54 protein-coding genes and 1 tRNA gene (2 of these 55 cut by a window edge) are annotated in these 56,363 nt (G+C 65.7%); 14 read left to right on the top strand and 41 right to left on the bottom strand.

The features are described 5' to 3' along the window. Positions 1-3,087: the final stretch of a Hint domain-containing protein gene (locus C7455_RS20485; protein ID WP_109668572.1), read on the top strand. Its footprint begins 3,747 nt before the window's first position; the window shows 3,087 of its 6,834 coding nt (coding positions 3,748-6,834); its start codon lies off the left edge, out of view; the stop codon is at positions 3,085-3,087. A gap of 42 nt (positions 3,088-3,129) precedes the next feature. On the opposite strand, the gene C7455_RS12190 is transcribed toward C7455_RS20485, so the two are convergent. The 12 genes from C7455_RS12190 to leuD form a co-directional block, all read right to left on the bottom strand. Beyond that, the gene (locus C7455_RS12190; protein WP_109668570.1) at positions 3,130-3,834 is read right to left on the bottom strand and encodes a ribonuclease activity regulator RraA; all 705 of its coding nucleotides are present in this window, start codon (positions 3,832-3,834) and stop codon (positions 3,130-3,132) included. Positions 3,835-4,023: 189 nt separating this feature from the next. Further along, the gene (locus C7455_RS12185; protein ID WP_109668568.1) at positions 4,024-6,624 is read right to left on the bottom strand and encodes an AAA family ATPase; all 2,601 of its coding nucleotides are present in this window, start codon (positions 6,622-6,624) and stop codon (positions 4,024-4,026) included. After that, positions 6,621-7,751: a metallophosphoesterase family protein gene (locus C7455_RS12180; RefSeq protein WP_109668566.1), complete on the bottom strand. Its 1,131-nt coding sequence runs from the start codon at positions 7,749-7,751 to the stop codon at positions 6,621-6,623. The genes C7455_RS12185 and C7455_RS12180 overlap by 4 nt, the downstream gene beginning before the upstream one ends. Positions 7,752-7,848: 97 nt before the next feature. Next, entirely contained in the window at positions 7,849-8,505 is a 657-nt protein-coding gene (locus C7455_RS12175) for a class II aldolase/adducin family protein (protein ID WP_109668564.1), read from the bottom strand. Then, complete coding sequence (mtnA, locus tag C7455_RS12170) at positions 8,502-9,605, bottom strand: S-methyl-5-thioribose-1-phosphate isomerase (protein WP_109668562.1); 1,104 nt, start codon at positions 9,603-9,605, stop codon at positions 8,502-8,504. The genes C7455_RS12175 and mtnA overlap by 4 nt, the downstream gene beginning before the upstream one ends. A gap of 158 nt (positions 9,606-9,763) precedes the next feature. Next, positions 9,764-9,840: transfer RNA gene (locus tag C7455_RS12165), tRNA-Pro, on the bottom strand. A gap of 59 nt (positions 9,841-9,899) precedes the next feature. Then, complete coding sequence (locus C7455_RS12160; protein WP_109668560.1) at positions 9,900-10,898, bottom strand: DMT family transporter; 999 nt, start codon at positions 10,896-10,898, stop codon at positions 9,900-9,902. Between the two features lie 74 nt (positions 10,899-10,972). Then, complete coding sequence (locus tag C7455_RS12155; protein ID WP_109668558.1) at positions 10,973-11,713, bottom strand: SDR family NAD(P)-dependent oxidoreductase; 741 nt, start codon at positions 11,711-11,713, stop codon at positions 10,973-10,975. A 2-nt stretch (positions 11,714-11,715) separates the two neighbouring features. Beyond that, positions 11,716-12,819 carry a 3-isopropylmalate dehydrogenase gene (gene leuB, locus C7455_RS12150; protein ID WP_109668556.1) on the bottom strand — a complete coding sequence of 368 codons (1,104 nt, stop codon included), beginning with the start codon at positions 12,817-12,819 and terminating at the stop codon, positions 11,716-11,718. A 72-nt stretch (positions 12,820-12,891) separates the two neighbouring features. Further along, complete coding sequence (locus tag C7455_RS12145; RefSeq protein WP_245904317.1) at positions 12,892-13,887, bottom strand: endonuclease/exonuclease/phosphatase family protein; 996 nt, start codon at positions 13,885-13,887, stop codon at positions 12,892-12,894. Positions 13,888-13,925: 38 nt separating this feature from the next. Then, entirely contained in the window at positions 13,926-14,945 is a 1,020-nt protein-coding gene (locus C7455_RS20480) for a hypothetical protein (protein ID WP_245904316.1), read from the bottom strand. A 34-nt stretch (positions 14,946-14,979) separates the two neighbouring features. Further along, entirely contained in the window at positions 14,980-15,585 is a 606-nt protein-coding gene (gene leuD, locus C7455_RS12135; protein WP_109668552.1) for a 3-isopropylmalate dehydratase small subunit, read from the bottom strand. A gap of 141 nt (positions 15,586-15,726) precedes the next feature. On the opposite strand from leuD, the gene C7455_RS12130 reads away from it, so the two are divergent. Further along, entirely contained in the window at positions 15,727-16,938 is a 1,212-nt protein-coding gene (locus C7455_RS12130) for an MFS transporter (RefSeq protein ID WP_109668550.1), read from the top strand. Between the two features lie 13 nt (positions 16,939-16,951). Here C7455_RS12130 and leuC read toward each other — a convergent pair whose 3' ends face one another. After that, a complete protein-coding gene (gene leuC, locus C7455_RS12125) occupies positions 16,952-18,355 on the bottom strand; it encodes a 3-isopropylmalate dehydratase large subunit (RefSeq protein ID WP_109668548.1) in 1,404 nt (467 codons plus the stop codon). Positions 18,356-18,643: 288 nt separating this feature from the next. Continuing rightward, the gene (locus tag C7455_RS12120; RefSeq protein WP_109668546.1) at positions 18,644-20,272 is read right to left on the bottom strand and encodes a thiamine pyrophosphate-dependent enzyme; all 1,629 of its coding nucleotides are present in this window, start codon (positions 20,270-20,272) and stop codon (positions 18,644-18,646) included. Positions 20,273-20,326: 54 nt separating this feature from the next. Between C7455_RS12120 and C7455_RS12115 the strand changes: the two genes are divergently transcribed. After that, positions 20,327-20,863, top strand: coding sequence for an NADPH-dependent FMN reductase (locus C7455_RS12115; protein WP_109668545.1), 537 nt, complete (start codon positions 20,327-20,329; stop codon positions 20,861-20,863). On the opposite strand, the gene C7455_RS12110 is transcribed toward C7455_RS12115, so the two are convergent. Beyond that, complete coding sequence (locus tag C7455_RS12110; RefSeq protein ID WP_109668543.1) at positions 20,860-21,894, bottom strand: NAD(P)/FAD-dependent oxidoreductase; 1,035 nt, start codon at positions 21,892-21,894, stop codon at positions 20,860-20,862. The genes C7455_RS12115 and C7455_RS12110 overlap by 4 nt on opposite strands. 93 nt (positions 21,895-21,987) lie before the next feature. On the opposite strand from C7455_RS12110, the gene mnmC2 reads away from it, so the two are divergent. Together mnmC2 and C7455_RS12100 are read left to right on the top strand one after the other, a co-directional pair. Continuing rightward, positions 21,988-22,668 (top strand): tRNA (5-methylaminomethyl-2-thiouridine)(34)-methyltransferase MnmC2, encoded by a 681-nt coding sequence (mnmC2, locus tag C7455_RS12105; RefSeq protein WP_109668541.1) that lies wholly within the window; start codon positions 21,988-21,990, stop codon positions 22,666-22,668. Further along, a complete protein-coding gene (locus tag C7455_RS12100) occupies positions 22,665-23,543 on the top strand; it encodes a DMT family transporter (protein ID WP_109668540.1) in 879 nt (292 codons plus the stop codon). The genes mnmC2 and C7455_RS12100 overlap by 4 nt, the downstream gene beginning before the upstream one ends. A gap of 54 nt (positions 23,544-23,597) precedes the next feature. Here C7455_RS12100 and ccoS read toward each other — a convergent pair whose 3' ends face one another. From ccoS to ccoN, 9 genes are all read right to left on the bottom strand, one after another. After that, a complete protein-coding gene (ccoS, locus tag C7455_RS12095; RefSeq protein WP_109668538.1) occupies positions 23,598-23,756 on the bottom strand; it encodes a cbb3-type cytochrome oxidase assembly protein CcoS in 159 nt (52 codons plus the stop codon). Between the two features lie 7 nt (positions 23,757-23,763). Next, on the bottom strand, positions 23,764-25,947 hold the full coding sequence (locus tag C7455_RS12090; protein ID WP_109668537.1) for a heavy metal translocating P-type ATPase: 2,184 nt from the start codon (positions 25,945-25,947) through the stop codon (positions 23,764-23,766). Between the two features lie 9 nt (positions 25,948-25,956). Continuing rightward, on the bottom strand, positions 25,957-26,442 hold the full coding sequence (locus C7455_RS12085) for a FixH family protein (protein WP_109668535.1): 486 nt from the start codon (positions 26,440-26,442) through the stop codon (positions 25,957-25,959). Beyond that, on the bottom strand, positions 26,439-27,860 hold the full coding sequence (gene ccoG, locus C7455_RS12080) for a cytochrome c oxidase accessory protein CcoG (RefSeq protein ID WP_109668534.1): 1,422 nt from the start codon (positions 27,858-27,860) through the stop codon (positions 26,439-26,441). The genes C7455_RS12085 and ccoG overlap by 4 nt, the downstream gene beginning before the upstream one ends. A 163-nt stretch (positions 27,861-28,023) precedes the next feature. Next, a complete protein-coding gene (locus C7455_RS12075; RefSeq protein ID WP_146199994.1) occupies positions 28,024-28,269 on the bottom strand; it encodes a hypothetical protein in 246 nt (81 codons plus the stop codon). A gap of 279 nt (positions 28,270-28,548) precedes the next feature. Further along, entirely contained in the window at positions 28,549-29,463 is a 915-nt protein-coding gene (ccoP, locus tag C7455_RS12070) for a cytochrome-c oxidase, cbb3-type subunit III (RefSeq protein WP_109668531.1), read from the bottom strand. Beyond that, positions 29,460-29,678, bottom strand: a complete 219-nt coding sequence (locus tag C7455_RS12065; protein ID WP_109668529.1) for a cbb3-type cytochrome c oxidase subunit 3 — start codon at positions 29,676-29,678, stop codon at positions 29,460-29,462. The genes ccoP and C7455_RS12065 overlap by 4 nt, the downstream gene beginning before the upstream one ends. A gap of 15 nt (positions 29,679-29,693) precedes the next feature. Beyond that, entirely contained in the window at positions 29,694-30,413 is a 720-nt protein-coding gene (gene ccoO / locus C7455_RS12060) for a cytochrome-c oxidase, cbb3-type subunit II (RefSeq protein ID WP_109668696.1), read from the bottom strand. A gap of 13 nt (positions 30,414-30,426) precedes the next feature. After that, complete coding sequence (ccoN, locus tag C7455_RS12055; protein ID WP_109668527.1) at positions 30,427-32,028, bottom strand: cytochrome-c oxidase, cbb3-type subunit I; 1,602 nt, start codon at positions 32,026-32,028, stop codon at positions 30,427-30,429. Between the two features lie 199 nt (positions 32,029-32,227). On the opposite strand from ccoN, the gene C7455_RS12050 reads away from it, so the two are divergent. Then, positions 32,228-33,067 (top strand): universal stress protein, encoded by an 840-nt coding sequence (locus tag C7455_RS12050; RefSeq protein WP_109668526.1) that lies wholly within the window; start codon positions 32,228-32,230, stop codon positions 33,065-33,067. A 59-nt stretch (positions 33,068-33,126) separates the two neighbouring features. Here the strand turns inward: C7455_RS12050 and fnrL are convergent, their stop codons facing one another. Then, positions 33,127-33,870, bottom strand: coding sequence for a transcriptional regulator FnrL (gene fnrL, locus C7455_RS12045; RefSeq protein ID WP_109668524.1), 744 nt, complete (start codon positions 33,868-33,870; stop codon positions 33,127-33,129). 87 nt (positions 33,871-33,957) lie between these two features. Between fnrL and hemN the strand changes: the two genes are divergently transcribed. After that, complete coding sequence (hemN, locus tag C7455_RS12040) at positions 33,958-35,313, top strand: oxygen-independent coproporphyrinogen III oxidase (RefSeq protein WP_109668523.1); 1,356 nt, start codon at positions 33,958-33,960, stop codon at positions 35,311-35,313. A gap of 18 nt (positions 35,314-35,331) precedes the next feature. Here the strand turns inward: hemN and C7455_RS12035 are convergent, their stop codons facing one another. The 5 genes from C7455_RS12035 to C7455_RS12015 all read right to left on the bottom strand — a co-directional run bounded on the left by C7455_RS12035 (position 35,332) and on the right by C7455_RS12015 (position 41,914). Further along, positions 35,332-36,912, bottom strand: a complete 1,581-nt coding sequence (locus tag C7455_RS12035) for an ABC transporter ATP-binding protein (protein ID WP_109668521.1) — start codon at positions 36,910-36,912, stop codon at positions 35,332-35,334. Continuing rightward, positions 36,909-38,129, bottom strand: coding sequence for an ABC transporter permease (locus C7455_RS12030; RefSeq protein ID WP_109668519.1), 1,221 nt, complete (start codon positions 38,127-38,129; stop codon positions 36,909-36,911). Before C7455_RS12030 ends, C7455_RS12035 begins: the two co-directional genes overlap by 4 nt. A 1-nt stretch (position 38,130) precedes the next feature. Next, the gene (locus C7455_RS12025; protein WP_109668517.1) at positions 38,131-39,285 is read right to left on the bottom strand and encodes a microcin C ABC transporter permease YejB; all 1,155 of its coding nucleotides are present in this window, start codon (positions 39,283-39,285) and stop codon (positions 38,131-38,133) included. Between the two features lie 6 nt (positions 39,286-39,291). After that, positions 39,292-41,148, bottom strand: a complete 1,857-nt coding sequence (locus C7455_RS12020; RefSeq protein ID WP_109668516.1) for an extracellular solute-binding protein — start codon at positions 41,146-41,148, stop codon at positions 39,292-39,294. A 250-nt stretch (positions 41,149-41,398) separates the two neighbouring features. Then, complete coding sequence (locus C7455_RS12015; RefSeq protein WP_109668694.1) at positions 41,399-41,914, bottom strand: c-type cytochrome; 516 nt, start codon at positions 41,912-41,914, stop codon at positions 41,399-41,401. A 106-nt stretch (positions 41,915-42,020) separates the two neighbouring features. On the opposite strand from C7455_RS12015, the gene C7455_RS12010 reads away from it, so the two are divergent. Further along, entirely contained in the window at positions 42,021-42,851 is an 831-nt protein-coding gene (locus tag C7455_RS12010; protein WP_109668514.1) for a prephenate dehydratase, read from the top strand. A gap of 102 nt (positions 42,852-42,953) precedes the next feature. Here C7455_RS12010 and C7455_RS12005 read toward each other — a convergent pair whose 3' ends face one another. The 5 genes from C7455_RS12005 to C7455_RS11985 form a co-directional block, all read right to left on the bottom strand. Continuing rightward, complete coding sequence (locus tag C7455_RS12005) at positions 42,954-43,442, bottom strand: hypothetical protein (protein WP_109668513.1); 489 nt, start codon at positions 43,440-43,442, stop codon at positions 42,954-42,956. 356 nt (positions 43,443-43,798) lie between these two features. Next, the gene (locus C7455_RS12000; protein ID WP_109668511.1) at positions 43,799-44,671 is read right to left on the bottom strand and encodes a LysR family transcriptional regulator; all 873 of its coding nucleotides are present in this window, start codon (positions 44,669-44,671) and stop codon (positions 43,799-43,801) included. Positions 44,672-44,710: 39 nt separating this feature from the next. Continuing rightward, the gene (locus C7455_RS11995; RefSeq protein WP_109668509.1) at positions 44,711-45,760 is read right to left on the bottom strand and encodes a sodium-dependent bicarbonate transport family permease; all 1,050 of its coding nucleotides are present in this window, start codon (positions 45,758-45,760) and stop codon (positions 44,711-44,713) included. A gap of 93 nt (positions 45,761-45,853) precedes the next feature. Further along, the gene (locus C7455_RS11990; RefSeq protein WP_109668508.1) at positions 45,854-46,183 is read right to left on the bottom strand and encodes an AzlD domain-containing protein; all 330 of its coding nucleotides are present in this window, start codon (positions 46,181-46,183) and stop codon (positions 45,854-45,856) included. Continuing rightward, positions 46,180-46,887, bottom strand: coding sequence for an AzlC family ABC transporter permease (locus C7455_RS11985; RefSeq protein WP_109668507.1), 708 nt, complete (start codon positions 46,885-46,887; stop codon positions 46,180-46,182). The genes C7455_RS11990 and C7455_RS11985 overlap by 4 nt, the downstream gene beginning before the upstream one ends. A 102-nt stretch (positions 46,888-46,989) precedes the next feature. Between C7455_RS11985 and mobA the strand changes: the two genes are divergently transcribed. Together mobA and C7455_RS11975 are read left to right on the top strand one after the other, a co-directional pair. Further along, positions 46,990-47,577 carry a molybdenum cofactor guanylyltransferase MobA gene (gene mobA, locus C7455_RS11980; protein ID WP_245904315.1) on the top strand — a complete coding sequence of 196 codons (588 nt, stop codon included), beginning with the start codon at positions 46,990-46,992 and terminating at the stop codon, positions 47,575-47,577. Next, a complete protein-coding gene (locus C7455_RS11975; protein WP_109668506.1) occupies positions 47,574-48,431 on the top strand; it encodes a molybdopterin guanine dinucleotide synthesis in 858 nt (285 codons plus the stop codon). Before mobA ends, C7455_RS11975 begins: the two co-directional genes overlap by 4 nt. 80 nt (positions 48,432-48,511) lie before the next feature. On the opposite strand, the gene C7455_RS11970 is transcribed toward C7455_RS11975, so the two are convergent. From C7455_RS11970 to argH, 4 genes are all read right to left on the bottom strand, one after another. Then, positions 48,512-49,522, bottom strand: coding sequence for a hypothetical protein (locus tag C7455_RS11970; protein ID WP_109668504.1), 1,011 nt, complete (start codon positions 49,520-49,522; stop codon positions 48,512-48,514). A gap of 34 nt (positions 49,523-49,556) precedes the next feature. Then, a complete protein-coding gene (greA, locus tag C7455_RS11965; RefSeq protein ID WP_109668503.1) occupies positions 49,557-50,024 on the bottom strand; it encodes a transcription elongation factor GreA in 468 nt (155 codons plus the stop codon). A gap of 93 nt (positions 50,025-50,117) precedes the next feature. Next, positions 50,118-50,267, bottom strand: coding sequence for an argininosuccinate lyase (locus tag C7455_RS11960; protein WP_245904314.1), 150 nt, complete (start codon positions 50,265-50,267; stop codon positions 50,118-50,120). Continuing rightward, positions 50,264-51,655: an argininosuccinate lyase gene (gene argH, locus C7455_RS11955; protein ID WP_109668501.1), complete on the bottom strand. Its 1,392-nt coding sequence runs from the start codon at positions 51,653-51,655 to the stop codon at positions 50,264-50,266. Before argH ends, C7455_RS11960 begins: the two co-directional genes overlap by 4 nt. A gap of 25 nt (positions 51,656-51,680) precedes the next feature. Between argH and C7455_RS11950 the strand changes: the two genes are divergently transcribed. Continuing rightward, positions 51,681-52,241 carry a TlpA family protein disulfide reductase gene (locus C7455_RS11950; protein WP_342767635.1) on the top strand — a complete coding sequence of 187 codons (561 nt, stop codon included), beginning with the start codon at positions 51,681-51,683 and terminating at the stop codon, positions 52,239-52,241. An 83-nt stretch (positions 52,242-52,324) separates the two neighbouring features. Here C7455_RS11950 and C7455_RS11945 read toward each other — a convergent pair whose 3' ends face one another. Continuing rightward, positions 52,325-52,891, bottom strand: a complete 567-nt coding sequence (locus tag C7455_RS11945) for a DNA-3-methyladenine glycosylase I (protein ID WP_109668497.1) — start codon at positions 52,889-52,891, stop codon at positions 52,325-52,327. 102 nt (positions 52,892-52,993) lie between these two features. Between C7455_RS11945 and C7455_RS11940 the strand changes: the two genes are divergently transcribed. The 3 genes from C7455_RS11940 (at position 52,994) to phbB (ending at position 56,011) form a co-directional block, all read left to right on the top strand. Further along, positions 52,994-53,827, top strand: a complete 834-nt coding sequence (locus C7455_RS11940) for an EAL domain-containing protein (protein ID WP_425450640.1) — start codon at positions 52,994-52,996, stop codon at positions 53,825-53,827. Positions 53,828-53,973: 146 nt separating this feature from the next. Then, entirely contained in the window at positions 53,974-55,149 is a 1,176-nt protein-coding gene (locus C7455_RS11935) for an acetyl-CoA C-acetyltransferase (protein WP_109668496.1), read from the top strand. Positions 55,150-55,288: 139 nt separating this feature from the next. Next, positions 55,289-56,011, top strand: coding sequence for an acetoacetyl-CoA reductase (gene phbB / locus C7455_RS11930; RefSeq protein WP_109668495.1), 723 nt, complete (start codon positions 55,289-55,291; stop codon positions 56,009-56,011). Positions 56,012-56,359: 348 nt separating this feature from the next. Here the strand turns inward: phbB and C7455_RS11925 are convergent, their stop codons facing one another. Then, a protein-coding gene (locus tag C7455_RS11925; RefSeq protein WP_109668493.1) for a YdcH family protein crosses the window boundary here: on the bottom strand, positions 56,360-56,363 show its end. 161 nt of this gene lie beyond the right edge of the window; the window shows 4 of its 165 coding nt (coding positions 162-165); its start codon lies beyond the right edge, outside the window; the stop codon is at positions 56,360-56,362.

Here is a 56,363-nt window from a genome sequence, read left to right as displayed (position 1 = left end):
GAGGTGGTCTTCACCGGCCCCGGCGCGGGCACCATCACCGACCGGGTGACCGGCGAGGTGATGAGTTTCGAGAACATCCAGCACCTGATCCTGACCGACAACGACGACATCGTCGATGCCACGCTGGACGACGGCAGCACCTATGTCGAGACGCGCGGCGGCGATGACAGCCTGACCGGCGCGGATGGCGGCGCGGTCTACGACGATTACGCCTTCGATCCCAATGGCGAGGGCAACGACACCTTTGCCGGTGGCGCGGGCAATGACACGCTGTGGATGGGCACCGCTGACGACCTTGCCACAGGCGGGGACGGCAACGACGAGATCTACGGTCAGGAAGGCAACGACACTCTTCAGGGCGAGGGCGGCAACGACACCGTCAACGGTGGCTTCGACAACGATTCCATCACGGGCGGCGACGGCAACGACCTGTTGTCGGGCGACGATCCGGCCAGTGGGGCGGCTGTCGCCGATGGCGCGACGGTTTTCGGCGGCACCACGCAAGACAGCTTCGTCTTCGACGGCGCGACGGGCACAAGCGCGACCATCATCCTCGACGATGGCGCGGGCACGGCCAATGATGGCGATGATGTCCGCGACGTTGTCTTCGTCACCGGCACGGGCGACGGCGCAAGCCTGCGGATCGAAGCCTTCGACTACGGCGTCGACTGGATCGCCACCGCAGAGGCATGGACTTCGTCCACCGTCACCGAGGTCGCGCCGGGCAACCATGTTATCACGCTGACCTATGCCAATGGCAACACGCAAAGCTTCGACATCTTCCACGACAACGGGTCGTCCTTCGACATCGCCGACGCATTCGCCGTCCATGCCGGCAACGACACGATCAACGGCGGCAACGGCAACGACACCATCTTCGGCGGCGCGGGCGACGACCTGATCGAAGGCGGCGCCGGGGATGACGTCATCTATGGCGAGGATGGCAACGACACCATCTTCGGCGGCGCCGGCAGCGACAGCGTTTCGGGCGGCGATGGGGACGATTTCATCAACACCCGCACCGACCCGGGCACCGGCCTGCCCGATGAAGGCTATGGCGCACCGGGCAACCCGCTCTACTATCCCGGCGACCCCGATGCGTTCAACGACCGCGATACGGTCGACGGCGGTGCTGGCAACGACACCATCCTGACCGGCGACGACAACGACCTGATCTTTGGCGGCGACGGCGATGACAGCATCGACGCGGGCTTTGACGATGACCTCGTGTACGGCGGCGCGGGCCACGACACGATCGAGGGGAACGAGGGCAACGATACCATCTATGGCGGCGACGGCGACGACCTGATCTACGGCGACGTCTCCCCCGACAACCCCGACTACCCGCTCTTTGCGCCCTATGACCTGCCCAATGACGGCACCGATCTTGCCCCCAACAACAACGGCGACAGCCTGTCGGGCGGCGCGGGCAACGACACGATCTTCGGACAGGACGACAACGACACGATTGATGGCGGCGACGGCAACGACAGCCTTGATGGCGGCAATGACGACGACCTGATCACCGGCGGCGCGGGCAACGACACGCTGCTGGGCGGCGCGGGCAACGACACGCTCGACGGGGGCGGCACGACAAGTGTCCCGACCGAGATCCGCTTCGACGATTTCGAGGGCACGATCGAAGGTTGGTTCGTCCCCTCCAACGGCGCACCGATCACCGGCGGTCAGATCTCGCCCGACGGCACCTATCTCGGGCAGTTCGGCCCCATGGGCGAGGAATGGGTCGCCACCAACGTCACCACCCCCGCCGATGCCGGGTCCGCGACGGTCAACTTCGACGTCCTGGCCACCGATCCGGGCGACATGATGGTCGGACCGCGGATTGTCACGGTCTATCTCGACGGTGTGGCCATCCTCAGCTTCGAGGTTCCCGCAGCGGCCGGCACCGTCATCGAGGGCACGTTCGGCGGCGGCAGCTTCACTGTCACCTCGCCCGGCCCGGGAACCGCCTTCTACTACGACCAATTGTTCGAAGTCAGCGTCACCGTCGACGACCCGGCGGATGTTTTCCGAATCGGGGTCGGGACGGACAACCTCAGCTTCGGTCTCGACAATTTCCAGGTCCTGACCATGCCCTTCGAGAATGACGTTCTCGATGGCGGCGCGGGCGACGATCTGATCACGGGCGGCGCGGGCGATGACCTGCTCACCGGCGGTGCGGGCAATGACACCTTCGTCTACAATGTCGGCGACGGGCTCGACACGATCACGGATTTCAACTTCGGCAATACCGGCACGCTCGATGACGGCGATCCCACCAACAACGACTTCATCGACCTGTCCGGCTTCTACGACAACATCGCCGAGTTGCAGGACGATTACGCCGACGACGGCATTCTCAACCAGTCCAACGTCGGCAATACCGTCTGGGGCCAGACCGTCGATTACAGCGACAACACCCAGTTCGCCCCGGGCGACGGGATCGTGTTCCTTGGTCAGACGCCCGATGGCAACAGCTTCACGCAGGAAAACACCGGCGTCATCTGTTTCACCCCCGGCACGTCGATCCTGACCGAAACCGGCCCGCGCCCGGTCGAAAGCCTGCGGGCTGGCGACAAGATCGTGACCCGCGACAACGGTGTGCAAGCCCTGCAATGGGTGGCGGCGCGGCGGATCGGCGCGGCCGATCTCATTGCGAACGACAGGCTGCGCCCCGTCTTGATCCGGCCCGACCTGGTCGGGGCCGATGCGCCCTTGCTGGTCTCGCCGCAACATGGCGTCTTGCTGCGTCCCGAGGGCGGCGAGGAAACGCTTGTGCGTGCCATCCATCTGGCCCGGCGCGCGGGTGGGTTGGCGCGCGTGGCCAACGGCTTGCGGCAGGTGACCTACATCCACCTGATGTTCGACACCCACCAGATCGTCTTTGCCAATGGCGCGCCGTCCGAAAGTTTCTACCCCGGCCCCATGGCGCTGGCCGCGCTGAGCGATCCGGCCCGTGCGGAACTGCGTCTGATCTTCCCGCAGCTGTTCACCGGCCCGACAGACCGAGCCTTTGGACCCCGCGTCCGCCACTTCGCCCGCGCCCGCGACCTGCCGCCGAGCCTGCGGGATCTGCGCGCCGCGTGACAAGCTCCCCCTGCGCCCGGACAGGGAGCAGGGGGCCGCCCCTTACTGCGCGGCTTTCCACGCCTGATAACGCGCCTTGGTCTCTTCGTTCATCGGGTAAAGCCCCGGCAGGGGCACGCCGCGATCGACCTCGGTCATGATCCAGCCCTCCATCCGTTCCTGCTCGGGGGCCTCGGCCACGACCTCGTCAAGGAAGGCCTGCGGGATCAAAACCGCGCCATCATCGTCGACCACGATCACGTCATCGGGAAACACCGCCACGCCGCCGCAGGCGATGGGCTCTTGCCAGCCGACAAAGGTCAGGCCGGCGACCGAGGGCGGCGCGGCCACGCCCCGGCACCAGATAGGCAGCCCGGTCGACAAGACGCCCGCCGCGTCGCGCACCACGCCATCGGTGATCAGCGCCGCGACCTTGCGGCTCACCATGCGGTTGCACAAGATATCGCCGAAGATGCCGGCATCCGTCACGCCCATGGCATCAGCCACCGCGATGCAGCCCTCGGGCATCGCCTCGATCGCGGCGCGGGTGGAAATCGGTGCGCCCCAGCTTGCGGGCGTCGCCAGATCCTCGCGCGCAGGAACAAACCGCAGCGTGAACGCACGGCCCACCAGCCGCGGCTGACCGGTGCGGATCGGGACCGACCCGCGCAACCAGACATTGCGCAACCCCTTCTTCAGCAAGATCGTGGTCAGTGTCGCGGTCGAAACGCCCTTGAGCGTATCGATGATTTTGGGGTCCAGTGTCATGTCGCCTCCTCTGCGGTGTCGTGCGCGCCCGAGAAACGGGGGCACCCCGCCGCCGGGCCTCGCGAATATCGCCTTCGACCGGGCGACATCGGAGCTCAAGCCCGCCGCGCCCTTAAAAGCGAGGCCATCCCTATGGGCTTGCCCTGTCAGGGGCAATGGCTGTTGCAACCGGGCGCCTGACCGATAGGCTCACCCCCCAGCCGCGATGGTCAGCACCGTGCCGCCCAGATCGCGAAACGCCCGCTGGCGGCAACTCAGCACGATGATCTGCAGATCGCCCGCCTGCCGGTGCAGCGCATCGAACATCCGCTCGATCCGGTCGTCATCGGTAAAGACCAGCGCGTCATCAAGGATCACCGGCGCATGACGCCCCCCCTTTGCCAGCAGCCGGGCAAAGGCCAGACGCACCAGAAAGGCGATCTGTTCTTGCGTGCCGCCCGACAAGATGTCGATGGCTTCCGCCGTGCCGTTGCGGATCAGCGACTGCGGCAAGAGCGTGTCATCGGCCCAGTCAAGCTCGGCCTCGGGCCAGAGCAAATGCAGCAGCGGGCGCAATTCCCCTGCGACCGGGGCAAAGTAGCGGTCGCGCGCCTCGGACCGTGCCGCCTCCAGCGCGGCTTGCAGGCGTTGCAGCACACGCACCTCGCGCGCGGTCCGGGCAAGGCGGGCCTGCGCGACCTCCAGCCGTTCCTCGGTTTCCCGTAACCGTTCCTCGACCGCCTCGCCGGAATTGCCGGCAATCCGTTCGGTGAGCGCCGCAATCGCGGGGCGCAGCGTGTCGATCTGCTTGCGCGCGGCCTCCTCGACCGAGGTTGCGCGCGCCAGAGTCGCCTCGGTGGCCGCGAGATCGGGGGCAGCGGCCCGCAGGTCGTGCAAGACAGCTTCGGCCTGCGTGCGGGCGGCCCCTGCGTGGTCAGCCCGCGCGGCAAGTTCCGCCTCGTCTTGCACCGCCAGCCGGTCCAGAGCGGCGCGCGCGGCCTGCAGCCGTTCCGTGGCCGCCTCCCGGCGGACGGCCGCTTCGGCCTGAGCGGTGCGGGCGGCATCGCGGCGCTCGCGCAAGACCTCACGCCGCGCGGACAAGTCCGCCGCCGTCGCGCGCGCGGATTGCCATGCCGCCTCGGCCTCCGGCAGCGCGGGCAGGTCCGCCGCCTCGCTCACCGCGTCCGGCAGGGCGGCAAGCTGGCGTTGCAGATCCTCGATCCCCTTGGGCGCAAGCGCTGCCAGTTCCGCCGCCACGGCGGTCAACCGGTCTGCCGCCTCCTTCCGCACCCGGTGCGCCTGCCCCGCCGCCTCCAGGGACGCCCGCCCCAGCGCGGCCAGCGCCTTGGCCAACGCGCCCTCAGCGCCTGCGACATCGGCCAGCCCCTCGGGGCCCGCGCCGGGATGCACCGTCAGATCGCCCAAACCCGCCAGCCGGATCACCGTCTCGACATGGATCGGCCAGACAGTGTCCGGCTCCAGCGGCTTATCTCCGATCATGGCCCCACCCACCTGCCCCGGCGCGTAGTGCATCGTCACGCGCGTGGCGGTGCTGTCACGCAACGCGCGCGCCGTGGTCAGGGTCGCCCCCAGACGGCGCAGCCGGTCCATCGCGGCGTCATCGGGCCCGACCGAGGCCGCGGCGGTTGCAGCCTCCACCGCCTGCCGCGCGACCACGGCCTTACGCACACGATCCTCCAGATCGGCCCGGCGGTCCTGCGCCGCCGTCGCAGCCGCGCGCCCCTGCACAAGGCGCAGCACATCCTCGGCACTTTGGCGCGCGCCTTCAGCCGTGTTATGCGCCACAACAGCCGTGGCCAGCGCGCTCTCGGCGGCGGCCAGCGTCGACATGGCCCCCTCCGCCTGCGCCGCAGCCTCGGCATCCCGGCGCAGCGCATCGACGTGATCCGCGACCGCCCGGCGCAAGGCCGACAGATCGTCGCACGCCCGCTCGGCGGCGGTCGTGGCCGCCTGCACCGCCGTCTGGGCCGCCGTCACCCGCGCCGCATGGGCCTCGGCCGCCACATGTACCTCGGTCGCGGCCGCAAGCCGAGCGGCACGTTCCGCGCGGGCCTCGGGCGCGTCGATCTCGGCCAGGTCGCGCCGCATCCGAGCCCGGTCGGCCAGCGCGGTCTGCAAGGTGGCGACGCGGGCGGCGAATCCATCCCGCTCTGCCGTCAGCGCCTCGACCTCCTGCACGGCCTCGGCCCATGGACCGCCTGCGCGCGGCCGCCCCGTACCGGTGGCATACAGGCCCAGGTCCTCGCGGCATCGTGCCAACGCCGCATCCATGCGCCGCCCACCCGTCATCGCCTCCACCTCGCCGGTGACCGAGGACAAAAGATCTCGCCGCGCCACAAGCGCCGCCTGCTGTTCGCGCGTGTTGCCCTCGTCCAGAGACGTCAGCCCCTGACGCACCCACAAGAGCCCCGAGGGCCCACCATCGCCCCCGCCCAAAAGACGCGCGATCCAAGCCTCGGCCTCGTCGGCCTGCGCCACCAACACGCCGCCGCGCGTCACCCGCGCCTCGGGCTTGGCGAACCAGCGCTTGGACAGTACGAACCTGCCCTCGGGCGTCTCGATCTCGACCGAGACCTCGGGCGCGCCACCGGCATGGGGGCGCAACTGCCCGATCTCCTTACCGCGCGAACCATAGGGCACGAAGAACAGCGCCCGCAGGGCATCAAAGACAGTGGATTTCCCGAATTCATTGGGCGCGCACAGCACGTTCACGCCATCGGCGATCCCGTCGATCCGCACCGGGTCGGTAAACCGGCGCACGTCCTTGAGCGTAACGGCGCGCAACTTCATCGCGGCGCCTCGGTTGCATAGACGTAAAGCCGGTTCAGCGCCGCCGCCGCGATATCACGATCGTCCTCTGACAAGGCGGCATCTCCCGCCGCATCCATCAATCGCGCGGCAGCCAGCCGCATCGCGCCCGCATGGTCGATGGCATCCAGATCCGTCACGTCATGCAAGGTGCCCAAGCCCTCGGTCACAAGATCCAGCAGCGCGAATTCCGGTGCCTGACGCACCGCCGCCGCGCGCAGGGCCGCATGACCGGCGAGCGTTGCCCAACCGCTGGCCCTGATCCGCAAAAGCGTGTCGCGCCGCCCGGTCGCGGGCAAAAGCGCCTCCAGCGCCGCAGCCGCATCCTCGCCCTCATGAAGCGGCAGGGCGACGTCGGACCACAAGAAATCGCCTGTCACGATCTCGGCCACCTCCGGCGCAGCGCCCGCCCCCGTCAGCGTCACCGCAAGACAGTGCCCCCGCACCCCATGCTTGAACCGGTCCTGTTCGGGCGTGCCGGAATACTGCGTGCGCGCCGACACCGCCAATCGCCCGTGCCAATCGCCCAGCGCCAGATAGTCCAGCCCCGCGCTACGATCCCGGTCGGGCGGGATCTGTTCGCCGCTTTCGGTGAAATCGACGACACCGCCATGCGCCAGCCCGATGCGCAGCGCCCCCTCGGGCGTTGCGATCCCCGGCAATCCTTCGGTCAGGTCGCGCCCGGTGGCCCGCACCGGCACCGGGCAGGGGAGCAGCATCACGCCGGGCGCAATCTCGACCGGGGACGTATCGCGCAGGGCATGGACATTGGCGGGACCATCCCGCGTGATCTCGTCCCAGACGGGTTCGGCATGGCGCAGGTTGTCGTGGTTGCCCGGCAAGAGCCACCACTCCACCCCCGCTGCCTCGCCCATCGCGATCAACGCCTGCCGCAACACCTGCGGCGAGGGCGTCGCGCTGTCGAAGGTGTCGCCCGCCAGCAGCACATGCCCCGCGCCCTGCGCCTGCGCGGCCCCCGCCAGCGCCCGGATCTTGGCAAAGCGCGCCTCCATCAACCGGCCGCGCAGGTTGCCGTCGGGCGGCTCGGCGATATTGGCGAAACGGCGGCCCAGATGCAGGTCGCTGGAATGAAGGAAGCGAAAGACCATGGCCGACCCTCGGGGCAAGATGCGGCCAAGGGGCCGGATGCGTCGCCGCCATCAGCCCATGCGACCGGGCGGCGCGTCAAGGGGCAAGGCACGACGGCTAGTCTGTCGCCTTCACCCCGTAGCTGGCAAAGCCCTTGGCGACCGTGGCGATCTCGGCCTCGCTCAGCACATGCCCGCCGCCGATCTGCAGCACATGCCAATACTGATGCGCCAGCGCCTCAAGCTCGAAGGCCAGCCATGTGGCCCGCGGCAGGTCGGGGCCAACGGTCAGCATCCCGTGGTTTGCCATCAGGCAGCCGTTCATCCCGCCCAAGGCTCTGAGGATGGCCGCCGACAGCTCTGGTGTGCCGTAGCAGGCGTAATCGCAGCACGGGATCTCCATCCCGCCGAAGGCCGCGATCATGTAATGGATCGCCGGGATCGGTTTGCGCGCGATGGCAAGGATCGTGGAAAACGCCGCATGGGTGTGCACGACCGCCCCGATATCGGGCCGCGCGCGCAGCAGGTCGCGGTGAAAGCGCCACTCGGACGACGGCGCGAGCGGCCCCGCCCATGCGCCGTCCGCATCCGCCAGCGGCATCGCGGCGATCATCCCCGGCGCAAGCTCCGCATAGGGCACGGCCGAGGGCGTGATGAGCATCACCTCCCCCACCCGGGCCGAGACATTGCCCGACGCGCCCCGGTTCAGGCCGCGCGCATCCAGCTCCCGGCAGCGGGCGACGATCTGCGCGCGCAGCTGCGCCTCAAGGCTCATTGCGCCGCAACCCCGGCGTGTTCCGGGAACATCGCGGCCAGCCCCTCGGCGCTGGCGGGCGCGATGCCGCGTTCGGTGATCAACCCCGTGACCAGCCGCGCGGGCGTCACGTCAAAGGCCGGGTTTGCCCCCGGCGTCGCATCCGGCGCGATCTGCACCTGCGTCACCCGGGCATCGGGGTCACGGCCCCAGACCTTGGTCACCTCATCGCCCGCCCGTTCCTCGATCGGGATCTCGGCCAACCCGTCATGCACCCGCCAGTCGATCGTGGGCGAGGGCAGCGCCACATAAAAGGGCACGCCGGTGTCATGGGCAGCCAACGCCTTGAGATAGGTGCCGATCTTGTTGCAGACATCGCCATTGGCGGTGGTCCGGTCGGTGCCCACGATGCACAGATCGACCTGTCCGCGCTGCATCAGATGGCCGCCCGCATTGTCCACGATCAGGTGATGGGGGATGCCGTGGCTTGCCATTTCCCAAGCCGTCAGATGCGCGCCTTGGTTGCGCGGCCGCGTCTCGTCCACCCAGACATGCACGTCGATGCCACGCGCCACCGCCTGATAGATCGGCGAGGTCGCGGTGCCCCAATCCACGGTCGCCAGCCACCCGGCATTGCAATGGGTCAAGATGTTGACCGGGCCGGATTTGCGGGCGGCAATCGCCGCGATCAGCGCAACCCCGTGCTCGCCGATCCGGCGGTTGATCTCGACATCCTCGTCGCAGATCGCAGCGGCGCGCGCATAAGCGGCCCCTGCCCGCTCACCGGGCGGCAGCGGCGCCAAAAGCCCCCGCATGTCATCAAGCGCCCAGCGCAGGTTGATCGCCGTGGGCCGCGTGGCATGCAGCACGGCATAGGCGCGGGCCAGCGCGGTATTGCTGGGGTCCTCAGCCATCTGCAAGGCCATGCCGTAAGCCGCCGTCGCCCCGATCAAAGGCGCGCCGCGCACCCACATGTCGCGGATCGCCGTGGCTGCCTGTTCCATCGTTGTCAGGTCCACGACCGGGAATTCATGGGGCAGGCGCGTCTGGTCGATGATGCGCACACTGTACCCGTCCGACCCGAGCCAGATGGAGCGGTAGGGAATGCCGTTGACCTTCATGCATGCGCCTCCGTCGCGATCCGTGGCACGGGTCCGGTCCCTGCCCGAACCCGGCTCAAACGCATCTTGCACGATGCCGCGCCGATGGTCGACAGGCTCAGGCGCCGTGCGCGCCCTTGCCGGGCGCGGCGACTGCAAGCACAGGATTTCGAGAAAACTGGTCGGAGTGAGAGGATTCGAACCTCCGACCCCCTGCTCCCGAAGCAGGTGCGCTACCAGGCTGCGCCACACTCCGACCGTGGGGGGCGGCATATCCAAGGGGCGGGGGCTTGGCAAGGGGGCTTGCGCGCGCGGTCAGTCATCCGCCCCATCAGGGACTTGCGAATGCTGCGGCCCGCGCAGCCCTTTGGGCAGCAGCGACGCCACCCGTGGCACCGAGGGCGCACCGACCCGCGACCGCGTGCGCAACACCGGCGTGGTGGTCGATGTTCCGCCCCGATCCTCGCGGAAGACGATATAGACGCCCGAGGCGACGATGACGCCGGTGCCGATCACGGTCGCCCATTCCAGCCCCTCGTCGAAAAAGATCAATCCATAGACCGTGGCCCACAGGATCTGCGAATACTGCATCGGTGCGACGGTCGCGGCGGGCGCCAACCGATAGGCAAAGATCAAAAGCGTCGTGGCGATCAGCGCGAAGGCCGCGATCACCGCCAGCGCCAGCATGTCCTGGCCCGGCATCGGTTGGTAGACAAAGGGCAGCGCCGCGCCCATCACCACCACATTGGCCATCATCGGATACAAGATCAGCACGACCGAGCGTTCCTGTTGCCCGATCTTGCGCATGATGACCGCCCCGAAAGCCCCGGTGACAGCCGCCACCAACGCCGCCAGATGGCCCCAAGTCAGGTCAGTCGCGCCCGGTTGCAGCACGATCAAAACACCGCAAAGGCCAACAAGAACCGCCCCGCCGCGCCGGATGCCGACCTTTTCCCCCAGCATCGGAATGGCCAGCAGCGTGATCAGCAGCGGCGCGGCAAACAAGATCGCATAGACCTGCGCCAGCGGCAGCACGCTGAACGCGTAAAAGGCAGTCGCCGCCGTGATCACCGTCGCCGCCGTGCGCAGCCCCGTCCACATTGGATAGACCGGCCGCAGGTTCGATTCCTTGGCGTCTCGCATCATCAACAGCGTGACCATCGGAAAGCCGAACAAGACGCTGAAGAACACGATCTGGAACGGCGAATAGCTGCCGCCCAGATACTTGATCAGGACGTCATGGGTGGCGAAAATCCCGAAGGCCGCCAGCGCCAGCGCCACGCCGCGCAGTTGGGTCGCGTTCTCGGAGGACATCGGGGCCTCTTTGATCCGGGGTCTGCCGTTAGCGATATCAGCCTGACCGCAGGGCGCAAGACCCGCGAGCTGCGTTATTGCCTGAGCGCGGGCAATCCGACACCCGTCGCCTCGAACCCGCCATCGACGGCCAGCACCTGCCCGGTGATATAGCTGGCGCGATCCGAACACAGGAACCCGATGGCCTCGGCAATCTCGCGCTCCGACCCGTAGCGGTTGAGCGGAATGGCGTCATGATAGGCGTCGATGATGTCTTGCGTATGGACAGCCATGGCCAGTTTCGTGCGCACCGGGCCCGGGCAGACGCAATTGGCGCGCACCCCGTATTCGCCCAGTTCCACCGCCTGTTGCCGGGTCAGCTGGATCACCGCCGCTTTGGACGTCCCATAGGCCACCCGCAGCGTCGAGGCGCGGAGGCCGGAGATCGAGGCGATGTTGACGATGGCCCCCTTGGCCGCGCGCAGCGCAGGGATCAGCGCCTGCGTCATCAGGAACACGCCATCAAGGTTGGTCTCCATCACGGTGCGCCAGCGATCGAACCCGGTCGCCTCGATCGGGCCGAAATCGGCGACGCCCGCGTTGTTGACCAACGCGTGCAGCCCACCCTCCAGCCCGGCCTCCGCCACGATCCGCGCGACGTCTTCAGGGATCGATACATCGGCGCAGATGGGTTGTGCCTTCACCGTGCTCGCCGCCTCGGCCAGCGCGGGCGCGTCGCGGTCGACCATGACCACGCGCCACCCCTCTTCGAGAAACAGACGCGTGGTGGCCAGACCGATGCCCCGCGCCGCCCCGGTGACGAGCGCCGTCTTCATGCTCAGACGCTGGCCGCCAACTTGGCGACGATGGCATCGCCCATGGCAGAGGTCGACACCGGTGTGCCGCCCTCAGGCCCCATCAGATCGGCGGTGCGCAGCCCGTCTGCCAGAACCGCGTTGACGGCAGTCTCCACCCGCTCGGCCTCGGCCCCCAGATCAAAGGAATAGCGCAGCGCCATGGCAAAGCTCAGGATGCAGGCGATCGGGTTGGCCAGCGACTTGCCCGCGATATCGGGGGCGGAGCCATGCACCGGCTCGTAAAGCGCCTTGGGCCGGCCATTGGCCATTGGCGCGCCAAGGCTGGCCGAGGGCAACATCCCCAGGCTGCCGGTCAGCATCGCCGCCAGATCGGACAACAGATCGCCGAACAGGTTGTCGGTCACGATCACGTCGAACTGCTTGGGCCAGCGCGTCAGCTGCATCGCGCCGGCATCCGCATACATGTGCGACAGCTCGACATCGGGGTATTCGGCGTCATGGATTTCCTGCACCACGTCGCGCCACAGCACGCCCGATTCCATCACATTGGCCTTTTCCATCGAACAGACCTTGTTGCCCCGCTTGCGCGCCAGCTCAAACGCCGAACGGGCCACGCGCGCAATCTCGGATTCGGTGTAGCGCTGGGTGTTGATGCCCACCCGCTCGTTGCCTTCCTTGATTATGCCGCGCGGCTCGCCGAAATAGACGCCCGAGGTCAGCTCGCGGATGATCATGATGTCCAGACCCGCGACCACGTCCTTTTTCAGCGACGAGAAATCGGCCAGCGCGTCGAAACACTGCGCCGGGCGCAGGTTGGCATAGAGGTCCATTTCCTTGCGCAGGCGCAACAGGCCCCGCTCGGGCTTCACGCTGAAATCGAGCACGTCATATTTCGGCCCGCCCACAGCGCCCAGAAGCACGGCGTCGACTTCTTGCGCGCGGGCCATCGTGGCGTCGGTCAGGGGGGTGCCATGCGCGTCATAGGCGCAGCCGCCCACCAGATCCTCGGAAACGTCAAAGGCAATGCCACGGGTCCCGAACCAGTCGATGACCTTGCGCACCTCGGCCATGACTTCGGGGCCGATCCCGTCGCCGGGAAGGATCAGGAGAGAACGGTTGGTCATGGCGCTTGGTCCCTTGGCTGGATTGGTCGCAACGGCCTAGCCAAGGCGCAGGGGGGCGTCAAGCAAGCCCGGTCAATCGCCCACCATCTCAAGATCGACCCACACAAGCCGATGGTCGGAGGCCAGCGCCGCGACCGAGGCTGCCACCGGCCCCTCCTCCCCCTCGGGCCACAAGACACCCGCACCCGTTACCGTCATCCCGGCGGCGGGCAAGATGTAATCCACCCGCAGGTCGCCGGGCTCCGGCTCCGGCCAGTCGGCGGTCTGCGTCCCGCCCCCGGGGCGCCGCGGCACCACGTCTTGCAGGCGCGGATGTTCCAGCAGCGCCAGCAGGCCCTCGGGCCGCCCCTCACCGCCCTCGGGATCGACATTGAAGGTGCCGATCACCGCGAAATGCTCTGCGGCAAAGGGCACCCCCTCGGGCGTCCAGCCCTCCAGATACAGCGCCCAGAACCGTAACTCATCGGCATTGCGCCAGCCGTTGCGATCCTCGGGCCCGTCGAAGACCGGCGTGCCCGCATGCAGCGCCAACAGGTGCAGCGGCCCGCCCGGCACCTCGACCGCCACATCCCACGCGGCGACCGTCGCCAGACGCAACACCGGCAGCGCCTCTGGGGGCAGGACCGCGGGCGCGGCGCTGTCGGGCAGGTCGACCCAAAGGAACCCCGAAAAATCGCGCACCGCCCCAAAGGGATGGCGCGACAGCAGCGCCATGCCACCCTGCCCGTTGAACCGCCCATAGCCCTGCGCGTCGCGCGCCCGCCAACTGCGCCCGTCGCCATCGATATCCACGCCCGTGGGCATGCCTGTGTTGGGCCTGAGCGCCAGACGGTGCGGATAATCGATGCCGGCTTGTGCCAGCGCGTCGGCCAGCGCCGTCAACGCCGCGCCGCCTGCGTCGAAATCCATGTCCTGCAGCACGACCACATCGGCAGCTGCCGCCGCGATCACGGCCACCGTCGCCGCCACCTGCGCATCCTCTCCGCGCAAGATGTCGCGCAGCAAAAGGCCGGGCCCCGCGCGCGACAACTGGGTGTGGAAGGTGGCGATCCTGAGGGTGTCGGCCAAAGCCGGAAGGGCAAACAGACCCAGTGCGGCGGCAAGGATCAGGCGCGCAGCGGCGTGTCGGCCACAACCGTGGCAACCAGCCGCGCGCGGCGTTCGCGGATCATGTCGGCGATCCTTGCCATGGCCAGACCGCGCATGAACATGCTGAGCGGCAGGAACATCCATAGCGCGATCCCCCAGACCATCGCCTGCGGCGATGTCAGAAGTTGCAGGTCAAAATGATCGGCGATCTTCAGGCCGACCACAGGAAGGATGAATGTGGTGGTAAGTCCTAAGATAATGTTAACCCGCGCATCCCGGATCAACCGGGTGACAACGTCCCCGCCCGTGGTCGGGTCGAAAGTCGGCAGGTTGACCCAGACATTGAACGGCTGCCCCCGGTTCGGCCAGTGCTGCAAGCGCAGCAGCAGCGCAAACACGACCAGCGCCGCCAGCGTGGTGAAAATCGCAAGCCCGGCCATCACCTTGACCTGCAAGGCAGAAACGGGCGGCGCATTGGCCGGCAAATGCGCCAGCACCACCGACATCGGGCTCCAGGGAAATTCCAGCGCATGCCCGATCAACAGACCAAGCGCGTTCAGAACAAGGATCAGACTGGTCGGCGCCCCACCGCCCGCCACAAGGCTGAGAACGACCAGAACGATCAGCAGGGACAGGATGCGCACGCGGTTGAACGGCGGCGCATCACGGAACTCGATCAGGGCCGGAAAAGCCGCGCCGTATTCGATCGCGGTGAAGGCGCCAAGCGCCAACGCGATCAGCGTCACCATCTGCGCGCTTTCCTCGGTGGTGCCGGGGATCAGCAACGACGGCGTCGCCACAACCACCACCACAAGGGTTGCCCGCAGCAAAGCACCAATGAGCTTTGACAGCACTGCCACTACCTCAATCCAGGCAGGGCTTTTCCCCGCCGTTATCGCCTCATCTGAAATAAACGCACGCGGACAAAGCATTCTTAGGGCGGGAAGGTGCCCAAAGCTGGATGAAGTCGCAATAATCTCGACGATCTTTTGACACATTTCCGCCCCATTGCTGGGGCGGGTGTCGCTCGATTGCATCACCGGCGGCGCAAAGGCCCCGCCAGAGATCCGCTCAGACCCAAGGCCGGCTCTGGGCTGCTTGCGCCTCGAACACCTCGATGGCCGCCGATTTCTCTAGCGTCAGGCCGATATCGTCCAGCCCGTTCATCAGGCAATGCTTGCGGAAGGCATCGACCTCGAAGGTTATCGTGCCGCCATCGGGGCCGGTGATGGTCTGGCTCTCCAGATCGACGGTAACCACCGCGTTGGCGCCGCGCTGCGCGTCATCCATCAGCTTGTCGACCTCTTCTTGCGGCAAGACGATGGGCAAGATGCCGTTCTTGAAGCAGTTGTTGTAGAAAATATCGGCGAAACTGGTCGAGATCACGCAGCGGATACCGAAATCCAGAAGCGCCCAGGGCGCATGCTCGCGGCTCGACCCGCAGCCGAAATTTTCCCCCGCGACGATGATCTGCGCATTGCGGTAGGCCGGCTTGTTCAGCACGAAATCGGGGATTTCCTGCCCCTCGGTGGTGTAGCGCATCTCGTCGAACAGGTTCTTGCCGAGGCCCGACCGCTGGATCGTCTTGAGGAATTGCTTGGGGATGATCATATCCGTGTCGATGTTGACCAGCGGCATGGGCGCGGCAACGCCGCTGAGCTTGGTGAATTTTTCCATCGGTCCTCTCCTCGATCGGGCAGATGACGCTTTAACCGCTCGGGCGGCGGGCGGCAAGATGGCGCCCGCCGCGCCCTCTCTGGCCATTCCCGCAAGGGCAGCCTATCACCGGAAAAACCGTGTCGCGGGAAGGCTTTTCCGATGTGGCGCTTCATCACCGAAAATCGCCGCTGGCTTGCCACCGGCCTGCTGCTCGCCTTCGGATCCTGCCTTGGCCAGACATGGTTCATCTCGCTCTTTGCGGGCGAGATCCGGGCCGAATACGGGCTCAGCGACGGACAATGGGGCCTGCTCTACACCGCAGCCACGCTGGCCTCGGCCGCGCTGCTGTTCGGCCGCGGGTCGCTCGCCGATACAATGCCGTTGTCGCGGCTGGCGCCGATGGTGGCCGTGCTCTTCGCAGGGGCTGCGGCGCTGATGGCGCTGGGCTGGGCGGTCTGGACACTGGGCATCGCGGTGTTCCTGCTTCGCTTCTGCGGACAAGGCATGTTCAGCCATATCCAGATGACCGCCATGGCGCGCTGGTTCGTGGCGACGCGGGGGCGCGCCATCGCCATCGCCAACCTTGGCTACACCGCCGGGCAGGTGCTGCTGCCCCTGCCCGCTGTGCTGTTGTTGGGCTGGATCGGCTGGCAGGCAAGCTGGGGGGTGGTGGCGGGCGTGATCCTCTTCATCATCCTGCCCTTGCTCTTGTGGCTGTTGGCGCAGGACCGCGCGCCCAAGGGAAGTCCGGGCGCGGCGGCAGGCGCTCCGGGCCTCGGCGGTCGGCACTGGCGCAGACCCGAGGCGATGCGCCACTGGCTGTTCTGGGCGTTGGTGCCGCTGATGCTGACGCCGGGCTATATCGGCACGGTAGTTTTCTTCCACCAGGTCCATATCTCCGAGATCAAGGGCTGGACACTGGCTGCCATGGCGCCGGCCTATGCGGCCTGGGCGCTGTCGGAGGTCGCGGCGAGTTTCGCGGCAGGCTGGCTTTGCGACAGGATCGGGCCCACGCGGCTCCTGCCCTTCGTCGTGGTGCCCTTGGCGCTGGGCATCTTCCTGATCGGCGTGGCCGAGACGCCGCTGGTCTGGATCGTGGCGATCGGGATGGTCGGGCTGACGCAAGACATGTCGAACACGGTCTGGGGCACGCTCTTGCCCGCGGTCTATGGCACGGATCACATCGGATCAGTGCGCGCGGTGGCAAGTGCGGTGATCGTCGTCTCGACCGCGCTGGGTCCCGGCGTCGCGGGGGTGATCATCGACGCCGGGGTCCCGGTGCCGGCACAGGCCGCCGTGATGGCGGCCTGGTGTGCCTTGCTGTCGCTGGCGATGGTGCCGGTGATGCGCGGGGTCCTGCGGGCGCAGTGACCCCGCGCGCCGCTCACATCATCTCGCGCACATCTGTCAGCCGGCCGGTGACGGCGGCGGCCGCCGCCATCGCGGGCGACATCAGATGCGTGCGCCCACCCCGGCCTTGGCGCCCCTCGAAATTGCGGTTCGAGGTGGCGGCGCAACGTTCGCCGGGCGCAAGCTGGTCGGGGTTCATCGCCAAGCACATGGAACAGCCCGCAAGCCGCCATTCGAACCCGGCTTCCTTGAAGATGTCGGCCAGCCCCTCCGCCTCGGCTTGCGCGCGCACAAGGCCCGAGCCCGGCACGACCATCGCGCGTTTCACCGCGATCTTCTTGCCCTTGAGGATGGCGGCGGCGGCGCGCAGATCCTCGATCCGGCCGTTGGTGCAGGACCCGATGAAGACGGTGTCGATCTCGACATCCTGCAGGCGCGTGCCGGGCTTGAGGCCCATGTAATCGAGCGAGCGTTTCGCCGCGTCAACCTTGCCGCCGGTGAATTCCTCGGGCGCAGGGACCACGGCGGTGATCGGCAACACGTCCTCGGGCGAGGTCCCCCATGTCACGACCGGCGCGATATCCTCGCCCCGGATCGTCACGACCTTGTCCCACTGCGCGTCATCGTCACTGTAAAGCGTCTTCCACCACGCCAGGGCGGCCTCCCACTGGGCGCCTTTCGGCGCGTGGGGGCGGCCCTTCACATATTCGTAGGTCTTTTCGTCCGGCGCGATCAGGCCCGCGCGCGCGCCGCCTTCGATCGCCATGTTGCAGACCGTCATCCGGCCTTCCATGGACAGGGCGCGGATCGCTTCGCCGCAATACTCGATGACATAGCCGGTGCCGCCTGCCGTGCCGGTGTGGCCGATGACCGACAGGGTGATATCCTTGGCCGTGACGCCGGGCAGCAGGTTCCCGGTGATCTCGACCTTCATGTTCTTGCCCTTGCGCTGGATCAGCGTCTGGGTTGCCAGCACATGTTCGACCTCCGACGTGCCGATTCCATGCGCCAGCGCGCCAAAAGCGCCGTGCGTCGCCGTGTGGCTGTCGCCGCAGACCACCGTCATGCCCGGCAGCGTCCAGCCCTGTTCGGGGCCGACGATATGCACGATGCCCTGCCGGATGTCGCTTACCGGGTAGTAATGGATACCGAATTCCTTGGCATTGGTGTCCAGCGCCGCGACCTGGATGCGGCTGTCCTCGGTCATGTTGGCCGGGTCTTCGCGGCCGGCCGTCGTGGGCACGTTATGGTCGGGCACGGCGATGGTCTTGTCGGGGGCATGGACCTTTCGGCCGGTCATGCGCAGCCCCTCGAAGGCCTGCGGGCTGGTCACTTCATGCACCAGATGGCGGTCGATGTAGAGCAGGCTCGTGCCATCCTCGGCCTCGTGCACGAGATGGGCATCCCAGATCTTGTCATAGAGCGTCTTGCCGGTCATCGGATTTCTGTCCTTGGTCGCGGGAATGTCAGGGGTGTTTGAAGAAACGGCGGATCATAGCCCGCCCAGCCGCGACCGGCGTGCGCCAAAAAATCGCCAGGGCAGGCGCGCGCGGTCGGATATGTCGAAAACTCCGGTCATGCGCCTTGATCTACTGGCGCGGGCGGATCGGTGCAAGGGCGTGATCTTTCGGCGCGCCTGCGGCGCATCGCTTGTTCCAGAGAGGGGGCTCTGCCCCCGCCGCGCCTTTGGCGCGCCTCCCCCGGGATATTTGGAAAACAGAGAAGATCAGGCCAGGAGGTTCCGGGTCGTACTCAGCATTGCCGGGTCGAGGCGCAACTCGATCAGATGCAACCCGCCCCGGTCGGCAACATCGAGCGCGGGGGCGAGATGGGCCATCTCGGTCACCAGATGGCCGGTGCCACCGTAAGACTGTGCAAGTCGGACATAATCGGGGTTGAACAGCTCCGTCCCCGAGACGCGGCCGGGGTAGTGGTTTTCCTGATGCATGCGGATCGTGCCGTAGCGGCCATTGTTGGCGATGATGACGATGATGTCGGCGCCGAACTGGCGGGCGGTCGAGAGTTCCTGCAGCGTCATCTGCAGGCAACCATCCCCCGCGAAACAGATCACCGGGCGGTCCGGGTGTTGGAGCTTGGCCGCGATGGCAGCGGGCAACCCGTAGCCCATGGAGCCCGAGGTGGGGGCGACTTGGGTCTTGTAGCCACGGTAGCGGGCGTAGCGGTGGACGAAGGCGGCGTAGTTGCCCGCGCCATTGGTATAAAGCGCGCGCCCGTCGTAGCGGTCTGAGATCAGACGCACGACCTGTTCCATCTTGACCGCGCCGGGGGTTTCTTGCGGCAGCTGCCAGGCCTCGTAGTCGGCGCGGGCCTGGCGTGTCCAGCCTGCGTCCTTGATCTTGCCATTGGCACCGCACAGCGCGGCCAGCACGGCAGGGGCGGGCGCAGCAAGGCTGGCGCTGGGCTGGTAGACGGTCCCGATCTCGTCGGGGTCGGGGTGAACGTGGAGGATCGTCTTGGCCGGGTTCGCCGGGTCCATCAGCGTATAGCCGTTCGTCGCCGTCTCCCCCATGCGCGCGCCCAGGATCAGCAGCGCGTCGGCGTCGCGCAGGCGCTGGCCGAGGCGCGGGTTCATTCCCACCCCCAGATCGCCGATGTAGTTGGGATGGCCGTTGTCGATGTAATCCTGCCGCCGGAACGTGACGGCGATGGGAAGACCGGTGGCCTCGGCCAACGCTTGCAGATCCAGTTGCGCCTGTTGGCTCCAGCCCGGTCCGCCCGCGACGATCATCGGGCGTTCATGGGCCAGCAGACGGTCGAGCAGGCTGCGCGCCGTGGCCGGGTCGACAGATTGCTGCGGGATCTGCGCGGGCCCCAGATCAGGCACATCGGCCTCGGCCGAGAGCACATCCTCGGGCAGCGCCAGCACAACCGGGCCAGGGCGGCCCGACTGCGCCACGTGAAAGGCGCGCGCGATGTATTCGGGCAGGCGCGCGGTGGTTTCCACCTCGGCCGCCCATTTGACGAGCGGGGAGAAAAAGCGGCGGTAATCCACCTCCTGAAAGGCCCCCCGGTCACGGTCGCGCAGCGCCACCTGGCCGACGAACACCACCATGGGCGTCTGGTCCTGCATCGCCACATGCAGGCCCGAGGCGGCATTGGTGGCCCCCGGCCCGCGCGTCACGAACAAGACGCCGGGCTTGCCGGTCAGCTTCGCCGTCGCCTCGGCCATCATCGCCGCCCCACCTTCCTGACGGCAGACGATGTTTTCGATGTCGTGGTCGTAAAGCCCGTCGAGCGCGGCCAGAAAGCTTTCCCCCGGCACCGAGAAGACGCGCCGCACCCCGTTGATCGCCAGCTGATCGGCGAGGATTTTTCCCCCGTGGCGCTTGGACATGTCGCTCTCCCGCTATAGGTCGCTCGGTCATGGTTTGATCGAAGGGAACAGGGAATGTCCAGCTTGAGACTGCTCGGGATCTGCGGATCTCTGCGCGCCGCGTCATGGAACCGCAAGCTGATGCTCGAGGCCGCACGCCTCTTTGATCCGGCGGAATTCGTCGAAGGCAACCTGCGCCTGCCGCTGTATGACGGCGATCTGGAGGCGCAGGGCATTCCGGCAGAGGTGCAGCTCTTGGCCGATCAGATCAAGGCAGCCGATGCCGTGGTGATCGCGGGACCCGAATACAACAAGGCGATGTCGGGCGTGCTGAAGAACGCGCTCGACTGGGTCAGCCGCGTGCCGGGGGGCGTCTGGCGCGACAAGCCGGTGGCGATCTTGTCGGCGGCGGCAGGGCGCGCGGGCGGTGAGCGGACGCAGATGACACTGCGCCATGCGATGATGGCTTTTCGCCCGCGCATCTTGCAGGGGCCCGAGGTATTCATCGCGGCCCCCGACCGCGAATTCGACGAACAGGGCCGTCTGGTGAACGAGATGCCGGTGAAGCTCTTGACGGAATTGATGGCGGAGTTGCGCAAGTCAGCCGTCTAAAGGCTGGCCTCGGGGCGGAACTCCCCGGGGATGGTGTCGCGCCCCTCAAGGATCAGGTCGGCCATCAGACGCGCCACCATGGGCGCCATGCCGAAACCGATCTTGAAGCCGCCATTGGCAATGAAGGCGCCGGGGCGCGCGGGATGCGCCCCGAGCATCGGCGCGCGGGATCGGGCGCGGGGGCGGATACCGGCCCATCGGTCGATGACAGGCGCATCGCGGAGCGCAGGACAGAGGCGGCGGGCGATGTCGATCAACGCATCAAGTTGCGCGTCGGTGCTGGCCGGATCGGTGTAGTCACGTTCCGATGTAGAACCGATGGCCACCGTGCCATCGGCATGGGGCACAATATGCAGCGCCTCGACGAAAAGCTGGGGGGCATCAGGTAGGTTGGCGTGGAACAGCGCGGCCTGTCCCTTGACGCCCGTCCCGACCGTCCGGCCCAACGCCTCCGAGACCTCGGACAGACCGGCGGCACCTGTTGCCCAGACTTCGATCATGGGCTTTGCCGTCGCCTCCACTCTGATCTGCCCACCCCGCGCCCCGATTGCAGCGGCCAGCGCGGCACAGGCCCGGCGCGGATGCAGCCGGGCGGTGAGAGTATCGCGGATCAGCCAGCCCGTGGGGCTGTCGAGCAAGCCAGGAAAATCCGCCGCCGCGACCACCTGCCAATCGTAACGGCCCTGCCACAGTGCGGCGGCGGTGACGGCGCGCGCGCGGGCCAGTTCCAGCGCGGCGTCATCGGCAACGGGTTGCAGACGCCCGGTGCGCCCATAGCCCGGATCGGTGCCTCCGACCTCTGCCACCTCGGCCCAGAAATTCGCCGCCAGATCGAGCGCGTCGAACTGCACCTGCTTCTTGGCATTCCAGTTTTCCGGCACATGCGGAGCCAGCGCGCCGACCAGACCGCCCGACGACCCGGCGCCGATCCCGAAGGGGTCCACCACCTCGACCAAGGCTCCGCGGCGGGCACATTCCCACGCGACCGAGAGGCCGAAAATCCCCGCCCCGAACACCCTGATCTCGGCCATTGCCATTCCCCCTGCCGTGCCGCAGTGTCCGCGCCGCACAGGCGCGCAGACCGTCGCGCCCGCGCCGAGCAGGATTTAGACGAGCCGCAGGGCATGGACCAGCCAAGACATGACATTGACTGGCGCGACATGGGCGCGGGGCTGCGCGTGCCCGTCTCGCGGCGCTTTGACGATCCGTTCTACTCGCTCGACAACGGGCTGGCCGAAACACGGCATGTGTTTTTGTCAGGCAACGACCTACCCGCGCGGTTCCGGCCCGGCTTTCACATCGCGGAACTTGGCTTCGGCACCGGGCTGAACCTTGTCGCGGCGGCGCTGGCCTGGGCGGCGGCGGGCACCCAAGGCCCGCTCACCTTCACCAGCTTCGAGGCTTTTCCCCTGTCGGGCCATGACGCGCGCGCGGCGCTGGCAGCCTTCCCCGAGGCGGCACCGCTGACCGACGCCATCGCGCGGGCGCTCGACAATGACGGGCGGATCGAGACGCCCACCTTGTCAGCCCGCATCGTGATGGGCGACGCGCGCCGGACCGTGCCCGCCTGGGACGGGATGGCGGACGCGTGGTTCCTTGACGGCTTCGCGCCCGCGCGCAACCCCGAGCTATGGGAACCGGCACTGCTTCAGGCGGTCGCCGCCCATACCGCGCCCGAGGGAACCTGCGCCACCTATTCGGCGGCGGGCCATGTGCGCGCGGCGCTGGCCGATGCGGGTTTTGCCGTCGCCCGTCTGCCGGGATACGGGCGCAAACGGCACATGACGATCGGGCGTATGGCGTGAGCGTTCAGAACACCAAGCTGGGCATCTGGCTGATGGTCGCCACGACCTTCGTCTTTGCCATGCAAGACGGGATCAGCCGCCATCTGGCGGGCGAATACAACGTGCTGATGGTGGTGATGATCCGCTACTGGTTCTTTGCCGCCTTCGTCATGGCCATCGCAGCACGCAAGACCGGCGGTCTGCGCGCCGCCGTCGCGACCAGCCAGCCGGGTGTGCAGATCTTTCGCGGCGTGCTTCTGGCGACCGAGATCTGCGTGATGGTGATGGCCTTCGTCCTTCTAGGGCTGGTCGAAAGCCATGCGGTCTTCACCTCCTACCCGCTGCTCATTGCCGCCCTCTCCGGCCCGATCCTGGGCGAAAAGGTCGGCTGGCGGCGCTGGACGGCCATTGCCGTGGGGTTTGTCGGCGTGCTGATCATCTTGCAACCGGGGTTCCGCGTCTTTCAGGTCGAGGCTTTGGTGCCCTTGGCCGCAGCCTTCATGTTCGCGCTCTACGGCCTGATGACGCGCTATGCCGCGCGCCGCGACAGCACGGCGACCAGCTTTTTCTACACCGGCACGGTGGGTTGCGTGGTGATGACGGCTGTAGGAATCTGGTTCTGGGAACCGATGACCGCACCCGACTGGGCATGGATGGCGCTGCTCTGCGTTACCGGCGCGCTGGGGCATTGGCTGCTGATCAAGGTCTATGACGTCGCCGAGGCGAGCGCGGTGCAGCCCTTCGCCTACCTGCAGCTGGTCTTTGCCGCGACCTTGGGCATCACGGTCTTCGGCGAACGGTTGGAATGGAACGTGGCCATCGGCGCCGCGCTGGTGGTGGCGGCAGGCATCTTCACGCTGCTGCGCACGCGGGCCAAGGAACAGGGCCGGGCCTGAGCGCTGTTCCGACTTGGGCCCCTCAGGACTTGGGCCCCTCAGGACTTGGGCCCCTCAGGACTTGGGCTTGTCGTCGTAATCGTCGCGCAAGATGCGGTGCGCGTCGCCATCGGGGTCTTCGAACTGGCCCTTGCGCAGCATCCACCAAAAGGCGACCAGCCCGACCGCGCCCAGAAACAGGCTGACGGGGATCAAAAGGCCAAGGATGTCCATCAGCGCCTCACTTCAGCCGAAGGGCGTTGAGGGACACCGTAATCGACGACAGCGACATCGCCAAGGCCGCGATCAGGGGCGAACACAGGCCCGCGACGGCCAGTGGCACGGCCAGCACGTTGTAGACGGTGGCGATGGTGAAATTCTCCCGGATGCGCTTGCGCGCCGAGACAGCAGTGCGGATGGCGTCGGCGATGGGCGCAAGGCTGCGCCCCATCAACACCATGTCCGAGGCCGCGCGCGCCGCATCCAGCGCCGAGGCGGGCGAGATCGAGACATGGGCGGCGGCCAGCGCGGCAGTGTCGTTCAGCCCGTCGCCGACCATCAGCACCTTGGCGCCCTGCGCGGTCAGATCAGCAACCAGTGCCGCCTTTTCGTGCGGCAGCGCCTCGGCGATGACCTCCTCGATGCCGATGTCGCGCGCAAAGCGCGTCACGGCGGCTGTCGTGTCGCCCGAGATCACGATCACCCGCTTGCCTTGTGCCATCAGCGCGGCAACGACATCCGCCGCACCCTCGCGCAGCGTATCGGCAAAGCGCAGCGTCAGCGGCGCGCTGTCACCGATCTTGAGGAATGTGGCGGTCTCGGCTGCGGCCTCGGCCCCGACCCATGCCGCACGGCCCAGCCGCACGACCTGCCCCTGCCATGTGCCCTCCACCCCGTGACCGGGCACCTCGCGCAGACTTTCGACATGGGCGGGCCGCAGCCCCTGCCCCGCCAGCGCCTTGGCAAGGCTGACCGCCAGCGGATGCGACGATCCTTGCGCCAGCGCCAGCGCAACGCGGCCCGCGTCCCCCGGCAGCCCGTCCAGATCCAGAGGGGTCGGCGCACCATTCGTCAGCGTTCCGGTCTTGTCGAAGACGACCGTATCGGCCTCGGCCAGCCGTTCCAGCGCGGTGGCGTCCTTGATCAAGAGACCCTTGCGAAACAACCGCCCGGAGGCGGCGGTCGTCACGGCAGGCACGGCAAGGCCCAGCGCACAGGGGCAGGTGATGATCAGGACAGCGGCCGCGATGTTGAGAGCGATGCGCAAGTCCTGCGTGTACAGCCACCAGCCAACGGCCGCGACAACCGACAGAATATGGACGAAGGGCGCATAAAGCTTGGCCGCCTGATCGGCGAGCGAGTGATAATTCGCGCGACCGGATTCCGCGACCGCAACCAGATCGGCGATCCGGTGCAGCGCGGTGTCGCGGCCCGCCGCCGTCACCTCGACCGTCAGGGGGCCGGTCAGATTGACCTCGCCCGCGCTGACCATGCTTCCCTCCCCGGCAAAAGCGGGCAGGCTTTCGCCTGTCATCAGGCTGCGGTCGATCTCCGACTGGCCCGACAGAACGACGCCATCGACCGGCACCCGCCCGCCCGGCTTCACCCGCACCACGTCGCCCACGACAAGCTCGGCCACCGACACCGTTTCCTCGCCCGCATCCCCCAGCCGGATGGCGCGCGGCACCTCCAGCGCGGCCAGCTCCTGCGCCGCCGACCGGGCCGAGGCGCGGGTGCGGTGATCCAGATAGCGCCCCGCGAGCAGAAAGAAGCACAGCATCACGGCGGCATCGAAATAGGCGTGATGCCCGGAATGGATCGTCTCGTAGGACGAGGTGACCATCGCCAGTGCGATGGCCAGCGTGATCGGCACATCCATGTTCAGCCGCCGCGCCCTGAGCGCCGACCACGCGGACACATAGAAAGGACGCCCGGAAAAGATCACGGCGGGAATGGCGATGGCCGCGCTGATCCAGTGCATCATGTCGCGGGTCACGCCATCAGCGCCAGACCAGACGGCGACCGACAAGAGCATGACGTTCATCATCGCGAAGAACGCCACCGCCAGCCGCATCAAGAGGTCGCGCCCCGCGCGGTCGGCAGCGGTGGTGGCCAGCACCCCAGGGTCCAGCTCATGCGCCTCGTAGCCCGCGCGTTCCAACACCTCCGCCAGCGCCTCGGCCGTTACCTCCGGCCCGGCCTGCACGGCGGCACGGCGCAGCGTCAGGTTCACCCGCGCCTCGCGCACGCCGGGCACCTTGAGCAGCGCCCGTTCCACCCCCGAGATACAGCCCGCGCAATGGATACCCGGCAAGGACAGCATCAGCGTCGCATCCAAGGGCAGGTCAGCCAGATGCTCGGCCGCAGGCGCGGCGTTGCAGGCCGGGCAGGCCGAGGGGCGGACATGCTCGAAGGTGGCGGTCATGTGCGGACCTTAGTTGAAGTGGCGAAAGGTGATGTTGTGGCGGTATTCGGTCCCGTCGCGCGCGCTGCCGGTCAGGCGCAGGCGCCACTGCCCGTCCCCCACCGAGGCGGGCGCGACAAAGGCGCCGTTGACGCGGGTCAGCGCAAGGGTCTGATCCTCCTGCCGATGCGTCGGGCGCGTCAGAAGCGCGGTCAGTTCGGCAGGCGCGACCGGTTGGCCCTCGGCATCGACCAGACGCAAGATCAGCGTGCCATCGCCGGGGATCTCGACACTGGCAGTCCAGCCAAGCGCCTCCTGCGCATGGCGGCGGTCGTCGAAGGTCTGGCTGTCGGCATAGCTGCTGTCCACCTCCATGCCGGAAAACGTGGTCACGGCGCTGTAAGCCATGAAGAGGTTGACCCCTATGATGATGCCGAAGCCGCCGACGAAGATCGCCAGCACATGCCTCCCGGTCAGCTTGCGGCCCGTGTCGACCGTGTCTGTGTCATGGCTCATTGCGGTTCCCTCCCGAAGAATGTGGTATCACGATAGGCGCGTGTGGTGGTGCTCAGATCCTCGACCCAAAGACGCAACTCGGTCCGTTCCGTGGTGGCGGCCTCGCTGCCCGCGGGCGCAATCACATAGACGCGTTGCAGATGCGTGCTGTTCAGCGGCACATCGACGGTATTGCCCGTCTGCCCCTCCAGCTCCACCTGCAGCTCCCGGTCCGAGACCAGCGTGATCGCAAAGGCGCTTTCGTCATGGGTCATGTTGCGGATGCGCACGTCATAGGTGTTGCGGATCGACCCGTCCGAAAGCACCACGAACTGCGGGTTGCGCACGGGCGCCACCGTCACGTCGATGTCGGTCCGCACGAACAACAGAACCGTCAGACCCACGCCGATGCCGGACCACAAGACGGTGTAGATGATCGTACGCAGGCGGAAGATGTGCTTCCAGACCGACTTCTTCGGGTTGCCCGACCGTTCGTTCGCCTCGTCGGTCAGGGCCATGTAGTCGATCAGCCCACGCGGCTTGCCGACCTTGGCCATGATGTCGTCGCAGGCATCGATGCACAGCGCACAGGTGATGCATTCCAACTGTTGCCCGTCGCGGATGTCGATGCCCACCGGGCAGACATTGACGCAGGCGTAGCAGTCGATGCAGTCGCCAAGGGTCTCACGATCCTTGCCTTTGCCGCGCGGCTCCCCGCGCCAGTCGCGGTAGGCGACCGTGATCGTGTCCTCGTCCATCATCGCAGCCTGGATGCGTGGCCAGGGACAGGCGTAGATGCAGATCTGTTCGCGCATGAAGCCGCCGAAGACGAATGTCGTGGCGGTCAGGATGGCGATGGTGACATAGGCGACCATCGCCGCCTGCCCGGTGGCAAGCTGCATCAGCAAGGTCGGCGCATCAGCGAAATAGAACACCCACGCCCCGCCCGTCGCCACCGCGATCAGCAACCAGACGATCCACTTGGTGACCCTCAGCCGCCACTTGGTGACATCCCACTTGGCGTTCCACAGCCGCAGGCGCGCGTTGCGGTCGCCCTCGATCCAGCGCTCGACCGTAAAGAACAGGTCGGTCCAGACCGTCTGAGGGCAGGAATAGCCGCACCAGACCCGCCCCAAGGCCGAGGTGAACAGAAACAAGCCCAGCCCAGCCATGATCAAAAGGCCCGCCACGAAATAGAATTCATGCGGCCAGATCTCGATCCAGAAGAAAAAGAACCGCCGGTTGGCCAGATCCAGCAAAACCGCCTGATCGGGCAATTCCGGACCACGGTCCCACCGGATCCACGGCGTGACATAGTAGATGCCCAGCGTGACCAGCATGATCAGCCACTTGAGGTCGCGAAACCGCCCCGAGACGCGCTTGGGAAACACGGGTTCACGCGCAGCATAGAGCTTTTGCGGCTCTGGGGTGGCACTCATGACGGTATGGCTCCCGGGAAAGACGTGGTCCTGCGCCCCCTCCTTCTAGGCGGACGGGCCGGGCGGAACCTTGACGTGGATCAAACCCTACCGCGACAGGGCAATTGACCGCGCCAATCTTTTCGGGGTGGCCGCCAGCCCTGGCCGGGCCCGAGCCGGAGCCTCAATCAGCCGTTATGTCGGTCGAGGCGGTGATGGGAACCGGCGTGATGAACCCATTGGCCACATCCATGTTGGCCGTCAGTTGCGCGGTATCCGTGGCAAGGTTTTCGGTTCCGCCCGACACAATGGCGAAGGTGCCCAGCAACAAGGCCATGCAGGCTGCGGCGATGGTGACCCATTCCACGCTCATCCCGCCATCCTCTGCGGTCAGGAAGCGCGCGAAATCGCGCATCGTCGGCTTACTCATGGCGGGTACTCCTGCACAGCCCGGCCCCCGTTGTCGGCGCCGTCTGGGGTCAGACCCTGCCGCCGGATCGCGGCTTTGCATGGGCAGGTTTCCGGCTATTCCGTGGCGGATCCTGTTTTTCGCCCCGTGTGACCGAAGTCCGCCCCGCGCGCCCCTTTTTCGGGCGGCGGGGCGGCTGATGGTGTGGCACCGGTCCCGTAGGAAACGCGCGAACAGGACCGGGACCGGTGCCGTTCCGCCAACCGGGAGGGGTTGACGGAACCCTTTGTCTGGGCTGACTTATTCGCCGCCGCCCAGAGAGTGAACGTAGACCGCAACGGCGCGGATCTGATCTTCCGACAGACGTCCGGCGCTCGAAGCATCCGCCGACCACGGCGGCATGACGCCAAAGCGCGAATACCGGACCGTGTGTTCGATCGCCGCTTCCGACCCGCCATAAAGCCAGATCGCATCGGTCAGGTTGGGCGCGCCAAGAAACCGGTCGCCGGTGCCGTCATCCATGTGGCAGGCCGCACAATTGTCGAGGTAGACGCTCTCGCCCGCCGCGGCGAGACTGACATCAGCCTCCTGCCCGGACATGTTGCGGACATATTGCACCACCGCGGCGATCTCCTCGTCCGACAAGATGTCGTCGAAGGCGGTCATCTCGGAATAGCGGGCGTCGGGATCATCCTCGTTGCGGATGCCGTGGCTGATCGTCAGGTGGATGTCGTCGATCGTGCCACCCCAGAGCCAGTCATCGTCCAGCAGGTTCGGATACCCTGCCGCCTGCACGCCCGCGGCCCCGGAACCGTGGCATTGCGAACACCAGGTGGCATAGATCGCGGCCCCGCCCTGGATCGCGTAATTGTAGAGATCGGGGTTGTCGACAGGGGTGATGGCCGCCAGTTCCACCTCGGTGAGCCGGGTGCGGATGTCGGCATTCATCGCGTCGAACCGCTCGATGTCCTCGGCCACATTCGCGCGGGTCGAGTACCCCAAAATGCCGGGTGTAGCGCCATTGATCAGCGGCCAGGCCGGGTACATCACCGTATAGGCGATTCCCCAGACGATGGTCGCGTAGAAGGTCCAGAGCCACCAGCGCGGGAGCGGGTTGTTGAACTCCTTGATCCCGTCCCAGACATGGCCTGTGGTGTCGGGATCGCCCGGCTGCAGCTTCTGCTCCTCGGGATGGGGCGTGTTGTGGTCGCTCATTGCCGCGCCTCCTTGAAGGGCTGGGTCTGGGCCTGCGCGTCGTCGTCGCTGGCCGGACGATCATCATGGCGGAAGGGGATGTTGGCGATGTCGCGGTGAACCGAACGGCTGCCAGGACGCAAGGTGAACAAGATCACCCCCAGAAACACGAGGAGCATGAACATCGCCCCCCAACTGCGCGCGATGACCTGCAAGATGGTGTAGGTGTCTTCCATGTGCCTGTCCCTCCCTCAGCGGCTTTCGTCGGGCGTGAAAGTCGAGAAATCGACCAGCGTGCCCAGCATCTGCATGTAGGCGATCAGCGCATCCATCTCGGTCACCTCGGGCTGCCCGTCGAAATCGCGCTGCTGCGCGCCGGGGTAGCGTTCCACGACGCCGGGATCGCCGAAATCGGTCGCCTGCTGGATGAAATCCAGCTGCGCCATCTCGATCATCTCGTCGGTATAGGGCACCCCCACCATGCGGTGCGTGCGCATCAGGTCGCCGATGTAGGTGGGTTGCAGCACGTTATCGGCCAGGAAGGCATAAGCCGGCATCACCGATTCCGGGACCACAGACTGGGGGTCCGTGAAATGGTCGACATGCCATTCGTCGGAATACCGCCCGCCCACGCGGGCCAGATCGGGCCCGGTGCGCTTGGACCCCCACTGGAACGGGTGATCATACTGGCTTTCGGCCGCAAGGCTGTAGTGGCCGTAGCGTTCCACCTCGTCGCGCATCGGGCGGATCATCTGGCTGTGACAGACGTAGCAGCCCTCGCGGATGTAGATTTCACGTCCCGCCAGTTCCAGCGGCGAATAGGGGCGCATCCCGTCGACGTCCTCGATCGTGTTCTCGAGGTAGAAAAGCGGCGCGATCTCCACGATCCCCCCTACCGCGACGACCAGAAAACTGAGCGTCAGCAGAAGGGTTGCGTTCTTCTCGATCTTTGCGTGGCCTTCAAGTGCCATGGTCAGGCCCTCCTTATTCTGCAGGGGCTGCGGCAGGGGCGTCGCGACGGACGACACCCTTGCGGACAGTCATGTAGAGGTTCCACGCCATGATCAGACCACCGGCCAGGTAAAGCACCCCACCCAGACCCCGGACCACATACATCGGGAACTTGGCGGCGACGGTGTCGGCGAAGGAGTTCACGAGGAAACCCTGATCGTCGACCTCACGCCACATCAGGCCTTCCATGATCCCGGTCACCCACATCGACGAGGCGTAAAGAACGATGCCGATCGTGGCCAACCAGTAGTGCCAGCTGACGGCGCGCAAGGAATAGAGGCGCTGCTTGTTCCACAATTTCGGAAACAGGTAGTAGAGCATCCCGAAGGTGATCATCCCGTTCCAGCCCAAGGCGCCGGAATGGACGTGCCCGATGGTCCAGTCAGTGTAATGCGACAGGCTGTTGACCGCGCGGATCGACATCATCGGCCCCTCGAAGGTCGACATGCCGTAGAAGGCGACCGAGGTGACCATCATCCGCAAGACCGGATCGGTCCGCAGCTTGTCCCATGCCCCCGACAGCGTCATCAGGCCGTTGATCATGCCGCCCCACGAGGGCATCCACAGCACGATCGAGAACACCATGCCGAGCGTCGAGGCCCAGTCGGGTAGTGCCGTGTAGTGCAGATGGTGCGGACCTGCCCAGATATAGAGGAAGATCAGCGCCCAGAAGTGGATGATCGACAGCTTGTAGCTGTAGACCGGGCGTTCGGCCTGCTTGGGAATGAAGTAATACATCATGCCCAGGAAACCGGCGGTCAGGAAGAAGCCCACCGCGTTGTGGCCATACCACCACTGCGTCATGGCGTTCTGCACGCCCGACATGACCGTGACCGACCGCGAGCCAAAGAACGACACCGGGATCTGCAGGTTGTTGACCACATGCAGCATCGCCACGGTGACGATGAAGGACAGCAAGAACCAGTTGGCGACGTAGATGTGCGGCTCTTTCCGCTTCATCAACGTGCCCATGTAGAGCGCAAGGAACCCAACCCAGACGATGGTCAGCCACAGATCGGTCAGCCACTCGGGTTCGGCATATTCCTGCCCTTGCGTCGATCCCAGCAGATAGCCGGTCGCGGCCATGAGGATGAACAGCTGGTAGCCCCAGAACACGAACCATGCGAGGCCCCCGCCCCATAGCCGTGCTGCCGAGGTGCGTTGCACGATATAGAAGCTGGCCGCCAACAGCGCGTTGCCGCCAAAGGCGAAGATCACCGCCGATGTGTGAAGCGGGCGCAACCGGCCGAAGTTGAGATATCCGTCCGCCCATTGGAAATTGAGCACAGGATAGGCCAGCTGAAAGGCGATGAATGTGCCGGCCAGAAAGCCCACGATGCCCCAGAAGACCGTGGCGATGGCGGCCGCGCGCACCGGGCCGTCCATGTATTCGTTCTGGGGCGTGGCCAGCTTCGGCTCCCCGGTGCGGCGCAGCACGTAGACAAACGTGATGGCCGCAGCGCTCATGATCAGCAGCGCATGGACCAGATAGGCCGCGTCCCGCGCGTAATTGGCCGCGATCGCGGCACAGACCGCGACCAGCCCGAGGATCAGGAGCTTCACATAATCAAGCATTGATCGTCCCTTCGTCCTGCCCCGGTTCCGACTCGAAAGCCGTCCGGAGCTGTTCCATCTGTCCCCACATCGTCGAAGGGAGGCGACGGGGCCTTGATCCATGTCAAATGCAACGCTTGGCGATGGTTGATGCAGGTCAAGGTGCGGCGTCCTGTCCAAGCGTAGGTATCGGCGACACCCCAAACCGAGGGAGGATGCCATGTCCTACAAATCCATGCTCACGATCCTGACCGACCCCGCCGAGGTTGCCGAGGTGCTGGGTGCCGCGATCCCGCTGGCCGCCGAGGCGGGGGCCCATCTCGATGTGTTGTGTCTTGGCATAGACCGCACCCAGACCGGCTATTACTTCGCGGGTGCTACCGCGCTCATGCATGACGAGACCATCGCCCAAGCCCAGGCCGAGGCCGCCGCAATCGAGGCCGCCGCCCGCAGCGAACTGGGGCGGCACGACCTGACTTGGGGCGTTGACGCTTTGGTGGCGCAATCGGCCTCGGTCACCGGGCTGGTCGCGCGCCGGGCGCGCTTTGCCGATCTGGTGATCTTGCCCAAACCCTATGGCCCGGGCCGCTATTCCGATGCGCCCGTCGTCGTCGAGTCTGCGATGTTTCAGGGACAGGCCCCCGTGCTTGTTCTGGCCGATGGCGTGCCCCTGACCGCCACCCCGCAAAAGGTGGTCGTCGCGTGGAACGAGTCCGCCGAGGCCATGACGGCGGTCCGCCGGGCCCTGCCCCTGCTCAAATCCGCCGACATGGTCAGCATCTGCATCGTCGCCCCCGAACGGCACGCGTCCGATGCGTCGGACCCAGGCGCGGAACTGTCACGGATGCTCAGCCGCCATGGCGTGAAGGTCGAGGTGACGATCCTTGCCCAGACGCTTTCGCGGGTGTCCGAGGTCATCGCCCGCCATGTCGACGACATCGCCGCCGACATGCTTGTGATGGGCGCCTACGGCCATTCGCGCTTCCGCGAGGCGATATTGGGCGGGGCCACGCGCAACATGTTGGAGCATGCAACGGTGCCGGTCTTCATGGCGCATTGAGCGCGGCGCTTATCCAGCTTTGGTGCGGTGCGCCGTCAGGCGCACCCGACAGTCTCGGCTCAATACACGCCGCCGTCCGAATCGTCGCCCGTCTCGCTCAGCAGCGCGTCAAAATCGGGGATCACGATGTGGCGCTTGCCCTCCAGCACGATCACCCCGTCCTTCTTCAGGCTCGACATCTGGCGGCTTACGGTCTCCAGCGTCAGGCCAAGGTAATCGGCCATCGCCTCGCGCGTCAGCGGCAGGTCAAAGGCCAGCTCGCCCGAGCGAGTCTTCGGATTTATCGTCGCATCGCGCCGCGCGATGATCGACAGGAAGCTCGCGATCTTCTCGCGCGCGGTCTTGCGACCCAGAAGCAGCATCCATTCCCGCGCCGCATCCAGTTCGTCCAGCGTCATCTCCAAGAGCCGCTGCGCGACATGAGGTGTGTTCGACAACAGCTCCTGAAACGGCGCCCGGCGGAAACAGCACAGTTGCAGATCGGTGGTCGCCGTCACGTCATAGGACGCCCGATCCCGATTCGGGCGTCCGAGGAAATCGGACGGCAACAACAGGCCCACCATCTGACGGCGGCCATCCTCCATCGTCTGGGTCAGCGCCGCCACCCCATGCACGACCGAGGCCACGAAATCCATCTTGTCGCCCGCCCAGACGATCGTCTGCCCGGCCTCGTAGTTGCGATAATACTTGATCGCCTCCAGATGCTCCAACTCGTCACTCTCGCAGCGCGCACAAACGGCGCGGTGACGGATCGGGCATTCAGCGCAGTCGACCTGCGGAAATGCAACCTGACGTTGTGCCATGGATGTGTCCCTTCTGCCTGTCGGCAACGGGGCTCGCTTGATCCAGATCAAGGACAAACGGCGCGTTTCGATTTGAACGTTACAACAATGGAACACGTCAATCAACTTCGCCGGCTCGGCCTTTTCGACGCGAAAGTCCCGCGCTACACCAGCTATCCGCCCGCCACGAAATTCTCCAATGACGTGGACGGCCCCGTTTTTCTGGACTGGCTGCGCGACATCCCGCCCGGCGCGCGAATATCGCTCTACCTGCATGTGCCGTTCTGCCGCAGGTTGTGCTGGTTCTGCGCCTGCCGCACGCAGGGCGTCCAGTCCGACACGCCGGTTCAGGCCTATGTCGACACGCTGAAACAAGAGATTGCCACGATGGGCCGCCTTCTGCCCGAAGGGGTCGAGGTCGCCCGCCTGCACTGGGGCGGCGGAACGCCCACGCTTCTGTCGGCTGCGATGATGACGGACCTGTCGGCGCATCTGCGCGCGGCTTTCACCTTCACCCAAGATGTCGAGTTTTCGGTCGAGGTTGACCCCAACGAGATCGACTCCGCCCGCATCGACGCGCTGGCCGCCGCCGGCATGAACCGCGCCTCGATCGGGGTGCAGGATTTCGACCCAGACATCCAGCAGATCATCGGCCGCCTGCAAAGCTATGAGGTCACGCGCGACGCGGTCGAGGCGTTGCGCCGCGCAGGCATCCATTCGCTGAATGCCGACATCTTGTTCGGCCTTCCCAATCAGAGCCAGGAAAAGATCACCGATTCGGTGCAGATGCTGCTGTCACTCGTGCCCGACCGGGTCGCGCTCTACGGCTATGCCCATGTGCCCTGGATGGCCAAGCGTCAGGCGATGATCCCGACCGAGGCGCTGCCCACGCCCGAGGCGCGCCTCCACCTGTTCGAGACCGCGCGCCGCCTGTTCTTGTGGGACCAGTATCAGGAAATCGGCATCGACCATTTCGCCAGACCCGAGGACAGCATGGCGGTTGCCGCCCGCACCGGGCACCTGCGGCGCAATTTCCAGGGCTATACCGATGACACCTGCGAGGTGCTGATCGGCCTTGGCGCATCCGCCATCTCGCGCTTTCCGCAAGGCTATGCGCAGAATGCCAGCTCCACCGCCACCTACCAGAAATCGGTGCGCGCGGGCGAACTGGCCACCGGGCGCGGCCACGCCTTCAAGGGGCAGGACCGCCTGCGTTCCCGTCTGATCGAGATGTTGATGTGCGAGTTCCGCATCGACAACGCCGAGATCCGGCGTGACTTCGACATCTCCGAGATCGAGCTGGCCGCGCTGGAACGCAAGGTCGCAGACCAGTTTCCCGGCGTGACCCGCACCGGCACGGACAGTTTCGAGATCCTGACCGAAGGTCGGCCATTGGCCCGCATGATCGCGCGCGGCTTCGACGAATACGAGATGCGCGCCGAGGGCCATTCCTCGGCGATCTGACGACGGCTCCGGGCGGCTTCAGGCCGCCCCGACCTCGCCAAAGGCCGCTTTCAGCAGGGCGCGCGTATAGGCATGCTTGGGCGCGGCAAACAGCGCCTCGGCCTCGCCGGTTTCCACCACATCGCCGTTCTTCATCACGATCACCTTGTGGCTCAGCGCGCGCACGACCTTCAGGTCGTGGCTTATAAACAGGTAGGCAATGGCGTTCTTGCGCTGCAGCGCGCGCAACAATTCCACGATCTGCACCTGCACCGTCATATCAAGCGCCGATGTCGGCTCGTCCAGCACCACCAGCTTGGGGCGCAGGATCATCGCCCGCGCAATTGCGATGCGCTGCCGCTGGCCGCCCGAAAACTCGTGCGGGTAGCGGTCCATCATCGCAGGGTCGAGCCCCACCTCCCCCAGAATGGCTGCCACTTGCGCGCGCCGGTCCTCACGGCCCACGCCATGCACCTCCAACCCCTCGGCCACGATCTGTTCGATCGTCATCCGCGGGCTCAGGCTGCCGAACGGGTCCTGAAACACGATCTGCATGTCGCGCCGGATCGGGCGCAGCTCGCGCGAATGCAGCCCCTGCACGTCGCGCCCCATGAAGACCACCGGCCCCTCGGACCCGATCAGCCGCATGATGGCCAAGGCCAGCGTCGTCTTGCCCGACCCGCTTTCGCCCACGATCCCCACAGTCTCGCCCGCCCGCACGCTGAGCGTGGCGGCATTGACCGCCTTGATATGCCCCACCGTGCGCCGCATCAGACCGCGCTGGATCGGGAACCAGACGCGCAGGTTGTCCGTCGCCACGATCTCGGGCGCGTCGGGCGCGACCGGATCGGGCCCCCCCGTCGATTCTGCCGCGAGGAGCTTGCGCGTATAGGGGTGGCGCGGGTTGGCGAAAATCTCCTCCGTCCGGCCCTGTTCCACGATCTCGCCGCCCTGCATCACGCAGACCCGGTCGGCGATCCGCCGCACAATGGTCAGGTCATGGGTGATGAACAAAAGGCTCATCCCCATGTCGCGTTTCAGATCGGCAAGCAGATCGAGGATCTGCGCCTGAATGGTGACATCGAGCGCCGTTGTCGGTTCATCGGCCACCAGCAGGTCGGGGCCATTGGCCAGCGCCATGGCGATCATCACGCGCTGCCGCTGCCCGCCCGACAATTGGTGCGGATAGGCACCCAGCCGGTCTTCGGGGTCGCGAATGCCGACCTTGTGGAGCAATTCGATCACGCGGGCCCGTGCGGCTGCCCCGCGCAAGTCCTGATGCAGCATCAGGCTTTCCGTGATCTGCTTTTCCAGCGTGTGCAGCGGGTTCAGCGATGTCATCGGCTCCTGAAAGATGAAGCTGATGTCATTGCCCCGGATGCGGCGCAGCGTGCCCTCGTCAGCGCCCACCATCTCTTGGCCCGCATATTTCACCGACCCCGTGATCTCGGTCGCGCCGGGCACCAGCGACACGGTCGACAGCGCCGTCACCGACTTGCCCGACCCGCTTTCGCCGACCAGCGCGACCGTCTCGCCTTTGTCGACATGAAACGACACGCCGCGCACCGCATGCGTCGGGCCAAAGCGGACCGACAGATCCCTGACCTCAAGAACCCTCATCGAAAGGTCTTTCGCGGGTCGAAGGCATCGCGCACGCCCTCGAAGATGAAAACCAGAAGCGACAGCATGATCGCAAAGGCGAAAAACGCAGTGAAGCCCAGCCATGTCGCTTGCAGGTTGTTCTTGGCCTGAAGCGTCATTTCCCCCAGCGACGGCGCCGAGGACGGCAGCCCGAAGCCCAGAAAATCGAGCGATGCCAGCCCCCCGATCGTGCCCGTGACGATGAAGGGCAAAAAGGTCAGCGTGGCGACCATCGCATTGGGCAGCACATGGCGGAACATGATCTTGCCATTCGACACGCCCAGCGCACGGGCCGCGCGGACATATTCGAAATTCCGCGCGCGCAGGAATTCCGCCCGCACCACGCCCACAAGCCCCGTCCAGCCGAACAGGACCATCAAGAACACCAGCAGCCAGAAATCCATCACGAAAATGGCCGAGATGATGATGATGATGTAAAGGCTGGGCGTCGAATTCCAGATCTCGATCACCCGCTGGAAGATCAGGTCGAGCCAGCCACCATAAAACCCCTGCGCCGCCCCCGCCGCGATCCCGATGACCGAGGTGAGAAAGGTCACGATCAGCGCGAAACTGACCGACAGGCGGAAGCCGTAGATCACGCGCGCCAGCACATCGCGCGCGGTGTCATCCGTGCCCAGCCAATGCTTCGCATCGGGTGGCGACGGTGCCGACCGGCCCAGATCATTCACCGTGTTGTAGCTGTACGGAATCAGCGGCCACAAAAGCCAGCCCTGTTCCACCGCCTCACCGTTGAAGACGCCCGTTGTCTCGACCGCCTCGATCACGCCCTCGGGGTCATCCCAGCATTCGCCCAAGCCCCCCGAAATAATGAGGCATTGCACCTCGATATCGCGGTAGACGGCCTCGGTCCGGAAATCGCCGCCGAACTCGGTCTCGGGGTAGAAGTTGAAGATCGGGGTATAGTACGCACCGCGATACTGCACCATAATCGGGCGGTCATTGGCGATGAATTCCGCCAACAGGCTCAGCCCGTAAAGCACTGCAAAGATCCACAGCGACCAGTAGGCCCGGCGGTTGGCTTTGAAATTCTGCCACCTCCGCCGGTTCAGCGGTGACAGCCACCCCTGCCGCACGGGCGGCAGCGGACCGGGCGGCGTCGGCCGCAACCCCGGTTCGGGGTCGATCCGGGGGCGTGCCGGGTCCGGGCCGCGGGGGTAATCGTCGGGCAGGGCCATCTCAGGTCTCCCGCGTCTCGAAATCGATGCGGGGGTCGATCCAGACATACATCAGATCCGACAAGATGTTCACAAAGAGCCCGATCAGGCCAAAGACAAAGAGCGTGCCGAAGATCACCGGATAATCGCGGCTGACAGCCGCCTCAAACGCCAACCGCCCCAGACCGTCGAGCGAAAAGATCGTCTCGATGATCAGCGACCCGCCGAAGAACACGCCCACAAAGACCGCCGGAAACCCCGCGATGACGATCAGCATCGCGTTTCGGAACACATGGCCGTAAAGCACGCGGGTCTCCGCAAGCCCCTTGGCCCGCGCGGTCATCACGTATTGCTTCTTGATCTCGTCAAGAAAGGAATTCTTGGTCAGCAGCGTCAGCGTGGCAAAGGCCGAGATGGTGGAGGCCAGCACTGGCAGCGTGATGTGCCAGAAGTAATCCCCGATCTGCTGGATGAGCGTCATGTCATCGAATCCATCGGACGTCAGGCCACGCAACGGGAAAATCTGGAAATACCGCCCCCCCGCGAACACGACCAGAAGCAAGATAGCAAAAAGGAAGCCGGGGATCGCATAGGCCACGATGATGATGCCGCTGGTCCATGTGTCGAATTTCGACCCGTCTCGGGTGGCCTTGGCGATGCCCAGCGGGATCGAGACGATATAGGCGATCAGCGTCGACCATAGCCCCAGCGAGATCGATACCGGCAGTTTCTCGATCACCAGATCGATGACCGAGATCGAACGGAAATAGCTCTGCCCGAAGTCAAAGCGCGCGTAATCCCACATCATCAGGCCAAAGCGTTCGATGCCGGGAATATCCTCGGCCACGCATTCCGCGGCCCGCAGGTTGGGGGTGCCCGTAAAGCCCTCCTCGCAGACGATGCGGGCGAAATTGAACTGGATGCGCAACTCGTCGAGGAATTGCGGGGGCAGCCCCCGCGCGCCCTGATAATCGCTGCCCTCGATCTGTGCCTGACCGCCCGCATCGCCGCCGCCCCCGGAAATACCGGCAAAGACGTCGCCATCCCCTTCCAGCTGCGCGATCACCTGCTCGACCGGCCCGCCGGGCACGAATTGCGTCAGGGCAAAATTGATCACCATGATCCCCAAGAGCGTGGGGACCATCAGCAACATGCGTCTGAGGATATAGGCGCCCATTTGCCGCTACAGCACGCCCCGATCGCGCAGCACCTGCTCCGCTTCGGGATCGACCCACCAGAAATCGAGGAATCCGATGCCATAGGGTGGCAACGTCTCGGGGTAGCGGTAATGGTTGTAATAGGCGACCCAAGCGCTGTCGTTGTGCCACTGCGGCACCCGGATGCGCAGGGCGCGCAGCACCCGGTCCAGCGCCCGCACCGCCACCTCCATCTCCTCGCGGGTCTCTGAGCGCACCACGACCTCGACCAGCCGGTCGACGCCGTCATCGGCCAGCCCCGCCACATTGAACAGGCTCTCGTCCGCGCCGATGCTTCCAAACAGCTGCCGCAGCGCCGTGCCGGGCTCGTAGCCCGTCTGGAAGAAGTCCGTCACGATGTCGAAATCCGCGTCGCGTTGGCGCTGGCTGGCCTGCGCCCCGTCGACCCGGTTCAGCCGCGCGTTCACCCCGATGGCGCGCAGATTTTCGACATAAGGGTTGATGATCCGGTCAAACAGCGGCCCGGCGTTCAGGAATTCGACGTCCAGCGTCTGCCCAGCAGCGTTGCGCAGCATGCCGTCGTTGCCGGGCGTCCAACCGGCCTCTTCCAGCAGTGCCGTGGCGCGCCGCACCTGCGCGCGGTCAAGCGTCCGATCGGGATTCGACGGTGGTGTGGCAAAGGGCGGCTCAGTAAAGACCTCTTCGGGGATCAACCCGCGCAGAGGCTCCAAAATTGCCAGTTCCTCTGGCGTGGGCAGCCCCTCGGGCTCGAGATGCGTATTTTCCCAGAAACTGTCGATCGGCGCATAGAGACCGAAGAACAGCGTCTGGTTGGTCCATTCGAAATTGAACATCAGCGCGATCGCCTCGCGCACGCGGGGGTCCTGAAATTTCTCGCGCCGCAGGTTGAACACGAAACTCTGCCCCGGCGCGATCAACCCCTGAGGGATCGTCTCCTGAATCACCGTTCCATCGGCGAGCCGCGGAAAACTGTAGCTGTTCGCCCAGTTCTGGGAAGAGTTCTCTTGACGGAACAAGTAGTTCCCTGCCGTAAATCCCTCAAAAGCAGCGATGGAATCCGCGTAATATTCCACCCGGATACGGTCGAAATTATGCCGCCCGCGGTTGATCGGAAGGTCATTGCCCCAATAGTCGCGGTTGCGCACGAAGACCGTCGACCGGCCCGCATCGATCGCACCCACCACATAGGGTCCGGAGCCGACCAACGGCGTCAGCCGGCTTTCGTTGAATTCCCGCCCGCTGGCGATGTGGCTGGCTTGCGAAAACACCGGAAGACCACCCGCCGCCTCGATCCGGCCACGCAACTGGCTTTCGGGGTTGAAGTTGAACCGGATGGTGCGATCGTCGATCACCTCGGCGCTGTCGATGGTCAGGGGAATGTTGGCCCGGAAACTCGGCAGGCCTTCGTCGCGCAAGATCTCGTAGGAAAACAGCGCGTCCTGTGCCGTCACCGGCGTCCCGTCGGAAAACCGCGCTTCCTCCCGGAGGGTGAAGATGACGTAGGACCGGTCCTCGGGAAAGGCGATGGTCTCGCACAGCAGACAATAGCTCTCGCCGATGGTGTCGAGCGTGCCCTCCAGCAACGATTCAAAGAAGATGTTGGCCAGAACCGCCGGATTGCCCTGATTGGTATAGGGATGCAGTGAATCGAACGACCCCCCCGCGCTCGACCAGCTCATCGACATCTCGCCGCCCTGCGGCGCATCCGGGTTCACATAAGCGAGATGCTCGAAATCCGCCGGATAGGTCAGATCCTCAAGCCCGAAGGTGCCGACCGCATGGGTCACGATCAAGCCCTCCTGCGCGCGGGCGGGGTCGGCCGCCAGCGCCATCACCGCAGCGGCAATCAGCGGGAAGGTCATGCACAAGGCGCGGGGCAAGGAAAGATTTGCAAGGACTGCGGCAGGGCGTTCAGACATCAGGGTCTCCGGGCTCGTCCACTGTGGGGCAACATCCCCAGTATCTGGGTCGCATCACGTTAGAGACCACCCCTACCCGGGTTCAAGTTGAGATTGCGTGATCGGACCGTGTCCCGCAGGCGCGCCACCCGCAAGCGCCCAAGAAAAAGGCCGCCTCTGCAGGCGGCCCCGATCCATGGCATGCTTGCCCGCCTTATTGGAAGGTCGCCATGTAGGCGATCAGGTTGGCCCGATCCTCGACCTCGCGCATGCCGTTGTAGGCCATCGCAGTGCCCGGAGCATAGGCGCGCGGGTTCTCGAGGAAGGCCGACAGGTTCTCGGGCGTCCAAGCCCCGTCTTGCGCCATCAGGGCAGCCGAGTAGCTGAAGCCCTCGGCGGCATGCTTGGGCCGGTCAACGACACCATGCAGATAGGGACCCACGCGATTTACGCCCGGCTCGAGCACATGGCAAGCCGAGCACTGGCGCCACAGCCGCTCGCCCGCGGCGGGATCTGCGCTGGCATAGACATCGGCAAAGGCAACCTCGATCACCTCTTCGGCAGCCTCGGGTGCGGCCTCTTCCTCTTCGATGAGGATCGCGAAACCGCGCACGTCGTCATGACGCTCGATGTTGTACAGGCTCTCGGCGGCCCATCCGCCCAGCAAAAGCACCAACATGCCGCCGCAGACGGATGCGAATGCCTTGGTGATGGTCATCGTGTCGAACATGATCTTCCCATTCGGTATCGCCGTTTCGGGGCTATGTATGGGGTTTCGCCCCTGCATGGCAAGGTATAGAGAGCGCGACGAAACGCCCACATCCACAGGTAGACCCATGACCGGACGCATCGCCTTTCAGGGGGAACCCGGGGCCTATTCCCATCAGGCCATCCACGACGCCCGTCCGGGAATGGAGGCGCTGCCCTGCGCCAGTTTCGAGGATGCCATCGCCGCCGTCCAGACCGGTGCGGCCGATCAGGCGATGCTGCCGGTGGAAAACACCACCTATGGGCGCGTGGCCGACATCCACCGCCTGTTGCCCGCATCGGACCTGCATATCGTGGACGAGGTCTTTGTCCGCGTGCACATCAACCTGCTCGCCGTGCCCGGCGCGGAGATTTCAGACATTGCCGAGGCGCACAGCCATCTGGTCTTGCTGCCGCAATGCGCTCGTTTCTTGCGTGAGCATGACATCAAGGGTCAGGTCAGCCCCGACAATGCCCGCGCCGCCCGCGACGTGGCCGCATGGGGTGACCGCACAAAAGCCGCGCTCGCCTCGGAACTGGCGGCCGAAATCTACGGCCTGAACGTGCTCGCCCGCCATATCGAGGACAACGACACCAACACCACGCGCTTTCTCATCATGGACCGCAAGCCCGACATGACACGGCGCGCGGGTCACATGATGACCACCTTCGTGTTCCGCGTCCGCAACATTCCGGCCGCGCTGTACAAGGCGATGGGCGGCTTTGCGACCAATGGCGTGAACATGACCAAGCTGGAAAGCTACATGGTCGACGGGTCCTTCACCGCGACGCAGTTCTACGCCGATATCGAAGGCCACCCCGAAGACGAAAACGTCAAGCTCGCGCTTGAGGAGTTGAGGTATTTCACGAGCTTCCTCAAGATTCTCGGCACCTATCCGGCGGCTTCGGTGCGCGACTGACCCGATCTCGGACGCAAAAAGGCCCCGAGGAATCTTCCCTCGGGGCCGTTGTCCCGCGCTTGGTCGTGCTTGGACGCGCGCGTGCGGTGGCGGTTCTGACGATCAGTTCCGGACGCGGCTGATGATCCCGTTGACGGCGATGCGGTCGCCTTCTTCTTCGAACCGGGCGAGGGCGATCAGTTCACCACGGGTGAAATCTGCAGCATTCACGCCCAGATCATCGGCAACCTGCGCCAGCCAGTCGTTCCGGCCGGCCTCATTGCGCGTCGACACGCTGGTGTCGGCGGCACCGACACCGCGGACAGCCTGCAGATTGCGGGCATGGGCATTGTCGCCCTCCTCGATGGCGCGCTCGATGGCGGCCGCGACGCCGCGACGTTCGCTCGTGGCTGCATCCAGGTTCGATCCGCCGGAGAGGATGAAGTTGACCAGCGTCTGGTCGTTCTCCTCATAGGCGCGCTCAAGCTGCACCAGTTCGGCCGTGGTGAAGCTGCCTGCGCTCACGCCGAGCGAGGTTTCCAGCTGGTTCTGCGCAAAAGCCGGAGCAGTGATCGCAAGAGCGGCGGCGGTGACAAGAAACAGGTTTTTCATGACTTGGGTCCTTTCGGGTTTTCAATCTGTCCGGAGATGTTTCCGGGAGGGTTTGGTCTCGGCGTCTGTGCCGTCGATGAGAGGAAGATCGGTCTTTCACACCTCTCGTTCAACTCACATGAGAAGGATTTTCGTGTGATAATGGTGCGCATATGCACATATTTGTTTGCCAATGCACCAGCCATCACGCAGCCTCTCGGATGCGTGAAAAAGTATCTGAAATCAGTGATTTGAATTCCGATTATTCACGAAATCGCGAGCCTTTGGTGATCCTTCCTGCCAGGTGGCACCGGATGATCACGGCGCAGCGCGAGTCACCCCCATGATGATGCCTAGCGGCAGTCAGACGGAATGGATCAGGGCTTGAACCGCGTCATCGGCGGCAGGCGCATCAGCGCGGGATGGGGAAAATTCCGTTTCGCAGTGATCGCGTAGAAGCTTTCGACGATGCCCAGATCGGTGTCGAGCTTCGTCAAGACGCCCGCGCCGATCTCGTCGGCCATGACCACGGCCGGGGCCAGCGCCACGCCCACATCTTGCCGCGCCAGCAGGCGGACCATGGCCATGTCATCGACCTCGGCCGCGATCTTGGGCACGATCCCCTTGCGCGCGCACAGCGCGTCAAACCCTGTCCGGATCGAACTTTCCGTGGGCACGATCAAGGGCTGGCGCGACAAAATCCCCGTGCTGTCGCGCCCGCGCACCCGTTCGGGCGTGCCGATCAGCGCCACGGGCTGCGCCGCGATCCGTTCGGCCATCAACTCAGGGTATGCGGCCGCGTCATGGGGGTCGGTGGACAGCACCACATCCAGAGACAGGCCCGCCAACCGCGGCAAGAGCGTCGCGGCAGACCCCGAGACCAGCGCCAAAGGCACCTTCCCCAGCACGGGCTTGAGAAACCGGATCTGGAAATTGCGCGACAGCGTCGACAAGGCACCGACCCTTAGCGGCCGGTCGCGCCCCACCCCGTCGCCCAAGGCGGCCAGCAGATCCTCGCCCGTGCCAAAGATGCGCTCGGCATGATCCAGCGCGATCCGCCCCGCCTCGGTCAGGATCAACTGCCGACCCTTGCGCTCGAACAGCGCGTGGCCCAGCCGTTCCTCCAGCTGCTTGATCTGCGTCGACAGGGCCGATTGCGACAGGTTCAGCCGCTCGGCTGCGCGGGTCAGGTGCCCCTCGTGCGCGACCTCGCGGAAATAGCGCAGGTGATGATAGTTCAGCCGGTCCATATTCGACTTTCTAGAACGTTCGGACCGGCCGCGCAGCAGTTACTGAAAGCCGATCAACCAATCGGCCAGCGCGATCCAGACCGGGATCGACAAGATGGCCACCGGCGTCCCGATGCCGGTCGAGGTGCCGACATAGGCGCCCGGGTTCGCCTCTGGCAGAGCCGCACGCAGCGTCGGCGGGCCCGAGATGTCGGAGCTTGAGGCTGCCATCACCGCCAGCAAAACCACACCCCCGCCCGAGAACCCGGTCAGGTGATGGGCGATCATCCCCGCGCCAAAGCCCAGCGCGCCATGCACGAAGGGTGCTGCAATGCCGTAAGCCACATAGGCGTGCGCGACCTTGCGCATCTCGCCCAGCCGCAGCCATGCCTCCATCCCCATGATCAGCATCATGATCGACAACAATCCACGGAACAGCGGCTCGTAGAAACTGGCGTAGACTTGTTCGGGCCGCCCCAGCAGGCCAAGGGCCAGGCCTAAAACTAGCGCGGAAATCGCGGGGCTTTTCAGCGTGTCGGTCAGGATCTCCCTGACAAGATTGGCATTCTCGCCACCACCCATTGCCATCACCGCCGTGCCGCCGCCTGCAGGCGTAGCCGGCATGGCGCGCGCGGCGCACATCCGCGCCAGCAAGATCGCCGTGACCAGCGCGGCGATATCCATGAAGGGATAGAGCGCGCCGATGAACCCTTCATAAGCAATGCCCTCCGCGTCGAGCATCACCATGCCCGCAGCCAAGGTCGAGGCCGAGACAGCCCCGAAAAGCCCAGTCGTCGCCATACCGTCCATTGGGGTTACGCCCTTCGTGCGCGCCAATGTCCGCGAGCCAAGCAACACGATGACCACGCCCACCAAAGCTGCGGCAATCGCGGGAACCGCCAGCGCGACCAGATCGGCCTCGCGCACCGAGATGCCGGCGCCAAGGCCGACCTTCAGCAGCAGCACCAGCACGATGAACTTGTAGACCGGCGCGGGCACCTCCAGCTTGCTGCCAAGGGCGGCCAGCATCATGCCGCCGATCAAGAAGGCCAGCGTCGGTTTTTGCAATTGCGCGACCAGCGTCGCGGCAATGTCAAACGTCATGTCCATGGCGCGCACCCCTTGCGTCCGGTTTCCGGTGCATGGGGTATGGCGAGGACCATCGAGAAATAAAAATTCAGATAATGCGATTTTCGTTCTGTTTCATGGAACGATAAACCCAAGCCCCCACAGCGTCGCCATGCCCGCGACGATGGCCCAGATCGCGTTCTTCGTCCAAAGCCCGACACCCAGCGCAAGCGCGGCGGCAATGATCCGCACCGGATCAAGCTGCCCGCCCGTCGCCTCGGGCCACAGTATCAGCGGCGTCACCATCGCGGGCAGGATGCCGACGGCAGTGTATCGCAGATGACGCAAAAGCCATGGGGGCAATTGCCGGTCGCCCAGAATGCCCAGAAAGGAAAACCGGATCAGGAAGGTACCCAGACCCAGCGCAAGAATGATGAACCACAGGTCGGCGGGCGTATAGTTCACCGGCGCGCCTCCATCCGGCGCTCGACCTCGGCGCCCACGATCATCGCGGCCAGACCTGCCGCCAAAAGCCACAGGTTCCAAGGCAGGAAGGCCAGCGTGATCGCCATGACCACCGAGGTCAGCGCGGCGGCAACATGGGCGAGCGTGCGCAACGCCGGCGCGATCAGCGCGATGAAGGTGATCGGCACTGCGAAATCGAGGCCCAGCGCGGGCGGAATGGCCTCGCCCACCATGATCCCCAGCGCTGTCGCACCAACCCAGACCGGGATGATCGGCGTCGCGGTGCCGAAGAAGAAGGCGACCTTTTCGGCGGTGCTCTGGTCGGGCCGCGCCTCGTAATCCGCGTGGCCCAGCGCATAGGTCTGGTCGACGTTCATGTAGGCTATGAGCGCACGCTGCCAGATCGGCGCGCTGCCCAGATGCGGGGCAAGCGAGGCGGAATACATCGCCATCCGCAGGTTCACCGCCAAGGCCGAGGCGACGACGATCAGCGTGGGCGCGTTGTCGGCCATCAGCTGCAGCGCGGTGAATTGCGAGGCGCCCGCAATCACCAGCACGGTGAAACCCATGACTTGCGCGATGTTGAGACCCGCCTCGGTGCCCACGACGCCGAACAGCAGGCCGAAGGGGGCCACAACGATGACGAAGGGCAGTGCTGTTCGAAGCCCGCGCAGATAAGCGGTTCGGGGACTGGATGCGGACATGGGGGCGGGGTAGCCTTTGGGGCGCGGATGTTGAGCCCCGTCTAGGCGAGGCGGGGCGCGGATGCAATTGAGGCCGCGTGGCGCGCGGCATCAGGGGATGTGATGGGCATGGACGACAAGCCTTTGGGCGTGATCCTTGCAGGCGGCGCGGGACGGCGGATCGGCGGCGGCAAGCCGTTCGTGCTGCTGGCAGGGCAGTCTTTGCTGGCACATGTGGTGGCGCGGCTGGCACCGCAATGCCGGGCGCTGGCGATTAACGCAAATGATCGGGCCGGCCATGACAGGCACGGGTTGCCGGTGATCGCGGATGCGGATGGCGGCGGCAACGGTCCCTTGGCGGGGATCTTGGCGGCGATCCGCTGGGCGGCGGCGCAAGGCGCGAGCCATGTGCTGACCGCGCCGGTCGACACGCCCTTTCTGCCCGTCGATCTGGCTGAACGGCTGGCGGGTGCAGCGGCCCCGGTCGCGCTGGCGGCCACGCACGACGGGGTGCACGGCACCTGCGGGCTGTGGTCGGTCGCGCTGGCCGATCCTTTGGCCATGGCGCTCGTGGCGGGGGTGCGGCGGGTGACGGACTTCGCCGAGGCGCAAGGCGCGGTCCCGGTGATCTTTCCCGCGGCCGGGGCCTTCGTGAACGTCAACACACCCGAGGATCTGGCCGACGCCGAGGCGCGGCTAGCGCGGGGATGACCGGCATCGACACGATCATCATGGTCGACTGGTCGGCGCGGTCGGCACCATCGCCCGCGCGGCGTACCAAGGATGCGATCTATGTCGCCGAGGTCGCACCCGGACACCGCTCCGTCACCTATTGCCGGACCCGGGCCGAGGCCACCGCCCATCTGACCGCCCGGTTCGCGGCCGCGCTGGCCGAGGGTCGGCGCGTGCTGGCGGGCCTTGATTTCCCCTTTGCCTATCCGCGCGGCTTTGCCGAGGCGCTGACCGGGCGGGCCGATCCCTTCGCGGTCTGGGGCTGGTTGGCTGACGCGATCGAGGATGACGAGCGAAACGCCAACAACCGGCTGGAGGTGGCCGACAAGATCAACGCCCGGTTCAAGGCCGAGGGGCCGTTCTGGTCGCACCCCGTGGGCAAATCGCCCCTGCACGTGCCCTTTCGCAAGCCGCCCCACGCGGGCTTTCCCTTTGCCGAGCGGCGCAAGGTGGAACTGGCCGCGCCCGGGGCCAGCACCTGCTTTCAGCTCTACGGAAACGGCGCGGTGGCAAGCCAGACGCTGCTGGGCCTGCCCCGTCTGCACGCCTTGCGGCAGCGGTTCGGCGACACCTTGGCCGTGCGCCCCTTTGAGGATCGCGAGGCGCCGATCGTGTTGGCCGAGGTCTATCCCGCGATCCTGTCGGCCGAGATCAAGCGCCGCCAAAAACCGGACGAGGTGGCGGACGCGGCGCAGGTCCGCGTTCTGGCCGCGGGTTTTGCAGGGCTTTCACCCGAAAGGCTCGACGCGATGCTGCGCGAGGGCGACAGGAAGGAAGGCTGGATCGCGGGGCTGGGGCACGCGGCGGAGTTGATCGCCGCGCTTGGATCCTGAATGGGGCGTTTTCCTGCAGGAAAACGGAGCGAAAAACTGCAGTTTTCCCGTGCGGTTTCCCGCGCAAACCGGCCCCGCCCTCAGTCGAAGGTACCCGCCACCCGCCCGATCAACATGAAGGCGCGCGCCGTCCGCGTGCCGGCCATCGCCACGATTTCAGCATCCGAGGCGTTCTTTTCGAATTCCATGAAGGTGCGGTCGAAATGGCGCAGGAAATGGTGCGCGGCATCACGGAACACCGGGTCCTTCTTCATCCGGCCGGCCGCGAGCACGAGGCTGGAGCGGTCATGAATGCCGCCCAAAGCCGCGATGGTGCGCCCCCGTTCGCCTTGGGCAAAGCGGCGCCAGATCTCGGGGCGGGCGCGGTCGGGACGCAGGTCGTCCATATAGATGCCATCTTGGCTGAGCAGCGTCAGCACGTCCTGACTGGCACGGATAAGGCGCTCGGTCGCTCGATCCTCCAGCGCGCGGCGCAGTGTCCGGAAGCCTTCCTTGTCATGCTCGTTCTCGGGGAAATTTAGCGCCTTGATAAAATCGGCGACCGAGATCGGATCTTTCTCCACCGGAGTGGCGAAGGCGAGGCCGGGCTGCGGCTGGTCCGGGGTGGCCACTGCCTGAACGACGGCGGCACGATCCTCGGGCGGGGGCAGCACACGCAGCGAGGAAAACACCGCCGGTGCGCCCGATTGGGCGGCGCGGGTGCTTTCGACCAATTCCTCCAGTTTTTCGACCACGGCGGGGCGCAATTCCATCGTCGCGCGCTGCTGCTGGTCGACATAGGCTGCGCGCATCGCGTCGATGGAGGCCTGTAGCCGCGCCGCCTCTTCGCGCAGACCGCGGGCCGTGCGGGCGGCAGTGGCCGCGACCCAGATCAGGGCGATGGGCATGAGGATGGCGAGGATGGTCAACACGCCATCGGCAAAGCCGCCCGGATTCCCCTCGTCCTCACCGGTGTTGAGAAAGATCACGGCGACAAGCCACACGCAGGTCAGGATGCCCGCACCAACCTCGATCCCGGTGATGCGCCGCGACGGTTCCTCCCGGGCATATAGACCCAGTTCGAGGGTCGTTGGCTTGGGCTGGTCGGGCATGTGCGGCGGGGGCCCTTCGGGTCGGGTGATGGGATCAGACGTAGGAAATGCTGAGGATTTCGTAATCCTTGTCGCCGCCGGGTGTCTTGACCTCGACGCTATCGCCCTCTTCCTTGCCGATCAAGGCGCGGCCAAGGGGTGAACTGATGTTGAGCATGCCCTTTTCGATATTCGCCTCGGCCTCGCCCACGATCTGGTAGGTCTTTTCCACGTCATCCTCGTCGACCAGCACCACGGTCGCGCCGAACTTGATCGGGCCCGACAGGGTTTTGGGATCGATCACGTTGGAGCGGCTGATGAGACCCTCCAGCTCCTTGATGCGGCCCTCGATGAAGGACTGCTTTTCCTTGGCCGAATGATACTCCGCATTCTCCGACAGGTCGCCGTGTTCGCGCGCCTCGGAAATGGCCTGAATGATCGCCGGGCGCTCGACGCTTTTCAGCTGCTTCAGCTCATCATTGAGGAGCTTGTAGCCCGCCGGGGTCATCGGGATCTTTTCCATGAAATTGGCCTTGGATTTGTAAGGGCATGGGACCGTTCAGGCCCGGCAGGTTAGGGCCGAACGTAACGGGGTTCAACGGGATATACGTGGGTGTCAGCTGCCGCCCGCGACGCCGATTGCCACGCCGCCGGACAAGGTGACGCCGGCGGACGGGCGTGGCTCGGGGCGCTCGGGCTCGCCATCGGCACCGCAAGACGCCAGAAGCGCAAGCGCGACCACGGCAGTGAGAACGCGGATCATCATGACAAAAGCTCCTTCCAGCGGGCGATCTGGGCGCGCACCTGCGCGGGCGCGGTGCCGCCGTAGGAGATGCGCGAGGCGACGGAATTGTCGACGCCCAGCACGGCGAAGATATCTTGCGTTATGCCCGGATGAACAGAGCGCATCTGATCGAGGCTCAGGTCCGGCAAATCCTTGCCCGCCGCCTCGGCCATGGCGACCAGCGTGCCGGTGACGTGATGGGCGTCGCGGAACGGCAGCCCAAGGACGCGCACCAGCCAGTCGGCGAGATCCGTGGCGGTGGAAAAGCCCGAGCCCGCGGCGGCGGCGAGGGCCTCGCGGTTGGCGGTCATGTCGCGGACCATGCCGTCCATCGCGGCGAGCGCCAGCATCAGGTTGTCGGCGGCGTCGAAGACCTGTTCCTTGTCCTCCTGCATGTCCTTGGAATAGGTCAGCGGTAGGCCCTTCATCACCATCATCAGCGCGACATTCGCGCCGAAGATGCGCCCGATCTTGGCCCGGATGAGCTCGGCGGCGTCGGGGTTCTTTTTTTGCGGCATGATCGAGGAGCCGGTGGAGAACTTGTCGGACAGGCGCACGAAACGGAACTGGGCCGAGGACCAGATCACAAGCTCTTCGGCAAAGCGCGACAGGTGCATCGCGCAGATCGAGGCGGCGGCGAGGAATTCCAGCGCGAAATCACGGTCGGAAACGGCATCGAGGGAATTGGCCATGGGCCGGTCGAAGCCCAAGGCGGCGGCGGTCATGTGCCGGTCAATGGGAAAGGAGGTTCCGGCAAGGGCGGCCGCGCCCAGAGGGCTTTCGTTCATGCGCGCCCGCGCATCGGCAAAGCGCGAACGGTCACGCGCCAGCATTTCGACATAGGCCATCATGTGGTGGCCCCACGTCACGGGTTGCGCAGTCTGCAGATGGGTAAAGCCGGGCATGACCCAATCGGCGCCCTGTTCGGCCTGCGCGATGAGCGCGCGCATCAAGGCCTCTATCCCCGTGGTGGCGGCGTCGCATTGGTCGCGGACCCAGAGGCGGAAATCGGTCGCCACCTGATCGTTGCGCGACCGCGCGGTGTGCAGGCGGCCCGCGGGTTCGCCGATGACCTCCTTCAGCCGGGCTTCCACGTTCATGTGGATGTCTTCGAGCGCGGTCGAGAATTGGAACGTGCCGCCCTCGATCTCTGACAAGACCGTGAGCAGGCCTTCCCGGATCGCCTGCGCGTCGCTATCACTCAATATGCCGGTGGCCGCCAACATCGCCGCATGGGCGCGGGACCCTTCGATGTCTTGCTTCGCCAGTCGCTTGTCGAACCCGATCGAGGCATTGATCGCCTCCATGATCGCGTCCGGCCCGGCGGCGAAGCGCCCGCCCCACATGGCATTGGCGGTTTTGTCGGTCATGGTCTGGCCCTTTGGAGGTTTCCTGATGATCCGCGGATTGCGTCTTGCAGTGCTCTACCTTGCTGCAAGCTTGGGTGCAAATGCTGCCGTGGCCCAAGACCTGTCGGCCTATCTGACCGGCGAGATGCGGGGGCTGGTGATCCACGCGACCCCGGTGGCGGCCTCAAGCCTGCCCTATCTGCATGTCGACGAGACGGAGGGGACGCTCTCGGATTACGCCGGGCGCTATGTCGTCCTGAACTTCTGGGCGACGTGGTGCGCGCCCTGCCGCGAGGAGATGCCGTCGCTGCAGAACCTGCAAAATGCCTTAGGTGGTGAGGATTTCGCAGTGGTCACGCTGGCCACGGGCCGCAACCCGCCGCAGGCGATAAGGCGCTTCTTTGAGGAGATCGGGGTGGAGACCCTGACGCAATACCGCGACATCAACCAGCAGATCGCCCGCGAGATGGGGGTCTTCGGCCTGCCGATCACGGTGATCTTGAACCCCGAAGGGCAGGAGGTCGCCCGGCTGAGGGGCGACGCGCATTGGGACAGCCCCGAAGCGCTGGCGCTGATCGAGGCGTTGATGGCGGGCGGCGAGGGGTGAGGGGGCTCTGCCCCCGTCCCTGCGGGACTCCCCCGGGATATTTTTGAAACAGAGAAGAGAGGCGCTGTAACCGTGATGCGGGATCAGCGCAGCACCGCATGGCGATGGCAGGTGGTGACGTGGTCGTTCACCAGCCCGCAGGCCTGCATCCAGGCATATGTGATGGTGGGGCCGCAGAAGCGGAAGCCCGCTTTTTTGAGGTCCTTCGACAGCTTTTCGCTGAGCGGCGTGAAGCCGGGCACGGAGGCGAGATCCGGGCGGTCAGGCTGCAGCGGCGCGCTGTCGACATAGGCCCAAATCCGGTCGGCAAAGGCGTCGGGACCGCCGAGGTCGAGGAAGGCGCGGGCGTTGGTGATCGTGGCCTCACACTTGCCGCGGTGGCGCACGATGCCGGGATCGGCCAGCAGGCGGGTGACCTCCGTTTCGCCCCAACGGGCGATCACCTCCGGATCGAAACCGGCGAAGGCCGCACGGAAGGCCTCACGCTTGCGCAGGATGGTGATCCAGGACAGGCCCGCCTGAAAGCCGTCGAGGATCAGCTTTTCCCACAGCGCGCGGCCATCGTGTTCGGGCACGCCCCATTCGGTGTCGTGATAGGCGACATAAAGCGGATCGGTTCCGCACCAGCCGCAGCGCCCGACGTCATGCATCCCGAGATCTCCGGACAATTGGAACAAAATGCCAACCTTGTCCTTTTGTTAAGGGGTGGGGTGGCATCGAGGCAAGGGTGTTGCGACGGCGGAGGTGCGGTGATGGGCCATATGCGGGGCAAGCTGGTGGATGCGGGTCTGGGCAGCCCGCTGGATGTCGCCATCACGCAGCGCGACCGGGGCACGCTGGCCATGGTGCGGCAGGCGCTGGAGCGCGGCGATGCGGCGCTGGCCTATCAGCCGGTGATGCGGGCGGATGGCGCGGGCGTGGCTTTTTACGAGGGGTTGATCCGGGTGCTGGACGACACCGGGCGGGTGATCCCCGCGCGCGATTTCATCGGGGTGGTCGAGGATCAGGATCTGGGGCGGCAGATCGATTGCGTCGCGCTGAAACTGGGGTTGAGCGCGCTGCGCGCGCATCCGACGCTCAGGCTGTCGATCAACATGTCGGCGCGGTCGGTCGGGTACCCGGACTGGATGCAGGTCTTGCGCCGCGCCATCCGGCAATGGCCCGAGATCGTGCACCGGCTGATCCTCGAGATCACCGAAACCAGCGCGATGCAGATGCCCGAAATCGTCAAGATCTTCATGGAGGATCTGCAGGACAAGGGGATCGTCTTTGCACTGGATGACTTCGGCGCGGGGCAGACGGCATTCCGGCATCTGAGGCATTTCTGCTTCGACATCGTCAAGATCGACGGCGCTTTCGCGCGCAACGTGAGCGCGGATGCCGACAATCAGGTGCTTTACGAGGCATTGATTTCACTGGCGCGGCATTTCGACATGCTGGTGGTGGCCGAAGCGGTCGAGACCGAGGAGGAAGCGCGCTGGCTGACGGCGGCGGGGGTCGATTGCCTGCAGGGCTACCATTACGGCGCGCCGACCTTCCGCCCGCCTTGGGCACCGGAGGGCAAACGGGCGGCCCTGCCACCGTGACCGGGCGCCAGGCCGCGCAACCGCAGGCTGAGACACACTGTCCATTGTGTCGCAGGGGGTGAGAGGGTTACCAGAAGGTTGGAGAGATGAACCGGCCCTGCGCCCCGCGTCATGGGGATGCCGCGCCTGTCACGAAAGGGTAATCCATGACCAATGTCGTCATCGCCTCGGCCGCGCGCACGCCGGTGGGCAGTTTTCTGGGCGCCTTCGCCAACACACCGGCCCATGAGCTGGGTCGCATCGCCATCGAAGCCGTGGTCGAACGCGCGGGCGTCGACAAGGCCGAGGTGAGCGAGACGATCCTGGGCCAGGTGCTGACCGCGGCACAGGGGCAGAACCCGGCGCGTCAGGCGCATATCAACGCGGGCCTTCCGCAAGAAGCTGCGGCTTGGGGCATCAACCAGGTCTGCGGCTCGGGCCTGCGGGCGGTGGCGCTGGGTGCGCAGCACATCATGCTGGGCGATGCGTCCATCGTGGTGGCCGGCGGGCAGGAGAACATGTCGATGAGCGCGCATGCCGCCAACCTGCGGCAGGGCCAGAAGATGGGCGACATGTCCTATATCGACACGATGATCCGTGACGGGTTGTGGGATGCGTTCAACGGCTACCACATGGGCCAGACCGCCGAGAATGTCGCGCAACAGTGGCAGATCAGCCGCGAGATGCAGGATGAATTCGCGGTCGCCAGCCAGAACAAGGCCGAAGCCGCACAGAAAGCGGGGCGTTTCGCCGACGAGATTGCAGCGGTGACGATCAAGACCCGAAAGGGCGACGTGACCGTGGACGCGGACGAATACATCCGCCACGGCGCGACCATGGATGCGATGGCCAAGCTGCGCCCCGCCTTCACCAAGGACGGTTCGGTCACGGCGGGCAATGCCTCGGGCCTGAACGATGGCGCGGCGGCGACGCTGCTGATGTCGGTCGATGAGGCCGCACGGCGCGGGATCACGCCACTGGCGCGCATCGCCTCCTACGCGACCGCCGGTTTGGACCCGTCGATCATGGGCGTAGGCCCGATCTATGCCAGCCGCAAGGCGCTGGAAAAGGCCGGATGGTCGGTCGGAGATCTGGATCTGGTCGAGGCGAACGAGGCTTTCGCGGCACAGGCCTGCGCGGTGAACAAGGACATGGGCTGGGACCCGGCGATCGTGAACGTGAACGGCGGCGCCATCGCCATCGGCCACCCGATCGGCGCCTCGGGCTGCCGGGTGCTGAACACGCTGCTGTTCGAGATGAAGCGCCGCGATGCCAAGCGGGGGCTTGCCACGCTGTGCATCGGGGGCGGCATGGGTGTCGCGCTCTGCGTCGAACGTCCGTAAGCCAGGCATGGGAACTGGGGCGCCTCCGGGCGCCCTTTTTCTTTGTGACGCATGGCCATAGTTGGCGAAACAAAGTTGCGTCGGTCGCGCCGTCCGCGTAACACCATTACCTGAACGATACGCCAGACTGGAGGAGATCATGGCAAAAGTAGCACTCGTCACCGGCGGAAGCCGCGGCATCGGTGAGGCCATTTCCAAGGCCCTGAAGGCGGAGGGCTACGAAGTCGCCGCCACCTATGCCGGAAATGACGAGAAGGCCGCGGCCTTCACCGCAGAGACCGGCATCAAGACCTACAAATGGAATGTCGCCGATTACGACAGCTCCAAGGCCGGCATCGCGCAGGTCGAGGCGGATCTGGGCCCGATCGACATCGTGGTGGCCAATGCAGGCATCACGCGTGACGCGCCCTTCCACAAGATGACGCCCGAGCAGTGGAAAGAGGTGATCGACACCAACCTGACGGGCGTGTTCAACACCGTCCACCCGGTCTGGCCCGGCATGCGCGACCGCAAGTTCGGCCGCGTGATCGTGATTTCCTCGATCAACGGGCAAAAGGGGCAGTTCGGGCAGGTCAACTATGCCGCGACCAAGGCGGGCGACCTGGGCATCGTAAAATCGCTTGCGCAAGAAGGCGCGCGGGCGGGGATCACCGCCAACGCGATCTGCCCCGGCTACATCGCCACCGAGATGGTGATGGCCATCCCCGAGGAGGTGCGCGCAAAGATCGTCGCGGGCATTCCGGCGGGCCGTCTGGGCGAGCCCGAGGAAATTGCCCGCTGCGTGGTGTTCTTGGCATCCGAGCAGTCAGGCTTCATCAACGGCTCGACGATTTCGGCAAACGGGGCGCAGTTCTTCGTCTGAGTTCTTGAGATTGAAACGCAAAAGGCCGGGCTTGACCCGGCCTTTTCCATGTCCGGTCTGCCGTTACGGGATCAGGCGCGGCGCGAAAACAGGCCAAATTCGCCGCGCCAGAAATAGGCGGCGCATTCCTGACGGGCCGCGACGATCTGGGCGCGAACCTGTGCAGTGTGAGCGAAATTTTCCATCGGTGACATCCTTCCATCAAGGAGAACACCTCCCCTTGGTGAAATTTAGGTCAGCGATGATGACCCGACTAGCCGCAAGATCGCATTTCCGGGTTTCGCCCGGCGCAAGGCTATATCGGGTCGATGTGTGGCGCCGCGCCAGCGGTTGGCGCGGCAGATCGCGTCAG

Origin of the sequence: Roseicyclus mahoneyensis, assembly GCF_003148775.1 — a bacterium.
Classification (GTDB): Bacteria; Pseudomonadota; Alphaproteobacteria; order Rhodobacterales; family Rhodobacteraceae; genus Roseicyclus; species Roseicyclus mahoneyensis.
This window is presented reverse-complemented; position numbering and strand designations above follow the sequence as displayed.

What these genes read in the sequence shown, in the direction of transcription:
- C7455_RS12010 (WP_109668514.1), top strand. Translation starts at nt 42,021, where the DNA reads ATGACCGGACGCATCGCCTTTCAGGGGGAACCCGGGGCCTATTCCCAT.
- C7455_RS11945 (WP_109668497.1), bottom strand. Translation starts at nt 52,891, where the DNA reads ATGCATGACGTCGGGCGCTGCGGCTGGTGCGGAACCGATCCGCTTTAT.
- ccoS (WP_109668538.1), bottom strand. Translation starts at nt 23,756, where the DNA reads ATGGACATCCTTGGCCTTTTGATCCCCGTCAGCCTGTTTCTGGGCGCG.
- C7455_RS12050 (WP_109668526.1), top strand. Translation starts at nt 32,228, where the DNA reads ATGTCCTACAAATCCATGCTCACGATCCTGACCGACCCCGCCGAGGTT.
- argH (WP_109668501.1), bottom strand. Translation starts at nt 51,655, where the DNA reads ATGACCGACAAAACCGCCAATGCCATGTGGGGCGGGCGCTTCGCCGCC.
- C7455_RS11940 (WP_425450640.1), top strand. Translation starts at nt 52,994, where the DNA reads ATGGGCCATATGCGGGGCAAGCTGGTGGATGCGGGTCTGGGCAGCCCG.
- C7455_RS11960 (WP_245904314.1), bottom strand. Translation starts at nt 50,267, where the DNA reads ATGATGATCCGCGTTCTCACTGCCGTGGTCGCGCTTGCGCTTCTGGCG.
- C7455_RS12120 (WP_109668546.1), bottom strand. Translation starts at nt 20,272, where the DNA reads ATGTCCAAGCGCCACGGGGGAAAAATCCTCGCCGATCAGCTGGCGATC.
- C7455_RS12025 (WP_109668517.1), bottom strand. Translation starts at nt 39,285, where the DNA reads ATGGGCGCCTATATCCTCAGACGCATGTTGCTGATGGTCCCCACGCTC.
- leuB (WP_109668556.1), bottom strand. Translation starts at nt 12,819, where the DNA reads ATGACCAACCGTTCTCTCCTGATCCTTCCCGGCGACGGGATCGGCCCC.
- C7455_RS11950 (WP_342767635.1), top strand. Translation starts at nt 51,681, where the DNA reads ATGATCCGCGGATTGCGTCTTGCAGTGCTCTACCTTGCTGCAAGCTTG.
- C7455_RS11995 (WP_109668509.1), bottom strand. Translation starts at nt 45,760, where the DNA reads ATGGACATGACGTTTGACATTGCCGCGACGCTGGTCGCGCAATTGCAA.
- C7455_RS12015 (WP_109668694.1), bottom strand. Translation starts at nt 41,914, where the DNA reads ATGTTCGACACGATGACCATCACCAAGGCATTCGCATCCGTCTGCGGC.
- hemN (WP_109668523.1), top strand. Translation starts at nt 33,958, where the DNA reads ATGGAACACGTCAATCAACTTCGCCGGCTCGGCCTTTTCGACGCGAAA.
- C7455_RS12190 (WP_109668570.1), bottom strand. Translation starts at nt 3,834, where the DNA reads ATGACACTGGACCCCAAAATCATCGATACGCTCAAGGGCGTTTCGACC.
- greA (WP_109668503.1), bottom strand. Translation starts at nt 50,024, where the DNA reads ATGGAAAAGATCCCGATGACCCCGGCGGGCTACAAGCTCCTCAATGAT.
- C7455_RS12160 (WP_109668560.1), bottom strand. Translation starts at nt 10,898, where the DNA reads ATGTCCTCCGAGAACGCGACCCAACTGCGCGGCGTGGCGCTGGCGCTG.
- C7455_RS12020 (WP_109668516.1), bottom strand. Translation starts at nt 41,148, where the DNA reads ATGACCTTCCCGCTGATTGCCGCTGCGGTGATGGCGCTGGCGGCCGAC.
- leuD (WP_109668552.1), bottom strand. Translation starts at nt 15,585, where the DNA reads ATGGAAAAATTCACCAAGCTCAGCGGCGTTGCCGCGCCCATGCCGCTG.
- C7455_RS11935 (WP_109668496.1), top strand. Translation starts at nt 53,974, where the DNA reads ATGACCAATGTCGTCATCGCCTCGGCCGCGCGCACGCCGGTGGGCAGT.
- C7455_RS12000 (WP_109668511.1), bottom strand. Translation starts at nt 44,671, where the DNA reads ATGGACCGGCTGAACTATCATCACCTGCGCTATTTCCGCGAGGTCGCG.
- mobA (WP_245904315.1), top strand. Translation starts at nt 46,990, where the DNA reads ATGGGCATGGACGACAAGCCTTTGGGCGTGATCCTTGCAGGCGGCGCG.
- ccoO (WP_109668696.1), bottom strand. Translation starts at nt 30,413, where the DNA reads ATGGCACTTGAAGGCCACGCAAAGATCGAGAAGAACGCAACCCTTCTG.
- mtnA (WP_109668562.1), bottom strand. Translation starts at nt 9,605, where the DNA reads ATGAAGGTCAACGGCATTCCCTACCGCTCCATCTGGCTCGGGTCGGAC.
- mnmC2 (WP_109668541.1), top strand. Translation starts at nt 21,988, where the DNA reads ATGGACCAGCCAAGACATGACATTGACTGGCGCGACATGGGCGCGGGG.
- C7455_RS12180 (WP_109668566.1), bottom strand. Translation starts at nt 7,751, where the DNA reads ATGGTCTTTCGCTTCCTTCATTCCAGCGACCTGCATCTGGGCCGCCGT.
- C7455_RS12155 (WP_109668558.1), bottom strand. Translation starts at nt 11,713, where the DNA reads ATGAAGACGGCGCTCGTCACCGGGGCGGCGCGGGGCATCGGTCTGGCC.
- C7455_RS11985 (WP_109668507.1), bottom strand. Translation starts at nt 46,887, where the DNA reads ATGTCCGCATCCAGTCCCCGAACCGCTTATCTGCGCGGGCTTCGAACA.
- C7455_RS12185 (WP_109668568.1), bottom strand. Translation starts at nt 6,624, where the DNA reads ATGAAGTTGCGCGCCGTTACGCTCAAGGACGTGCGCCGGTTTACCGAC.
- C7455_RS12035 (WP_109668521.1), bottom strand. Translation starts at nt 36,912, where the DNA reads ATGAGGGTTCTTGAGGTCAGGGATCTGTCGGTCCGCTTTGGCCCGACG.
- C7455_RS20480 (WP_245904316.1), bottom strand. Translation starts at nt 14,945, where the DNA reads ATGCAATCGAGCGACACCCGCCCCAGCAATGGGGCGGAAATGTGTCAA.
- C7455_RS11975 (WP_109668506.1), top strand. Translation starts at nt 47,574, where the DNA reads ATGACCGGCATCGACACGATCATCATGGTCGACTGGTCGGCGCGGTCG.
- C7455_RS12075 (WP_146199994.1), bottom strand. Translation starts at nt 28,269, where the DNA reads ATGAGTAAGCCGACGATGCGCGATTTCGCGCGCTTCCTGACCGCAGAG.
- C7455_RS12065 (WP_109668529.1), bottom strand. Translation starts at nt 29,678, where the DNA reads ATGGAAGACACCTACACCATCTTGCAGGTCATCGCGCGCAGTTGGGGG.
- phbB (WP_109668495.1), top strand. Translation starts at nt 55,289, where the DNA reads ATGGCAAAAGTAGCACTCGTCACCGGCGGAAGCCGCGGCATCGGTGAG.
- C7455_RS12085 (WP_109668535.1), bottom strand. Translation starts at nt 26,442, where the DNA reads ATGAGCCATGACACAGACACGGTCGACACGGGCCGCAAGCTGACCGGG.
- leuC (WP_109668548.1), bottom strand. Translation starts at nt 18,355, where the DNA reads ATGACCGGCAAGACGCTCTATGACAAGATCTGGGATGCCCATCTCGTG.
- C7455_RS12130 (WP_109668550.1), top strand. Translation starts at nt 15,727, where the DNA reads ATGTGGCGCTTCATCACCGAAAATCGCCGCTGGCTTGCCACCGGCCTG.
- ccoP (WP_109668531.1), bottom strand. Translation starts at nt 29,463, where the DNA reads ATGAGCGACCACAACACGCCCCATCCCGAGGAGCAGAAGCTGCAGCCG.
- ccoG (WP_109668534.1), bottom strand. Translation starts at nt 27,860, where the DNA reads ATGAGTGCCACCCCAGAGCCGCAAAAGCTCTATGCTGCGCGTGAACCC.
- C7455_RS12090 (WP_109668537.1), bottom strand. Translation starts at nt 25,947, where the DNA reads ATGACCGCCACCTTCGAGCATGTCCGCCCCTCGGCCTGCCCGGCCTGC.
- C7455_RS11970 (WP_109668504.1), bottom strand. Translation starts at nt 49,522, where the DNA reads ATGCCCGACCAGCCCAAGCCAACGACCCTCGAACTGGGTCTATATGCC.
- C7455_RS12175 (WP_109668564.1), bottom strand. Translation starts at nt 8,505, where the DNA reads ATGAGCCTTGAGGCGCAGCTGCGCGCGCAGATCGTCGCCCGCTGCCGG.
- C7455_RS12110 (WP_109668543.1), bottom strand. Translation starts at nt 21,894, where the DNA reads ATGGCCGAGATCAGGGTGTTCGGGGCGGGGATTTTCGGCCTCTCGGTC.
- fnrL (WP_109668524.1), bottom strand. Translation starts at nt 33,870, where the DNA reads ATGGCACAACGTCAGGTTGCATTTCCGCAGGTCGACTGCGCTGAATGC.
- C7455_RS12115 (WP_109668545.1), top strand. Translation starts at nt 20,327, where the DNA reads ATGTCCAGCTTGAGACTGCTCGGGATCTGCGGATCTCTGCGCGCCGCG.
- C7455_RS12030 (WP_109668519.1), bottom strand. Translation starts at nt 38,129, where the DNA reads ATGGCCCTGCCCGACGATTACCCCCGCGGCCCGGACCCGGCACGCCCC.
- ccoN (WP_109668527.1), bottom strand. Translation starts at nt 32,028, where the DNA reads ATGCTTGATTATGTGAAGCTCCTGATCCTCGGGCTGGTCGCGGTCTGT.
- C7455_RS12005 (WP_109668513.1), bottom strand. Translation starts at nt 43,442, where the DNA reads ATGAAAAACCTGTTTCTTGTCACCGCCGCCGCTCTTGCGATCACTGCT.